A 57,671-nucleotide genomic window follows, 5' to 3' on the forward strand; every position below is an offset into this window, starting at 1 on the left:
GATGACCGGGGCCGGGTTGTCGACGTCGTACAGGCCGACCCCCTCGACGGCGCCGATCGCGGCGGAGGACTCGGTGGACATTGGCCTCAGCTCCCGAATACTTCGCGTACGGCGTGGCCGAGGACCGGGTACAGCGCCCCGACCATCAGCACGACCCAGATGCCCACGACCGACCAGAGCATCTGCTTCTGGTAGCGCGGGCCCTTGGCCCAGAAGTCCACGGCGACGATCCGGAGACCGTTCAGCGCGTGGAAGAGAATCGCGGCCACCAGGCCGTATTCGAGGAGCGCGACGATCGGCGTCTTGTAGGTGGCCACGACGTCGTCGTAGGCCTCCGGGGAGACGCGGACGAGAGCGGTGTCCAGGACGTGTACGAACAGGAAGAAGAAAATGAGGACACCGGTGACTCGATGAGCCACCCAGGACCACATGCCTTCCCGGCCGCGGTACAGCGTTCCAGCCGGCACGGAAGAACCCTCCGGGAGCGGGGATTGGGGTCGGCCGGCTTGACTGTCGGTCTGACCCGGCCGGGTACGGTCCACCGGCCCCGGCCATCGTAGCGACGGTTTGTCGGTTCGTTCGCGCGGGGGCCCGCGGTGTGATCAAAGTGGCAATCAAACAGGCACGGACGGGCTAGAAAGGTCCGTCGGGACCTGTCCATGACCTTCCGGACAGGCCCTGGCCCTCGCCACCGAGCCCGTTCCGTTATGAACCCGATACCAGCTCGATGATGCGGCCCCGGGCGAGTCGGCGCATCTCGTCCGCGGAGACCACCCGCTCCTGGTCGGGTTCGTGGCCCAGTCTGGCCCGGATCCCGGCGAGCACCTGGTCGGGCTGTTCGGCCGGCTCCAGCCCGTCCACGCACATCACGAAGACATGGCCGAAGCGGGACTCGTACGCGGCGTGCGCGGCCCGCAGCGCGAGATGGGCGGAGTGCGGCGCGGCGTGGTGCAGACCGGGCGGGACCTCGACGGCGAGCGCCTCGGCGAGATCCGCCGGGGCCAGGTCGTAGCCCGCCTCGTCGGCCGCGGCCAGCAGTGCGTCCAGGTCGGGATAGGGGCGGTGGGCGGTCAGCCGCTGCGCCCAGCGGCGGCTGCCGCAGCACTCCAGCAGGGCGGCCTCCACCTCGGCGGAGGGCACGGTGTTGAAGAGGCAGAGGCCCTGGGCGTGCGCGGATCCGGAACTCTGGACGGGTACGGCCGTCCGGGTGGCCGGTTGCCGCAGCTGCTCCGGGAGGCCTGTGGGGGACTCGCTGGACCTGGACAGCGTGGGCTCCTCGGATCAACGGCATCTGTCGCCCTGGAGCGGGCAGGGACGGATGGGACCAGGCAGATGCAGGGTGCAGGGAGAGACGAATGTGCCTCAAAGCTAGCGAGGCGGGGCAACGGACGTCCGACAAATGCGCGAACTTCACCCGGACGGGAGAGTTTCGGAACGCCCGCTGAACCGTAATCCAAGGAGAACATCCAGCTGTCCGCTCGATTTTGATCGGGTCTGCCTGGTTTAGCCTTGTTTTTCGTAAACGACGGAGGTTTCTGAACCATGTCGCCCTCACGTGGCGCTCTCGCGGCCGGTGCGGTCCTCACCGCGGCGGCCGCCGCGACGATCGCCGTCGTCGTCTGGCCGGAAGGCTCCGACAGCGGACTCGCCGGGGACGGGGCGACCGCCCGCACCCCCGCGCCCGCCCCTTCACCCACCCGCAGCTACCCGCTCTCCACCGCCCCGCGCACCATCCCCGCCGTACGGGAGCACATCGCGGCCCGCGGCCCCGGCTGGCGCCCCGGCCCGGGCGGCGGGGTGGTCGTCGCCGGCGGCAGCGGCACGCTCGCGGACGAGGGACAGCTGCTGGCCAAGGAGCTGAAGATCCAGTACCGGGGCGAGGTCCCCGCCCGCGCGGGCGACGTGGAGCTGGCCCTCGCCCCGGGCGGGGGTGCCCCCGAGTCGTACACCCTCGCCGTCCACGACGGACGGGTCAGGATCAGCGGACCCGACCAGGCCGGGGTCTTCTACGGGACCCGCACCCTCAAGCAGTCGGTCCGCGCCGACGGCGCGATGCCGGAGGGCGAGGTGCGCGACCGCCCCGACCGGCCTCAGCGCGGCCTCAACCTCGACATCGCGCGCAAGTACTACACCGCCGCCTGGATCGAGGACCGGCTGCGCGAGATGGCCGACCTCAAGCTCAATCAGCTCGGCCTGCACTTCTCCGACGACCAGGCCTTCCGCATCGAGTCCGACACCCACCCCGAGGTGGTGTCGCCGGAGCACCTGAGCAAGGCGGAGGTCCGGCGGATCCTCGGCCTCGCGTCCCGGCTGCACATCGAGGTGGTCCCGGAGATCGACTCGCCGGGCCATCTCGGCGCGGTGCTGAGGGCCCACCCCGACCTCCAGCTGCGCAATGTGTCCGGAACCCGCTCGCCCGGGTCGCTCGACATCTCCAACCCGGGCTCGGCGAAGCTCGTCGACGAACTCCTCGGCGAGTACACCGAGCTGTTCGGCGGCGCGTACTGGCATCTGGGCGGCGACGAGTACCTCGCGCTGATGGCACGGGACCCGGCCGCCTCCTACCCGCAGCTCCAGCGCGCCGCCCAGCGGAAGTACGGGGCCCAGGCCGGCATCAAGGACCTGGCGACCGGCTGGCTCAACGACCGCGCGGCGGTGGTGCGCCCGCACGGCAAACGGCCCAAGGCCTGGAACGACGGCTTCTTCCGTGACGGGATCGTCCACGCCGACAAGGACATCGAGGTCGAGTACTGGACGGGGAAGGAGTACGGCGCCCGGCAGCCGGAGGAGTATCTGCGCGAGGGGCGGCGCGTGGTGAACCTCAACGACGAGTTCCTCTATTACGTGCTCGGCCAGCCCAACAACTTCGTCTACCCGACGGGCGAGCGGATCTACGAGCAGTGGACCCCGCTCGTCCTGCGCGGCACCCAGCCCGTCCCGGCGCGCTACTCCGGCCAGATCCTCGGCGGCCGGTTCGCGGTCTGGGGTGATCTCCCGCAGGCGCAGACGCCGGCGCAGGTGGCGCAGGGCATCCGGATGCCGCTGCGGGCGACCGCCCAGAAGCTGTGGGTCCCGGGGAAGCCGGCGCTGAGCTGGGACCGGTTCCGGGCACTGGCCGCGCGGATCGACGGGACGGGCTGAGCGGAATCGGCGTGGACAGCGGGGTGGGCGGGAGCTAGGTTCCGCATGCCGCGCACAACCGGGGAGAGGTGCGCGTTCTCGCGTCCGCGCTCAGGACCTCGGGGGGTTCCGCTTCATGCTCTGCTCCACCTGCCGTCTCGGACCGCCGGTCACCGACGACGGACGCTGCCTGCTCTGCGCCGGTCCGGCCGGTCCGGCGCCCGCCCCGATGCCGCCCGCCCCGGCCTTCTTCGCGCCGCAGCAGTACCCGCGTTCGCCCGAAGGGCTCGCGAAGGCGGTCGTCGTGCTGCTGGCGGTCATGATCGTGGCGGACCTGCTCGCCGTGGCGGCGGGGCTGAACACCCACCGTGTGCTCGCGGCCGGGGCGGCGAACGACTTCGTGACGTACGACGAGGAGGCGGCGACCCTCGCGGACGATCTGTACGGGGCCGCGAGCTCGTTGCAGACCCTCGTGGGCCTGGCCATCGTGGTCGTCTTCATCATCTGGTTCCGGCGGGTACGGCTCAACGCCGAGGTGTTCGACCCGGGCGTGCAGCCGATGCGGCCCGGCTGGGCCGTCGGCGCCTGGTTCATCCCGATCGCCAACTGGGTGCTGCCGCGCCGGATCGCGAGCGGCATCTGGACCGCGAGCGCCCGGACCGGCACCGACGGCAGCCGGCGCACGGTCCCGGCCACCGTGATGAACCTGTGGTGGGGCGCCTGGGTCTGCTCGCAGATCATCGCCCAGTACACGGCCCGGCGGTACTGGGCGGCCGAGCAGCCGCAGGAGATCCTGGACACCACGTTCCTGCTGGTGGCGACCGACGCCGTCGACATCGCGGCCGCGGTGCTCGCCATCCTCTTCGTGCGCGGGCTGACCCGGATGCAGGGGGAGCGGGCGGCCCTCGGCGTGTATCCGCCGAGCACACCGGGTCTGGCGGAGCGCGCCTCCTGGGGCCGCGCCCACTGAACGACGCAATTCGGCCCTCGGCAGTGACGGTTTTGAGCCATCCGGCGCTGAACGCGGTAACAGGAAGCGCCTCGTCCCCATGTGCGCACACGGGGACGTGCCGACGGGAGACGCCGATGAGCCTGCTGGAACTGATCGCCTCCGCCGACGAGCGCGGGCTCGCCGCGAGTGCGGTCGCCTGCCTCGACCGCTGTCTGCCGCAGCCCCCGGACGGAGCGGACCCGGATCCGCTCCGTCCGCTCTGGGCGGCGTGCGCGGACCCGGCGCTCTGGCCCGACCGCCTCGCGGAGGTCCGCGCCGGGCTGGACGCCGCGGCCGATGCGGAGGGTGCGGCCCCGCGGATCCGGAAGCTGCTGGGCGAGGCACCGGCCGGCCGGGCGGCGCCGGGGCTGCGGGAGTGGGCCGACGCCTGCTCGCTGCTGGCCCTGGAGGTCCACCTCGGGACGGAAGCGGCGTCGGACGCCGGAGCGGAGACGGCGCGCCGCTGCCGCGAGGCCGGTCCGGACGGGGCCGCTCCGCTGCCGGCCGGGGAGCTGCGCCGCCAGATCCGGATCCTGGAGCTGCTGGCGGAGACGGCGGACGCCGCCGCGGCGGGGGCCGGGCTGCGGCAGGTGCTGGACGCGTCGGCGGAGGGGCAGAGGGTGCTGCGCGCGGCGGTCTCGCGACGGGCGCGGGGGCGGGGGTAGGGCGTGCGGGGCCGGGGGTTCCCCCGGGTCCGCACGCCCTGTCCCCCTCGGGTCAGCCCGTCCCGTCGGCGAGGGCCTCCCCGACCTCCTCCCGCAGCAGCCGTACGTACTCCCGTGTCCATGTCTCGACCGTCGCCCGGTCCCACAGGTCGGCCGAGTACTCCACGGCACCCTGCAGAACGCCCTCGGCCGGGGTCAGCACCATGATGAACTCCGACCGGGACGCGGCCGGGGCGATCTCCGCCACCGTGGTGGTGAGCCCCGGCAGTTCGATCCCGGTGTCCAGCGAACTCTCGTAGGCCAGAGCGATGGCCAGTCCGTCCGGTACCTCGACGCCCCTGCGCTCCCGCAGCGCCGGTGCCACCTGGCGCGGCGACAGGGCGTGCTCCATGCCCAGGACCGTCGTACGGGTGACCCGGTCCGTCAGCTCCGCGAAGGAACCGGAGCGCGCGTCACGGACCCGCAGGGCGAACCCGGTGGCCGTGCAGCCCACCAGGGACTCGAACTCGCGGCTCTCCCGGCCCGCGTAGGAGATGCTCATGACCACGTCCTCCTGCTCCGCCTTCGCCGCCAGCAGCCGGCCGAGCGCCGCCGCGGTCACCACGAAGGGCGTGGTCGCCCGCCGGACGGCCAGCCGTTCCACAGCGGCCCGGACCTCGGCGGGCACGGTGAATTCGATGACCCCGCCCCGCCCGCTGAGGGTGTCGGGCCTCGGCCGGTCCAGTGGCAGATCCGCCGCGAAGGGGGCGTCGGCGAGTTCCTCCACCCAGTAGTCCGTGCGGCGGGCACCGGTCGCCGCCGCGTGGGCGACCTGCCAGTGCGCGTACTCCACCTGCTGCGGCGCCGAGGCCGACAGACCGTGTCCGGTTCCGGTGGCAGCCGCGCGGTAGAGCGCGGCGAGTTCCTTCAGCAGCGTGGTCAGGGCCCATCCGTCGCAGGTGCAGTGGTGCAGCACGAACAGCAGCACCCACTCCTCGGCGCCGGTGCGCAGCAGACGGGTGGAGAGCACGTCCCCCTCGAAGAGGTCGAGCGGTGTCTCCGCCGCCTGCTCGGCGAGCCGTCCCACCTCGGCCTGCCGTTCCGGCTCCGGCCATGAGGTGAGGTCGTCGACGGGCAGGTCCAGGGGGCGGGATTCGAGCACCTCCTGTTGCCAGGAGTCGAGACCCTCCCGTACCAGTCGGGTGCGCAGCGCCTCATGGCGGTCCGTCAGTTGCTGGAGTGCGGTATGGAGCGATCCGGGGTCCAGCGGGCCGGCGAAGGTGATCCGCAGGGCGACGTTGAAGACCTGCGGCTTGGCGTGACGGGCGTGCACGGTGGCGAAGCGCGACTGCTGCTGGCTGGCCGGGCCCCGGCGGAGGACCCTTCTCGATCCGGCACCGCGCACGAACTCCGTCATCGCGCGCAGTGTGGGTTCCTGGTAGAGCCGCGAAAGGGGGTACTCGATGCCCCACGCCTCCCTGATCCGGTTGACCAGTCTCATCGCGGTGAGGGAATGGCCGCCCAGGTCGAAGAGGGAGACATCGGGATCGATGCCGGACGCGGCGAGGCCGAACTCGGCCGCCCAGAGATCACGGAGTCCGCTCTCCGCCCCGGTGCGGGGTGCGGCCTCTGGCGACGGGCCGTCGGCCGGGCGGGCGCCCTCCCTGTCCGCGGGGAGGGAGGGGCCGTCCGCCGGGAGAAAGGGATCGGCCGGTGGGAGGAAGGGACCGACTGGCGGGAGCTGGGTCCGGTCCAGCTTGTCGTTGCTGGTCAGCGGCAGTTCGCCGAGGACCCGCCAGGCACGCGGCACCATGTACTCCGGCAGGTGGTGGTGGAGCTCCTCGGCCCACCGGTCCGTGCGGGACCGTTGCTCCGCCGCGCTGTCGCAGCCCGGCTCGGCGGGCACCACATAGGCGGCCAGGAACGCCTCGCCGTTCGCACGGCGCAGGCCGACCACGGCCGCCCGGCGGACACCGTCGAGACGGCCCAGCGCCCGCGCCACCTCCTCCGGCTCGACCCGGAACCCGCGGATCTTCACCTGGTCGTCGGTGCGGCCCACGAACACGAGCCGCCCGTCCGCCGTCCAGCGGACCAGATCCCCCGTGCGGTAGCAGCGGTTCTCCGCCCCGCCCTCCGGGGTGACCGCGAACCTCTCCTCGGTGAGGTCCGGCCGGTGCAGATAGCCCGCGGCCACCCCCGGACCGCCGACGAGGAGCTCCCCCACCGCACCGATGGGCACCGGCTTGTCCGACGCGTCCACCACGCGCACCGTCACGTTGTCGACCGGACGCCCGATCGCGATCACGTCCGCTCCCTCGTCCGGGACGGGCCCCTCGGCCCCGGGCGCGACCGTGTCGGCGACGCACAGCACGGTCGTCTCGGTCGGGCCGTAGATGTTCACCGTCTCGTAGGGCGCCTCGGGCCTGGGGCGGGTCCGGAGCGCCTCGCCGCCCAGCAGCAGATGGCGCAGCGGGGGCTGATCGGCCACCGGCAGGCGCAGCACCTGTTCGCCCATCGCCGTCGGCAGGAAGCCGAAGGCGATGTCCTGGTCCGCGTACCACCGGGCCAGGGCGAGCGGGTCGCGGCGGACCGGCTCACCGGCCACGACGACCGTGCCGCCCGCTGTCAGCGCCGGCCAGATCTCCATGAGGGAGGCGTCGAAGCTCTGGCTGCACACGACGGCACTCCGGTCGTCGTCGGTGAACGCGAAGCGTTCGTGGTGCCACCGGCAGAGATCCACGACACCGCGGTGGGTGAGCACGACGCCCTTGGGTGTGCCGGTGCTGCCCGAGGTGTAGATGACGGAGAAGGGGGATGAGCCCCCGGTGCCGGTCGTCGGCCGGGTACCCGGCCCGGGACCTCCCTCCGGAGCGGCGTCCGGTGCGATGACGGTCACCGGTCCGGGCAGCCGCAGGTCCTCCGCTCCGCCGGCCCCACTGATCACCGTGCGGGCGCCGCTCTCGGCGATCACCTGCGTGGCGCGGACGGCACCGAGCGACGGGTCGAGCGGCACATACGCGCAACCGGCCCGCAGTACGGCGAGCAGCGCCACGACGAACTCCGCGGAGCGCGGCAGCCACACCGCCACCAGGGACTCCCGGTCACCGTCCGCCCGGTGTTCCGCGAGCACGGCGGCGAGCCGGCCGGCGCGTTCGTCCAGCTCCCGGTAGGTCAGCACGGCGTCCTCGCCCACCACCGCGGTCCGCGCGGGGTGCTCCGCCGCATGCCGGGCGATCCAGTCGTGCACGGTGGTGTCCGCGACCGGCCGGACCGGGCCGTGTTCCCAGCTCTCCGGCACCTCGTCGCCCTCGACCGCCGCACGCGCGAGCAGGGACAGCGGTGTGCCCGGCTTGTCGACGGCGGCGGCCAGGAGGTCGCGGAAGACCGTGAAGAACCGGTCGACGGTGCTCGGCTCGAACAGGTCCGCGTTGTACTCCAGATGACAGCGAACGCCCTCCGGCCGGTCGGTGAAGTAGACCGTCAGATCGGTCAGCGCCTTGTCGGGGCCCGCGTCCAGGGCGACCGCCTCTATGCCGGGGAGGTCGAGGCGGAACGGCTCCGCCGACTGGAACTCGGCGCACACCTGGAACACCGGCGTGCGGTCCGTCCGGCGTGGCGGAGCGAGCGCGCGCACCACCTCCTCGAACGGCGTCCCCGCGTGGTCGTAGGCGTCGAGCGCGACGGCACGCACCCGGTCCAGCAGCGTCGCGAATCCGGGATCGCCGGTGAGGTCGACCCGCAGCGCGAGGGTGTTGACGAAGAAACCGACCAGCTCCTCGGCCCGCTGCGGCCGGTCCGAGACCGGGATGCCGATGACGACGTCCTCCTGCCCCGTGACCCGTCGCAGCATCGCCGCCCAGCCGGCCACCAGGGTCATGAACAGGGTGGCGTGGCGGTCGCGGCCCAGCTGCCTGACCTGTTCGGACAGGCCGGGGTCGAGGGCGCGGAAGACGGCGCGGCCCTCGGAGGTCATCTCCGCCGGGCGGGGACGGTCGGTGGGCAGTTCGAGGACCGGCAGCTCACCGCCGAGCACGCGCAGCCAGTGGTCCAGGTCCTGCGCGGTGCCGGGGCCGTCCGCCGCCGCGCGCTGCTCCCGTGCGTGCTGGGCGTAGTTCCAGGTGAGTGCGGGCAGACCGGCCTCCGTACCGTCGAGTTCCGCCCGGTAGAAGGCGGCGAGGTCCCGGCACAGGACGGTCGCCGAGGCCGCGTCGACCACGATGTGGTGGAAGGACAGGACCAGTACGTGCTCGTCGGCCCCGGTCCGCACGAGCCTGCTGACGAACAGCGGGCCGTTCTCCAGATCGAAGCGGCGGGCGCTCTCCGTCGCCAGTGCCTCCCGCACGGCGGCCTCGGCCCGGAGGGTGCCGTCCACCACTCCGAAGTCGGGCTCGGCGGATTCCCGCACCAGCTGGACCGCCGAATCGCCGGCCTGCCGGAAGACGGTGCGCAGCCCTTCGTGGCGGGCGACGAGCTGACGCAGCGCGGTGTGCAGCGCCTCGGTGTCGAGCGCACCGCGCAGACGGATCGCCTTCACCTCGTTGTAGGCGGTGCGCCCCGGGAGCAGGCGCTCCAGGAACCAGATCCGCTCCTGGCCCGGGGAGAGGGGCGCACCCCGGTCGGGTGCCCGCCGCTCCCGGTGGCGGCGGCGGAGGGCGTCCAGCCGGGGGAGACCGGCGCGCAGCCGGTCCGCGGAGACGCCGAAGTCGACCAGCGCGACGATCTCGTCCGCGCCCGCGTCGGTCACCGCCTCGACCACCGGCAGGACGGTGTCGATGTCGCCGATCAGGGCCCGTTGGTCGCAGTAGCGGCCGTAGGCGCGCCGGAAGACCACGTCCAGGTCGTCCTCGCTGAGCGATCTCAGGTCGGTGGTGACCCCGAGGCTGTTGGTGACGCCGCTGAACAGGGACAGCGAGGCCTGCATGTAGCGGGCCATCGGCGCGAAGGCCTCGGACCGGGCGGTGTCGTGGTCCTCGGCGAGGTAGGTGTGCAGCAGGACGGCGACCCGTCCGGCGTCCGGGTCGAGGCCGTGGAGCGCACGGGCCCGGCGGTAGCGGGCGATGTTCTCCCGGAGCTGGTCGACGTCCTGGGTCATCAGGTTGGTCACGATGCCCAGGTCGTGCGCGGCGGCGCGTTCGTACGACTCCGGGTTGCCGACCACCGCCGTGTAGAGCGGCGGCATCGTCTGTACGGGGCGCGGGAAGAGCCGGATCTCCCGTTCGCCGTCCCCCGTGGTGCGGCGCAGGGGCTCGCCCCGCCAGAGGCTCCGTACCTGTTCCAGCCGGTCGTACATCTCCTGCTTGTGCGGCCCGAAGCGCTCGGGGAAGAAGACGAAGTCGTTGGCGTTCCACCCGCTCGCGACACCGAGGCCGATGCGTCCGCCGGAGAGGTTGTCCGCCATGGACCACTCCTCGGCCACCCGGATCGGGTCGTGCAGCGGGAGCACGACCGAGCCGGCGTTGAGGCGGATGCGCCGGGTCTCCCGGGACAGCGCCGCGGCCAGGACGGCGGGGTTCGGGAAGAGGCCGCCGAACGAGTTGAAGTGCCGTTCGGGCATCCACAGCGCCTCGAACCCGTGGCGGTCGGCGAACCGGGCCGCCTCCATGAGCAGTTCGTAGCGGCCCTCCTTCGGGCCGGGTCCGTCGTCCGGGTAGTCGCCGAAGAAGTAGAGGCTGAAGTCCGCGCGGCGCGGTGTCGTGGGCGCCGCGGGGTCCGGGGCGGCCACGGGAACGGGGGCCGGGGCTGCCACGGGAACGGGAGGTGCGTCGGCCACGGGTTCGGCCACGGGAACGGGACGCCCGGCGGGCCGCCGGGACGGGGTTGTGCCGGTGCGGAAGAAACCGGCCTCCCGCAGGTCCCTCAGCGACCCCCGCACGGCGTCGGCCACGTGCTCGATGTCGCCGTCGGTGTGAGCCGTGGAGAGGAAGAAGTTGCGCCACTCCCACACATGCACGCCCCGCAGCATCAGGTGGTAGTAGAGGAGCTCCATGTCGGCGCGGTGCTCGAAGCGGAACTGGGAGCCGAACCAGCCCATCCGCAGAGGGAATTCCTCGGCCTCGAAGAAGTCGTTGAGCCCGGTGGCCAGTTCGGTCGTCCGGGCGTTGAGCCGTTCCTGGAGGCGCGGACTGTGCTCCTTCAGATGGGTGAGTACGGCGTGCGCCGCGGTCATCGACACGGGGTGCTGGAGGTAGGTCCCGCCGAAGAAGGTGGTGTCGGCGGTCGGGCCGCTGTCGTCCCCGTAACTCCAGTAGCCGCCGTCGATCCCGTCCATGATGTCGGAGCGGCCGGCGACCGCGCCGATGGGGAATCCGCCGCCGAGGAGCTTGCCGTAGGTGGCGAGATCCGGGGTGACTCCGTAGAGCTCCTGGGCGCCACGGGGAGCGGGACGGAATCCGGTCAGCATCTCATCGAACATCAGCACGATGCCGTGGCGGGCGGTCAGTTCGCGCAGCCTGCGGACGAACGCGACGGGCTGGAGCGAGGGATGTCTGCTCTGCACCGGTTCGACGATGACGGCCGCGATCCGTGACGCGTCCCGTTCGATCGCGTGCAGGGCCTCCTCGCTGCCGTATTCGAGGACGGTCAGCTCGGAGACGGCACTGTGCGGGATGCCCCGGGAGACGGGCACGGTCCCCTCCTGGGCACCGTGTCCGGCCAGCCTGCCCAGCACCTGGTCGGCATGGCCGTGGTAGGAGCCCTGGAAGGTGACGATCCGGTCGCGGCCGGTGGCGGCACGGGCGAGCCGGATCGCCGCCGCGTTGGCCTCCGTACCGGAGTTGGCGAAGGCCACCCGTTCCATCCCGGTCAGTTCGCACAGCAGCTCGGCGGCCCCGCCCGTCTCGACACTGCGGGGACCGAGCCGGATGCCCCGGGAGAGGTGCTCGCGCACGGCGTCCCGGACGAAGCCGGGCTCGTGGCCGAAGAGGAGCACCCCGAAGCCCATGGTGATGTCGGTGTAGCTGTTGCCGTCGATGTCCTCGATCCGTGCGCCGTCCGCGCGACGGGCCGCCACGGGATAGAGCATCTCCTTGGTCGACCTGCGGAACCCGACGACCGCCCGGCTGTCGGCGAGTCTTCGACGGTGGCGCTGGGCGAGCTGTCTGGAGGCCGCCGTCCGTGCCGTGTACCGGCGTACGAGGTCGTCGAGATGCTCTTGCTGCGTGCGGGGCGAGGTGGCGCGGACCATACCGGCGTCGGGTGCGATCACCACGCGCGGCCCGTGCGCCTGAGGCTGTGGTGCACTCCCGGTCATGGCCCGTCCGGCGTCGATCTGTTCGGTGATGCGCCGGGAGAGTCCGGCCATGGCGGCCAGGTCGCGGTCCAGGGCGGCCGTGAGGCTCTGCTGCTCGGTCACCGGAGCACCTCGCCGTTCGGCAGGGTCGCCGTCGCGTTGCTCCGGAGCGCGAGCAGCTCGGAGATCTGGGAGAGCTGGGTCAGCATCTGGAGCTGGATCCGTGACAACTGCTGGACCCGTTCGGCCAGTTCCAGCAGCTCCTGCCGGGTGACGGGACCGGCGTCCACGACGGCGGGCGGGACCGGCGGTACGCCGGGGGAGGGCGGTGTGGTGCGCTGCCCGGGTATCGGCGGGTGGGCGAACGGCTGCGGAGCGGGGGCGGGCGGCTGCTGGGCGGGCGGGGGCAGCGGACCGGCGGTGAGGGGCTCCGCCGCGTACGGCTGCGATATGGGTGGGAGGGGCGACTGCGCGGTGGCCGGCAGGGGGCCGGTCCCGGGCCGTCCGGCCAGCCGCGCGGCGACGAGTCCGGCGAGGAGCCGGGGCGTTCCCGTCTCGTCGAACAGCTCGCGCATCGTGACCTTGACGTGGTGCTCCTGCTCGATCTCCCGGAGTGCGTTGATCATGAGGAGCGAGTCCGCACCGAGATCGAAGAACGAGGTGTCGGCCGGGATGGAGGTGAGGTCCTCTCCGAAGGCTCTGGAGAGCACCCCGAGGATGCTGTCCAGGAGGCGCGTGGTCTCCATCGCTTCTGACGTCATGATGCGTTCCTCTCTCGCCGGGGAAATGGGTGCGCGGGGTCCGGGCGGGGCCCCGACCCAGTGGTGTCGGTGCTGGAAGCGGTAGCCGGGCAGCGGGACACGCCGCCCTCCGGTGCCGGCCAGGAAGGTCTCCCAGCGGACATCCGCGCCCGCGCAGTGCAGAGCCGCCGCGGCGCCGAAGAGCGCCGTGAGTCCGGTCTTCCGGTGCAGGGAGGGGATCGCCCGCACCGCGGACGGGGAGCGGCGGGCCAGGCTGCTGAGTGTGGTGTGCGGCCCGATCTCCAGGAGTACGTCGGGCCGTTCACCCGCGACGGCACGCAGCGCCGCGTCGTAGCGCACCGGCTCGCGGGCGTGGCGGATCAGATGCTCCGGGTCCGGCAGCCAGCCGGGCTCGCGGGTCCGGCCGTCGAGAGAGCTGATGAAGCGGGTCCGTACCGGTGTGAAGGGGGTCTTCGCCAGCACCGCCGCGAACGCGTCGAGCATCGGCTCCGTGGCGGCGGTGTGGAACGCCCGGTCCACCGCGAGGCGTTCGTACGGGATGCCCCGGCCGTCGAGCGCGGCGCACAGCCGGTCCACGTCCGCGACGGGACCTGCCAGCACCTGGGAACGTTCCCCGTTGGTCACGGCGAGCTCCACGCCGGGCCGCGAGGCGGCCAGCTCCGCGGCGGCCTCCCGCTCCAGCGCCACCGCCACCATGGCACCCGGCGCGCACTGATCCTGCATCAACCGGCCACGATGCGTGCTGAGTTCCAGGCCGTCCGCGAGCGACAGCGCCCCGGCCGCGAAGAGCGCCGCGTACTCACCGACGCTGTGGCCCGTCACGGCCCACGGCCTGATGCCCGCCTCCTCCCACAGCCGGACCAGGGCGCACTGCAGGGCGAACAGGGCCGGCTGCGCGGTCGCGGTCGGCCAGACGGCCCCCGGTGTGCCCGCCGCCTCGGTGAGGAGCCCGGTCAGCATCGGTTCACCGGTGAGATCGCGGTGCCACACCTCGCAGGCGTCGAGGACCTCGCGCACCACGGGAAACCGTTCGTACAGGGCCGCCGCCGCTCCGGGGAGCAGCGAACCCTGGCCGGTGAACTGGAAGACCACCCGGGCGGGCGCGTCCCCCGACGACGGCGCGGGGCCCGCTTCGGCCGCGACCGGTGCGGGGCCGGACAGCCAGGCGTCGAGCGCGTCGGCCAGCGCGGACGGTGTGCTGCCCCGGACCGCGATCCGGTGCCGGCCGTGCGAGCGCCCGAGGGCGGCGGTCGTGACGAGATCCGCCAAGGTCGGGGCGGTCCGCCCGCGGAGCCGGTCGCGCAGGGACCGTACGTTGTCGGCGAGGGCGTCCCGGCTCGTCGCGGAGACCAGGAGCACGTCCGGCGGGGCCGCGGTGGCGGAACGCGGCCCGGGTACGGGGGCCTCCTCGAGGACCAGATGGACATTGGTGCCGCCGATCCCGAGCGAGGTGACACCCGCCCGCCGGGGGGTGCCGTTCTCGGGCCACGGCTGGAGGGCGCGGGGTGCGTAGAACGGGCTGTCCTCCAGCCCGAGCAGCGGATTGGGATCGCTGAAGCCCGCGATCGGCGGGATCTCACCGTGTCCGAGCACCAGCAGCGCCTTGACGAGACCGGCGAGTCCGGACGCCACGTCGAGGTGCCCGATGTTGGCCTTGACGGCTCCGAGAGCGCAGTAGCCGGTCCGGTCCGTGTCCTGCCGGTACGCCGCGCCCGCACCCTCCAGCTCGATGGGATCGCCCTTGAGGGTGCCGGTGCCGTGGGTCTCCAGATACCCGATGGTGTCCGCGCCGACGCCCGCGTGGTCCAGCGCCCGGCGTACGGCTTCCTGCTGGCCCCGCGCACTGGGTGCCGCGAACGCCTTCTTGCCTGCGCCGTCGTTGCAGATGCCCCAGCCGCGGATGACGCCGTGCACGGTGTCACCGTCCGCGAGCGCACGGGTCAGCCGCTTCAGTACGACGGCCACGACACCGGTGCCTCCGACGGTCCCGTTCGCGGCCGCGTCGAACGCCCGGAGCCGGCCGGTCCTGGAGAGGATCGAGCCCTTGACGTAGTGGTAGCCGAGGACCTGCGGGACATGGATGGCGCCGGCGCCGACCAGCGCGATGTCGCATTCGTCCAGCAGCAGCGACTGGGCGGCCAGGTGCACCCCCACCAGCGAACTGGAGCAGGCCGTCTGTACGTTGACGGCGGGGCCGGTGAGACCGAGCCGGTAGGCGACCCGGGTCGCGTTGAAGTCGGTGAAGTTGCCCACCAGGACCTGCATCCCGGCCAGCCAGTCGGCGATGTCCTCGTTCGGCAGGACGTTGTTGAGCAGATAGGACTGCATGTTGTACAGGTGGTAGCCGGTGCTGGCATAGACCCCGATCCGCTTTCCGTCCCGCTCGTCCGGGTAGCCGGCGTTCTCCAGGGCGTGCTGCGCGCACTCCAGGAACAGGCGGTGCTGGGGGTCGGTCAGCCGGGCCTCGCGGGCGCTCATCCCGAAGTGCCGGGCATCGAACCCGGCGATGTCGTCCAGGACGGCCGAGGCCCCGATGAAGTCGTCGCGCCCGTACAGCTCCTCGGGGACGCCCGCGGCCTTCAGTTCGTCCTGCGTGAAACGGGTGAAGCGGTCCTCGCCGCTCCGGATGATGCGCCAGAGGTCCTCCGGTGTGTCGGCCCCCGGCAGCCGGAAGGCCATTCCGACCACGGCGATGCGTGGGTCCTGCCCGCCACCGCTCATCGGCCGCTCCCTTCGTGCAGGGTGCCGCTGCCGGGCTGCCGCACCCGGTCGGGCCCGGCCGGGGAACGGCGCATTACGAGCAGCGTCAGCAGGGCGAGGCACAGCACGATGGCGAGGCCGTGCAGGGAGGCGACCACCTGGAACGGGGAGAAGGACTCCAGCAGCGATCCGCTGACCAGCATCCCCAGCCCGAACCCGGCGTTCTCGGCCGAGGCGGAGAGCCCGAAGAGGCGTCCGCGCTGCTCGTCGGGGACCGTCTGGAGCCGTGACACGTACACGATTTCGGTGACTCCGTCCGCCGCTCCGGCGACGAGTGCCGTGGCGAGCGTCCATACGGTGGGCAGCCCGCTGAACACGACGATGAACGCCCCCGACATGACGCAGGCGCCGACCGCGAAGGCCCGCTCGCCCAGGGTGTGCCCGGTCCGGCGGGTGTACCGGGCCAGCACCTGCTGGGCGATGATGGTGCCGACCGCCCAGGTGGCCCAGAACTGGCTGATGAAGGTGGCCGGATGATCCGGGTCCAGAAGGCTGGAGTAGACGGGCAGCGCGACGTTGTGCGAGGAGGACCCCAGCCCGTCGACCGCCCGCACGGCGATCATCGCCATCAGCACCGGCGCGCCGGCCCACAGCAGCCGGAGCGAATGGCGCCCGGCGTCCGGCGTGCCGTCCCCGGCACCCCCGGAGCCCTCGGACCGGGCCCTCGTGCGGATCGGCAGCATCAGCAGGACCGACGCGGAGAACAGGAACGTGACCGCGTCCAGGACGAACGCCGCCGTGTACCCGAGCTGCGCCACCACCACACCCGCCGAGGCGAAGCCCGCGATCATGGCGAGGGAACGGCCGGTGACCAACTGCCCGTTGGCGCGGCTCCGGTGCTCGGCCCCCACGATCTCCGGGATGCTGCTGCGCAGAGCCACCTGCGAGAGCGTCGAGCAGCCCCCGGTGACCACGGCCAGGCAGTACAGCAAGGAGACCCGGCCGGCCTCCGGGGCCAGGAGCAGCGCCAGGAGTGCCAGCGCCTGACAGAGATCGGCGCCGACGATCAGACGTTTGCGGTCGTACGCCGAGACGAGGCGCCCGCTCACGAACCCCGCTCCCACACTCGTCCCCAGCCGTACCGCCATGAAGAGCCCTGCGGCCAGGGCGCTCCCGGTGACGTCGTAGACGAAGACGTTCAGCGCGACCATGTTCAGATAACTGCCGTACGCGGAAACGCCGTTACCGAGAACGAGCAGCCGAAAACGCTTCATGCGCACCCTTTCGGAACCACGAGGGAAGTCGGCGCCGATCGCCCGCTGCCCCAGCCCCATGCGCCGGACCGGTCTCCCAACACCCCATCCCCCCGAGGTATTCACTGATTCGCCACATGTACCTGCCAATTCCGTCAAGCCTTGCCCGTCTGTCACACGCTTCACACCGCGCCGCCGGGATTTCTGGGTGAGGAACGGTGGGGAGCGGGCGCCGAAATCCGGCCGCGGGCCGGGGCGGGCGATGGCTGCATGCGGAAGGCGTCGGGTCGAGGGGGCTCGCAAGGCGGCTTCGGGGACGGCGCGTCGCGTCGCTCTGACGGAACTCGGATGGGCCGGCCGGCGGGTTGGCCGCGCGGTGGCCACGGCGTCCGACCAGCGAGTCGGCCTCTGGGGGCTGTCGCGGGTCAGGCCGGTCCGCAGGGGAGCCGGGTGGTACGGCATGCGGGACGGCCGGACATGCGGCTCTGGAGGGCCGGACTCCGGTGGGTCCCGTCTCTTACGTGTTCAGTTGCTTCGGGGAGGCGTGAGTTTGTTGAGGTCGAGACTGATCTCGAAGGGCACCGGGCGCTGGAGGGAGCCCCGGAAGATACCGGCGGGGGCATAGGCGCTCGTCGGTTCGTCGAGCTCGTACACGTGGACGGCGGGTGCGCCGTCCTCGTCCTCGATGCACCAGTAGTGCGGGATGCCGGCTTCCGCGTATTTGTGGAGCTTGACCGTGCGGTCGCGGTGGGCGGACTCGGGGGGAGACGACTTCCACGACGAGCTTCACGTGCTCCGGGGCGTACCAGGTGCGGTCGGGGTCGTAGGTCAGGTCCGTGCCCCGGCCTCGCCGTGTATGCGCAGCTCGACTGCGCAATTGCGCTCGTGAGTTTCTGCTGATCGAGAGATCGGGAGACGACCCGCGTGCGGAGGAGGCGGTCGCGTGCGCGCCTTGAAGAGTGGCCCGCATCACATGGTCGACCGAGGTGACAGCCGTGCGAGGTGGCCCAGGCCGTGGTCGGTGACCAGGGCGAATTCGCGACGCGGCGTGGCCGTTCTCGGGGAGGCGTGCCCGGCAAGCGAGGGCGATGTGGGGATTGCTCCGTAGCGCCGGCCACGGGACAGCTCAGGGGTAAGGGCGCGACGCCCGCTGTCCGTACCTGCTGCCACTGCTTCGAGAAGGCGAGCGCAGAGTCTGGCCGGATCGACGCGGACAGTGGATCTGCCCATCGTTCGAGCAGGGGGCGCTGCGGTGCATTCGGCCGGGACGGGCCGGCTGAACACTCGGCCGCGTTGGTCACGCGTTGGTCATGTGAATCCCCGTGGCCCGCATATCGCCTGGTCGGAGCGGGAAAAACGAGGACGACCGGGGCCGCCACCCCCCACAGGAGAGGCCCCGGTCGTCTTCCGCGGGGCCGTAGGACGACCCCGTACTCCACTCAGCGCCGCCGCTGCGTTTTCTGTCACACCGCCAGGTGGCCGAGGAATGTTGCGGGTTGTACAAGACATGGACGCGACCCCCGCCGAGGACGTAGCGTGCGGAGTCGCGCAGGGTGGCGCGGCAGTGATGACCAGCTGCGATTCGGGACAGCAGGGCAGGTTGAGGGAGTGCTGGGGGACGACGCGGAGCTGACCGCCGCGGTGCTCGCGGCACAGGACGGGGACGAGGACGCCTTCCGTACTGTGTACCGCGCTGTGCAGCCGCGACTGCTGGGCTACATAAGGACACTGGTGGGGGAGCCGGACGCCGAGGACGTGGCGTCCGAGTCCTGGCTGCAGATAGCGCGTGACCTCGACCGGTTCAGCGGCGACGCCGACCGCTTCCGCGGCTGGGCGGCGCGCATAGCCCGCAACCGTGCGCTGGACCATCTGCGGATGCGCGGCAGGCGCCCCGCGATCGGCGGCGACGAGTCCGAACTGTCCGAGCGGCCGGCCGAGTCCGACACCGCGGGCGAGGCGATGGAGGCCCTGGCCACCGGCCGCACGATGTCGCTCATCGCCCAGCTGCCGCAGGACCAGGCCGAGGCCGTGGTGCTGCGGGTGGTCGTGGGTCTGGACGCGAAGAGTGCCGCGCAGACCCTGGGCAAGCGCCCGGGGGCGGTGCGCACGGCGGCGCACCGCGGCCTGAAGCGGCTGGCCGAGCTGTTGCGTACGGACACCGGCAGCGCCGACGCCGGCCCCGGCGGAACGGACGCCGACGGCCCCGACGGCGCCGCCCCCGCGGGCGATCCGGAGGGGCCGTCCGGCGCGCACCGGAGCACGGCGGACCGGACGGCGGAACTCGACGCGGTGCCCGCCCAGCGCCCCGCCCGCAACGGCCTGGCGGCGCCGGCCGGTGTGACGCATTCGCGTCCGTGGACGCAGAAGGACATGTGATGGCCGACGAGCGGTACGAATGGCTTGACAAGGACGCGGCGGAGAGATTGCTCCGCGGCGAGCCGGTCGATCCCGTCGGAGGCCAGTCGTGTACGGACGCCGAGAGGCTCGTGGCCGCCCTGGACGCCGCCGCGCGGGCCGTCCGCCCGGCCGCCGGTGAACTGCCCGGCGAGGCCGCGGCGCTGGCCGCCTTCCGCACCGCCACCCACTCGGCGGGTACGAGGACCCGGGCGGACGCGCAGGTGAAGGGCGGCGCGGGGAAGGCGGCCCGGCCGGCCGGTGCCGAGCTGCCCGAACCGGTGCGCATCGGGGTCGCCTCCGTCGGCTCCGCGCCGTCCGCGGGCTCCGGCCGTATCCGCTCCTCGCGCTGGAGCCGGCCCGTCCGCTTCGGCCTGGTCGCCTCCCTCGCGGGCTGTGCGCTCGGCGGGGTGGCCGTGGCGGCGGGGACCGGAATGCTTCCCGGGCCGTTCGGCGGGGACGCCCCCCTGCCGGCGAGCTCGGTCTCGGCCGCGCCGACGTCCGAGGAGCTCGGTTCGGGGATCACCGAGGAGGAGACCCCCGAGTCGGCGCCGCCCGCCTCCCCGAGGACAGGCACCTCCGCGCCGGCCGAGGACCCCTCCGTCCCGACCGGTGACCCGGCCCCCGGTAGCTCGGGCCGGGCGAAGAAGGGCGACGGCGGCGGCGAGCGCAGGCCCGGCGGCGCCGCGACCGGCTCCGCGGGCAGGGCCGAGAACGGCAGGACGCCCGAGAACTCCGGGAACGCCGGCTCCGGCGAGTGGTACGCCAAGGCGCTCAAGGCCTGCCGCGACTACCGCGACGGGAAGCTGAACGACAACCAGCGACGCAAGCTCGAAGCGCTGGCGAAGGGGGCCCACAACCTGGACCTGTTCTGCGACCGCGTGATCGCGAGATCCGCCAAGGGCCAGAACGGTCGGAACAGCGAGGGCGAGGACAGCGGCGAGGACGAGCAGGGCGACGGCGCCTCGAACGCGAACAGTGACTCCGGGGCCGCCATGTCCTCATCGGTCCGGTTCGCCAACGGTGTGCGGCTGCCCTCGACCCCGGTCTCCCTGACGCCTTCGGTCCGGACCTCGGGCTGAGCGGAGCCCCGCGCGAGGGGCTATTTTCGGCCGTCCATCGCCGGGTGTGACGTTTTTCGAGGCCGTGACGCAGTACTGAGTGAGCCGACTGGTCATCGGCAGCGCACAGAGCCGGGGTTCCCCCCGTACCTACGGCTCAGCGCACATGGCGCGGGCGGGACACGTTCCCCCGGTCCCGTCCGCGCCCCTTCTCCTTCCCCCGGGCGGGTTCCATCGGTCGGGCCCTAGCCATGGACCACGACCTTGTCCCCGGTCTTCACCTGGGCGAAGAGCGAGGCGATCTTCGCCTCGTCCCGGACATTGACGCAGCCGTGCGAGGCGCCGTCGTAGCCACGGGCCGCGAAGTCCGCCGAGTAGTGCACCGCCTGGCCACCGCTGAAGAACATCGCGTACGGCATGGCCGTGTGGTAGATCGTCGACACGTGGTGGCGGGACTTCCAGTAGACCGAAAAGGTGCCCTCGCGGGTCGGCGTGTACTGGGAGCCGAAGCGGACGTCCATCGACGACATGACGTGGCCGTCGATCATCCAGGACAGCGTCCGGCTGTTCTTGCTGATGCAGAGGACCCGGCCGGTCATGCAGCGCTTGTCCGGCTTGGCGACCGTCCGCGTGGTCGGCGGATTCAGCTCGGCGGCCGTCGGCTCGTGCGTCATGCCGAGCAGCTTCTGCCAGGTGAGGGTGTCCGTCCTCCCCGTACGGGAGAGGCCGCGCTTGCCCTGGAAGGACTGGACCGCGGCGACCGTGACGGTGCCGTAGTAGCCGGTGGGGCTGCGGTCGAAGTGGCCGATCTGCCGCAGCCGGGCCTGGAGTTCCCGCACCTGCCCGCCCTCGGATCCGCTCGCCATCAGCGTCCTGCCCTGCGGGTCCGGCTCGGGTGTGGGCGACGCGGTGGCCGTCGGCGACGGGGCGGCGGGCGACGACGGTGCGGGCTCGGGCTTGCCGTCGTCGGTGGCCGTGGCCCTCGGCGGTGCCGACGGTGCGGCCGGCGCGCTGCCGGTGGCCTGCGCCCGGCAGCCGGCCGTCGCGGCGGCGAGGGTGAGGACGGTGAGCACCGCCGCGGCCCCCGCCCTGCCCCGTCCGCCGGTCCGCGCCGGGCCCCGTGTCCCGGCGCGCGATGTGCTCCTGGTGGTGCTGTCCATCATCTCGGCCCCCTGGGTGTCCGGTGTCCCCTTGGACGGATTCCCGCTCTGCCCGGTTGCCAAAGCCCGCGCATGATGGGGAAGAGCAAAGACGGGGCCGCGGGCAGGGGCTGTGAGCAAGGTCCCAGCCCCTGCCCCTCCAACGGTCCCGCGCCCGCCGCTACAGTCCGTCGCGGGAACCGTGGTTACCAGCAAGTAGCTTTACTGAGCAGCTTCAGCGGGAGGCACAGCAGATGACGCGCGAGTCGGAGTCGGGACTGCCCATCGAACCGGTCTACGGGCCGGACGCACTCGACGGCTGGAGCCCCGGCGAAAAGCTGGGAGAGCCGGGCGCCTACCCCTTCACACGCGGCGTCTACCCCACGATGTACACCGGCCGGCCGTGGACGATGCGCCAGTACGCGGGTTTCGGTACGGCGACGGAATCCAACGCCCGCTACCAGCAGCTGATCGCCAACGGGACGACCGGGCTGTCCGTCGCCTTCGACCTGCCCACCCAGATGGGCCACGACTCCGACGCCCCGATCGCGTCCGGCGAGGTCGGCAAGGTCGGCGTCGCGATCGACTCGATCGACGACATGCGGGTCCTGTTCGACGGCATCCCGCTGGACAGGGTCTCCACGTCCATGACGATCAACGCCCCGGCGGCGCTGCTCCTGCTGCTGTACCAACTGGTCGGCGAGGAGCAGGGGGTCCCGGCGGAGAAGCTCACCGGCACCATCCAGAACGACGTGCTCAAGGAGTACATCGCACGCGGCACGTACATCTTCCCGCCGGGGCCCTCGCTGCGGCTGATCGCCGACATCTTCAAGTACTGCCGGGCCGAGATCCCGAAGTGGAACACCATCTCGATCTCCGGGTACCACATGGCCGAGGCCGGGGCCTCGCCCGCGCAGGAGATCGCGTTCACCCTCGCCGACGGCATCGAGTACGTCCGTACCGCCGTCGCGGCCGGCATGGACGTCGACGACTTCGCGCCCCGGCTCTCCTTCTTCTTCGTCGCCCGTACGACGATCCTCGAAGAGGTCGCCAAGTTCCGTGCCGCCCGCCGGATCTGGGCCCGGGTGATGAGGGAGGAGTTCGGCGCCGAGAACCCCAAGTCGCTGATGCTGCGTTTCCACACCCAGACCGCGGGTGTCCAGCTCACCGCCCAGCAGCCCGAGGTCAACCTGGTCCGCGTCGCCGTCCAGGGCCTGGCCGCGGTCCTCGGCGGAACCCAGTCGCTGCACACCAACTCCTTCGACGAGGCGATCGCCCTCCCCACCGACAAGTCCGCCCGGCTGGCCCTGCGCACCCAGCAGGTCCTGGCGTACGAGACGGACGTCACGGCCACGGTCGACCCGTTCGCCGGGTCGTACGTCGTCGAGTCGATGACCGACGACGTCGAGGCGGCCGCCCTGGAGCTGATGGCCAAGGTCGAGGAGATGGGCGGCGCGGTCAGCGCGATCGAGCGCGGCTTCCAGAAGAGCGAGATCGAGCGCTCCGCGTACCGCATCGCCCTGGAGACCGACAGCGCGGAGCGAGTCGTGGTGGGCGTGAACCGCTTCCAGCTCGACGAGGAGGAGCCGTACGAGCCGCTCCGCGTCGACCCCGCGATCGAGGCCGAGCAGGCGGCCCGCCTGGCGGAGCTCCGCGCCGGGCGCGACCAGGCCGCTGTGGACACCGCGCTGGCCCGGCTGCGGAAGGCGGCCGAGGGCACGGACAACGTCCTGTACCCGATGAAGGACGCGCTCAGGGCGCGGGCGACGGTGGGCGAGGTGTGCGACGCGCTGCGCGAGGTGTGGGGGAGGTATGTGCCGTCGGACGCGTTCTGAGGGGGCGGGTACCCGTGCGGGTGATCTCTCGCTGAATGTCCGCAACCGTGGACAAGCTCATGAACAGTGGTCCCCGAAAGGAGGATGCCGTGGCCGTAATACAGCACGAGGAGCAGGTGCACGTGCAGGAACAGCCGGAGCTGACGCTCGGCGAGGCCGCCGACCGGCTCGCACGCTCACTGCCTGGGCATCGCGTGGAGATTCTCCGGGGGAGGCTCACTGCGACGTGCTGCTCTGTACCGACCCCCGGGGCGGCGAGTACAAGAACAAGGCGCACCACAAGCGCGGTACCTCGTTCACCGTGCCGGACGTGGTCGGCGTCGAGATGAAACTCTCCGTCGACCGCCTCCTCGACGGCGACGAGGACTGACCCGGCGCCTTCCCGAACCCCCTGGACAGAGTGTCGTACCCGCGTGCGACACTCCGTTTCATGCTGGGTGTCACCGATCTTCCGACCTATCTCGCCGGCCTGGTGCTGATCGTCCTGCTGCCGGGACCGAATTCGCTGTACGTGCTCTCCGTCGCCGCCCGGCGCGGGGTGCGGACCGGGTATGTGGCGGCGGCCGGGGTGTGGACCGGGGACACCGTACTGATGACGCTGTCCGCGCTCGGGGCCTCGTCGCTGCTTCAGACGACGCCGGTACTCTTCGCCGTCGTCAAGTACGCCGGCGCGGGCTATCTGACCTGGCTGGCGATCGGCATGCTGCGGGCCGCGGTGACCATGTGGCGCGAGCGCCACCGGCGGATGGCCGAGCTGACCGAGGAGGACGCCGGGCCCGCGGCCGCGGCGGCGATGGAGCGGCCGTACCGGCGGGCGCTGGTGGTCAGCCTCTTCAACCCGAAGGCGATCCTCTTCCTGATCTCGTTCTTCGTGCAGTTCGTCGACCCGGGCTACGCCTATCCGGCGCTGTCGTTCCTGGTGCTGGGCACGCTGCTGCAGATCGCCAGCTTCCTCTACCTCTCGATGCTGATATTCGGCGGCACCCGGCTGTCCGCCGCGTTCCGCCGCCGCAAGCGGCTGTCGGCGGGGGCCACTTCGGCGGCCGGGCTGCTCTTCCTCGGCTTCGCGGCGAAGCTCTCGCTCAGCAGCGTGTGACGTTCCGGCTCAGGAGGCCGTGACCGGGGAGAGTCCGAACCGGGTCAGGTACCGTGCCAGGCCCTGGGTGTCCTCGCCCGCCCAGCCGATGTAGCCGTCCGGGCGGACCAGGAACAGGCCCTTCCCGTACGCCTCGTGGGCGTCCGTGCGGTGCACGCGCACCAGGTCGCCGTCGAACGCCGGGAGGGCGGCGTCCGTACCGGCCGCCAGCAGGGTGAAGTGCGGACCCCGGAAGACGTCGAAGAGGCGCCGGCCCCCGGCCGTCGGGCCGTCCGGGGCGCGGTCCCCGGAGCGCAGGGCGCCGGCCCGGCCCACCGACAGCGGACCCTCGCGGTAGCCGAGGCCGAGCTGCTGGGCGGCCGCGCCGCGTTCCTGTTCGCCCCGGTGGATCCGGGTGGACAGGCCGAGCATGTCGGCGGCGACCGGGCGGCGCTCCTGCTCGTAACTGTCGAGCAGGGCGGCCGGCGCCCCGTGCCGCAGGACCAGGCCGAGCTTCCAGCCCAGGTTGTACGCGTCCTGCACGCTGGTGTTCAGGCCCTGGCCGCCCGCGGGGGAGTGCACGTGCGCGGCGTCGCCCGCCAGGAAGACCCGGCCGTCGCGGAACCGGTCGGCCAGCGCGGCGCGCGGCCGGAAATCGGACGACCAGCGGACCTCGGTGATGTCCCGGGCCGCCAGATGCGTACGGGCGGCGACCAGCGCGCGCACCCCCTCCGGGGACGTGTCGGGCTCGCCCTCCTCGAACTGGGCGACCAGCTGGAAGTCCGCCGTGCCGGGCAGCGGGCAGAGCGTGAGGAAGCCCTGCTCCCCGCGAACCGCATGCCAGTTGAGCCGGTCCAGCGCGTCCTCGGCCACCCGCACATCGGCGACCAGCACCGGCGCCGGGTCCACGTCCTCACCGGTCATCGCGATCCCCAGCGCGCGCCGGACCGTGCTGCGCCCGCCGTCCGCCGCGACCAGGAAGGAGGCCCGGACCGGGCCCGTGGCCAGGTGGGCGGTGACGCCGTCCGCGTCCTGGCCGAGGCCGGTCAGCGCGGTGGAGAAGGCGACGTCACCGCCCAGTTCGCGCAGCCGGGCCAGCAGGATCTCCTGGGTGCGCCACTGCGGCATCAGCCAGGGCTCCCCGTACGGCTCGGTCTCCGTCGGGGCCGCGCGGCGGAACATGTCGTACTCCTGCTGCCGCCTCCCGTCCTGCCAGACCATCCCCACCGGGGCCGGAGCGCCGTGCTCGCGCACCGCGTCGCCGACGCCGAGATCGTCCAGCACCTCCCGGGTGCGCGGCTGGATGCCCTTGCCGCGCGAGCCGGGGAAGAGCGTGGGCGCCTGCTCGACGACCAGGGCGCGCACGTCGCGGCGGGCCAGGTCGCAGGCGAGGGCCAGGCCGCACGGCCCGGCGCCGACAATCAGGACCTCGATTTCCTTAACGCTGTTAAGTTCCATGATTCGGAGTGTGTGCTTAACGCTGTTAAATTGTCAAGGTGGGTACGACGAAGATCGACCGGGCACGGGTCGCCGACACCGGGCTGCGGCTGCTGAACGAGGTGGGCCTCGACGGCCTCACCCTGCGCGCCATCGCCCGTGAGCTGGACGTCAAGGCGCCCGCGCTCTACTGGCACTTCAAGGACAAGCAGGAACTCCTCGACGAGATGGCCACGGTGATGTACCGCCGGATGCTCGCCGAGGACCTGCCGGGGCCGGCCCCGGAGCGCTGGCAGGACCAGCTCGTCGCGTACAACAGCGCCCTGCGCGCCGCCCTGCTGCGCTACCGCGACGGGGCCAAGGTCTACAGCGGCGCCAGGTTCACCGGCACCGACCACGCCGACGGACTGGAGGTCCATCTGCGGACCATGGTCGACGCCGGGTTCGAGCTGTGGCAGGCCGTCCGGGCGGGCACCACCGCGTACGCGTACACGATGGGCTTCGTCACCGAGGAACAGGGCGTCCGGCCGATGCCGGACGAACGGCGGGACGGCTTCGACGTCGACGCGCGGGCCGCCCGCATGTCCGCGTACCCGCTCGCCGCGGCGGCCGGTGCCGAGATCTTCGACCACTACGACGAACGCTTCGAGGACGGGCTGCGGCTGATCGTCGCGGGCATCGAGGCACGGTACGGGGGGCGCTGACCAGCGCGCGTACCTGCGGGGTCGGTGCGCAGTTTCCGGTACCGAAAGGGCGAGTTCATCCGGCGGCCGCTCAGGTTTCTTAGCGTGACGCGGAACCGAACACACGCGCCGGGCATCCGCCCCCCGACGGGGCGGGGCCCCGGTGCGCTCCGGTGACCGCACGACCGGACACGCCCCCTCCCCCCACGGGCACAGACGCTTGGAGCGCCATGAGAGAAGCCCGCACCCGTTGGTCACGGCAGCGTGACGCGGCCCCGCCCGGCGGTGCCGCCTCGCCGCTCGCCTCCGTCACCCCGACCGACGTGGACGTGTGCCTGCGGGCCTGCGCCGCGCACAGCACCAAACTGGTGGCGGGGCTCGACCGGCGGCGTACGGCACTGGGCGAGGCGCTGCGTCATCTGCTGGCCGTGCACGCCACGACGCAGCCCGCCGGCCCCCCGGCCGCCGGTTCCCCGATCCCACTGATGCGGCGCCCGGGCAAGGCGGGCACGGCCTCCGCCCCGGCTCTCGCCGACGAACTGCTCGACCCGCTGCTCGCGGTCGGCAACAAGGCGCTGGACTGCGGCTACGAGGACGAGCTGAAGCTCGCGGTGCTCATCGGGGACACCGTGCTGACCCAGCGCAAGGGCTCGCGGGCCGGCTGGCGGCTGCGGGCCAGGACCCTGGAGGCGATGGGCGCGGAGACCGCGGCCATCGAGGCGTACGAGCGCTACCTCTCGTACACCGAGGACGACGGCTTCGGTGTCGCGGCCAAGGTCGTCGGGCTGCGGGCGGGCGCGCGGCTCCAGGACGAGCTGCTGCGCGGCCTGGAGCGCGACTGCCCCGCCGCCGCCGAGTACGCCGACCACCCCGTCACCGAGACCTGGGCCGAGGGCCTGGCCCTCCAGGCGCGCGGCGACTGGGACCGGGCGGAGCCCCGGCTGGTCGGCGCCCTGCTCGCCCAGGAGCGCGCCGGAGCCCCGGTGACGGAGCTCCAGGAAGCCACCTCGCAGTACCTCGGGCTGGCCATGGAGGAGGCCGGAACGGACCCCGGCGCCGTGGCCGGGCTCACCGGGCTCGTCGGCCTCTACGCCGAACAGCGCCGGAGCCGGATGCGCGGCCCGGTCGAGGACCCCACCTTCGGCGGCGTCGAGTGGACCACGGTCGGCGAGTTCCGCAACCGGATCGCGGGCAGGTCCATCTGCCTCATCGCCAACTCCCAGCGCGTCGGCAGCAGTTCGATGGGCGCCGAGATCGACGGCTACGACCTGGTCGTCCGCTTCAACTCGTACCGGATCGACCCGGCGGCGACCGGACGGCGCACCGACATCCACGCCACCATCCACAAGCACGGGTTCAACTGGGACCAGAAGGTCCACACCCGGCTGGTCTTCGGCGGGGTCTCCGGCGACTGGAAGCACTCCCTGCGCAACCGCCTCGTCCCCGGCGCCCAGCAGTACCTGGGCGACGAGTCGCTGCGCTGGCCGCTGCGCGACATCGGACGCGTCGGCGCCGACGTCTGGCCGGCCATCCCCACCACCGGATTCAACATGCTGTGGCTCCTGGACCACCTGGACGTCAGCAGCCGGATCGACCTGATCGGCTTCGACTTCTACGAGAGCGGCGCCTACCGCCTGCCCGACGCGATGCGGATGCCCATCACCTCCGTGCACGAGTACACCAGCGAGAAGGCGTGGGTCATGGAACGCGCCCAGAGCGTCACCGACATGAGGATCCGACTGCGATGACGACGACCGTTACGCCTCCTTCCGCGACGGCCCTCCCCGCCTCGCCCGCGCCCGCCAACCCGCTCACCGGCAAGCGCCGGGTCGCCTTCGCGAGCTTCGTCGACGAGAACTACCTGCCCGGCTTCCTCGCCCTGCTGCGCAGCCTGGCCCTGTCCAACCCGAACGTCTGCGAGGACTTCCTCGTCCTGCACGACGGGCTGCGCCCCTCCTCCGTCGCACGGATCCGGGCCCTGCACCCGCGCGTCGACTTCCGCCGGGTCGACGCCGGGCACTACGACTCGTACGCCAAGGGCGACCAGGACAACTACCTGGTCCGCAAGGCCTACTTCATCCTCGACGTCTTCCGGGTCCGCGACTACGACACCGTGATCACCCTGGACACCGACATGGTCGTCCTCGACGATCTCGGTGAACTGCTGACCCTGCGCGACGGACTGGCCGCCGTACCGCAGTTCTTCTACGGGCAGCACAAGCTCAACAGCGGACTGCTGGTCATCCAGCGCGAGTACCTGAGCGACGCGTTCTGCGCCCGGCTCGACGAGGTCGGCCGGGCCGGCACGTACGAGCTCGACAAGCACGACCAGGGCATCCTCAACGCCGTGCTCGACGGCGACTTCGTCCAGCTCGACGCCCGCTACAACTTCGTCAAGCGGCGGCTCTCCGGCGACCTCCCGGTCCCCGACTCCACCGCGATCCTGCACTTCACCGGGCGGCACAAGCCCTGGCAGGGCGGCGAGGCCGGCTACCGCGAGGCGGAGAGCCGCTGGCACGAATTCGAGCTGTCCGACGCCGAGTTCCACTCCGCGTACCTGGAGCTGCCCGGCGCCAAGCACCCCGACCTGCTGGTCCACTACGGCACCCCGCACGTGGCGCGCACCGGCTCCCCGGAGGCCGCCCGCAAGGTCGCCGCCGCCCACATCGCGGTGGGCGAGTACCAGGAGGCGGCCGATCTGCTGGGCCGGGTCCGGATCCCCGTCGACGAGTCCTGGCCGCACGAGGTGCTCGGCCACGCCCTGATGAGCGTCTCCCGCTACGAGGAGGCCCGCGCCCGGCTGCTGCTGGCCACGGCCTCCCCCAACCGGGCCGCGACCGCCTTCGCCCGCCTCGCCCAGATCGCCTGGATCCACGGCGACGACGGCGCGGCGGCCGAGTACGCCCTGAAGGGCCTCGCGGTCGACCCCACCCACCGCGCCAACCGGCTGATGCACACGCGCACCACGGACCTCGCCGCCCCCGTGGAGGGCCCCGCCTCCGGCCAACTGGCCCATGTCGCCTTCTACATGGAGCGCCAGGGCAACGCCGGCGACAAGCTGCTGCCGGAGAGCGTACGGCTGGCCTTCGGCCGGGACACCGGACCGCGGCGGTGGCACTCGGTCCACGCCCACCGGCTCTTCGACGAGGCCGCGCTGGAGCGGGTCAACGAACGCCGGGGCCTGGTCATCGGCGGCGGCGGCCTCTTCATCCCGGACACCGCGCCCAACGGCAACAGCGGCTGGCAGTGGAACGTCCCGGACGAACTGCTCGACCGGATCGACGTACCCGTCATGGTGTACGCGGTCGGCTTCAACGCCTTCGACGGCCAGGCGTACGGGCACGGGCGGGAGAGGTTCCTCTCCAGCCTGCGCAGGCTCGTCGAACGGGCCTCGTTCTTCGGGCTGCGCAACCACGGCTCCATCGAGAAGGTCCGCGAACTGCTGCCCGCCTCGCTCCACGACAAGGTGCGCTTCCAGCCCTGCCCGACCACGGTCACCAGGCAGTTGGTGGACGGCTGGACGGACCCGGAGCGGCGCGAGGACACCGTGCTGATCAACGCCGCCTACGACCGCTCCGGGCTCCGCTTCGGGCACGACTACGGGCACTTCCTGGGCGAGATGGCGACCGCGGTGCGCAAGCTCGGCGAGCGGGCCGAGGTCCGGTGCGTCGCCCACTCGCTGGACGACGAGCGGATCGCCTTCGACCTGCGGCGCGAGCACGGGATCGCGCTGCCGGTGATCCCGATGTACGACTTCGACAACGACGCGATCCGGGACACCTACGCCCGCACCAAGCTGGTCATCGGGATGCGCGGGCACGCGGGGATGATCCCGTTCGGCTGCGGCACGCCGATCATCAGCCTGATCTCGCACCCGAAGATGGCGTACTTCCTCGCCGACATCGACCGTCCGGAGTGGGGCATCTCGGTCCACGACCGGCACCTGGGGGCCCGGCTCACCGAGCGGGCGGCCGGGCTGCTCGACGACCACGCGGCGACCGTCGCCGATGTGCACGGCCGGCAGCGGGAGCTGTGGAAGGTCACCGAGGCCAACGCGGCGGACCTGAGGGTGATCCAGGGCGGCGTGCCCGTCTGACGGCGCGGGAACGGGGCGGGGCGGGTACCGGATCCGGCCCCGCCCCGCTCCCGTTCCGTGTCCCTAGTGCCGCACCACCCGGCGCCGCACCGACCGCGCCACCCGGCGCACCACCGCGTTGCGCGGCAGGAACGCGAGCTGCGCCGGCACCGCCCCCGGCAGCGCCAGCGAGGTCAGCCGCCTGCGCTTGAAGTAGCGCCAGGTGGCGGCGTCCAGGTGGGCGGCCAGATACCGCTCGGCGGCCGGGCGCAGCCCCGGGTAGATCTTCGGCTGCATCGCGAATCCGACCGCGGTGACCAGCCCGGTCAGCTCCGCCGGAACCACCGGCCCGGCGTCCCGCGCCGTCCCCGCCCGCTCCACGGCCGCCCGGTCCGTCACCTCCGGCACCAGCGCGTCCACGAGCGTGACCGGGACGCGGTTGCTGTTCTCGTACGGGGCAAGCCGGTCCAGCAGCATTCCGGTGCCCACCCGGGCCACCGGCAGCCCGTAGAACGCGGAGGCGGTGAGCAGCGCCGTCGAGAAGCAGCCGACGACCAGCGCGGGCCGCATCCGCTGGTAGAGGACCTCGGCGAGGACCGGGGCGGTGAGCACCCCGTCGTCCAGCACCGTCAGTTCCGCGCCGAGCTTCCCGGCCTCCTCGCCCAGGGCCCTCGACCACTGTGCCGGTGCCGTGGGGTGGGGCTTGAAGACGATACGGGTGTGGCCGAGCGCGACCGCGCCCCGCATCATCCGCAGATGCAGTTCCTCCTCCTCGGCCGCGCTGATCAGCCCGAGCGCCGAGAGGTACTGGCCGAGCAGCAGCGCGGGCGCCTCCACGTCCGGAACGCCGTCCCGGGCCCCGGGCGCGTCCGCCAGCTCACCGAGCACCTTGAGGAACACCTCGGTCGGCACGAGCTGCGGCGCCACCCCGAACTCCGTGAGCAGCAGCGGCTTCAGCCCGGGCACCAGGTCCAGGTGGAGCAGCCGGCGCACCCGCGTACCGACCAGCGGGTCGATCTTGTTGCGGGTGGGGCCGTAGCTCATCAGCCCGTCCGCGTACACATCGACCGGCGCGCCGGTGAAGATCTGTGCGACGGCCAGCGCGGGGTTGACCTGGATCGACTCGACCGCGAGCTCGATGTCGTCGTCGCCGAGCCCCCAGGCCAGGCGCAGATGCCGCTCCCACAGAGGCAGGTCGTCGGGGCGCGGCGCCCAGCCGCCCGGGTGGAACGGGGCGATCGTCGTGTTCCACGACACCACGTCGTCGAACCGGCCGCGCAGCGCGTCGAACCCGGGCATCGTGTCGAGGGAGGCCGTCGTCTCCGGCACGGCCGCGTTGTTCGAGACGAGCAGGATGCGGCGGTCCGCGTCGGGGAAGCAGCCCGCGTCGAGCGCGGCGGCGAGCGTGGCGGTGCCGTAGAGCGTGGAGGCGAGGAAGATCTGCGTGGTGCGGGACCGGGCGGTGCTCACGCGGCCGTCACCTCCTTGGCGCCCGCGGCGGCCGGGCGGCGGCGCAGCCGGCGCAGCAGGGTGGCGCGCTGCACGTCCATCGAGTCCAGGGCGTCGTCGAGCACCTGCTGCGGCATTCGCCTGAGCGCGGCGGCACTCATGGATCTCAGTGTGCGGGCCACGGCGGGTTCGAACCTTTCGATCGAGCTCATGTGGTGGAAAATGATCGCGCAATAGGTACGGACCGCTTTCGGCAGCAGTGCCTCCGCGTCGCGGTCCTCCGCCGTTTCCCGAATGACCTGGTCGAACGAGCGAATGAAATCGAGCTGGCGTACGTCGCCGATCTGCGTGAGCGAAGAGGCGACACCGCGCCGGTAGAAAATTCCCAGAAGTCCCAGCACCGCGAAGGAATCGGCCTCGCGATGCAGCCGCCAGATCCATGGCCGGTCCTCTGCGGTACGCAGCCCGTCCGTGAAATGCAGCAGCCCGCGCTCCAGCAGCCGCCGGTGGTACAGCCCGGCCCAGGCGTACGGGTAGTCGACCGAGGTGGACCGCTCGGCGGGCAGGATCGCATCCCTCGGGTCCAGTACCTCGCCGCGCCTGCCGTGCGGCACCCGGTGCACCGTGCGGTTCCTGTGCTCGACCTGGACATGGTCGGTACGGACGAAGTCGCAGCCCAACTCCTCCGTACGAGAAAGGAGTTCGGCGTAGAACCCGGGCGCGAGCCAGTCGTCCCCGTCGAGGAAGGCGAGGTACTCGCCGCGCGCGGCGTCCAGGCCGGTGTTGCGGGCGGTGGCCAGTCCGCCGTTCTGCTTGTGTCTGCGTACGACCACCCCCGGAATCTCGTCCTCGGCGCGGCGCAGTATGTCCGCGGTCCCGTCGGTCGAACAGTCGTCGACGAGGATGAATTCGAAGTCCTCGCGGGCGTTCGCCCGCAGGCTTCTCAAGGTGTCGGGGGCGTATGTCTGCACGTTGTAGAACGGCACGATGACCGAGAGCTTAACCACCCGTCTCACGCTAGGCGCGAGCCCGTCATTTGCCCTGGCGCCGGGAGGGACGGCGGGTGAACGGCGAATGTCGGAATGATGAACCGGGCTGAATCATGGGCGATTGCGTCCCCTTTGGGAAGGCGATTCGCCAAGCGTCGGCGGGCTGTTAACCAGCTGTTGCCGTCACGTTGGGCCGCGAATCGGAATGCCTTCCTAAGTTCTGGGACGTGCCCCCACGTACCGAAAAGACGACCGCCCTCCGGGTAGCCGTACTCGCCGACTCCGACACCCGGTGGAAATGGGGCGCGCTCACCGCGCGCCGCCTCACCGCCGGAGCGTCCGGGACATCGGCGCAGCGCGTCGAGATCAGCGGACTGCTGCTGCGCGGCCGGGCCACCCCGACCCCGCGCCAGCTCGCCGAGGTCGGCGACGTCGGTATCGAGACCGGCCGGGTCCGCGAGGTGACGGCCGTCGAGTTCCTGCACGGCGTGCGGGACGAGGGGTACGACGTCGTCGTCCTCGCCCTCGTCGGCGGAGCCGTCCAGGCGATGCTGCACGGACTCGCCGCACTGCGGCTGCCCACCCGGCCCGTCGTCGTCACCGGCTACGTCGGCGTCGTCTACGAGAAGCTCGCCGACGGACTGCTGCTGCGGCACGGCGCGGACGTCGTCCTCGCCAACTCCCGCCACGACGCGGAGCGTTTCCGCGCGGTGTACGAGGGAGTGGGCACCGACTCCTCCGCCGTCACCGAGGCCGCCCTGCCGTTCCTCGGCGGCGAGCCGCACCGCCCGCAGGAGGGCCGCGACACCGTCGTCTTCGCCGCCCAGCCCTCCGTACCGGCCTCCCGCGACGACCGGATGTACCTGCTGCGCAGGCTCGTCGAGCACGCCAGGCTGCACCCGGAGCGCGAGGTGCTGCTGAAGCTGCGCTCCAAGCCCGGCGAGCACACCACGCACATCGAGGAACTCCCGTACCAGCGGCTCGCCGAGAAGCTGCCCGGCGGCCTGCCGCCCAACTTCCGCCTGGTGTACGGGCACATGGGCGAGGTCCTGGACCGCACCGACCTGCTGGTCACGGTCTCCTCGACCGCCGCGCTGGAGTCCCTGCACCGGCGCGTCCCGACCGCGGTCCTCACCGACCTCGGCGTCCGCGAGGCGCTGGGCAACCACCACTTCATCGGCTCCGGCCTGCTCACCTCCTGGGACCATCTGGACGGCGGCTTCCGCCCGGAGCCCGACCCGCGGTGGCTGGCCGGCCAGGGCGTCGCCGCCGACGGCACGTACGCCACCGCCTACGACCACGCCCGCGCCCGCGTCGACGCCCTGCTCGCCGCCGCCCGGCTGCCCGACCTCGCGCCCTACTACACGCCCGCCACCGCTCCCGGCTACCTCCCCGGCATCCTCGCCCGCCACCACCTCGCCCCCGACGGCCACCCGCTGCCGGGCGCCGAACGGCCCCGCGAGACCGGCGGGGTGCGCGGCGCGGTCCGCGAGGCGGTCCGGGAGGCGGCGCGCGGCGCGTACCGGCAGGGCGTCCAGCGGGTCGCCCCGGTGATCCGACGGATGGGCGAGCTGTGAACACCACTTCAGGAGCAGAGATGACCCCGACCCCCACCGTGCTCGCCGTGATCCCCGCCCGCGGCGGATCCAAGGGCGTACCGGCCAAGAACCTCGCCCAGGTCGGCGGCGTACCGCTGATCGCCCGCGCCGTACGCGCCTGCCTGGCCTCCCGCGAGGTCACCGATGTGGTCGTGACGACCGACGACGCGGCCATCGCGGACGCGGCCCGCGCCGCCGGCGACACGCTCGGCGCCTCCGAGCGGCTGCACATCGTCCAGCGCCCCGCGGCCATCGCCGGGGACAGGTCCAGCAGCGAGGACGCGGTGCTGCACGCCCTGGACGCCTACGAGGCGATGCGCGAGCGGACCGCCGACGTGGTGCTGCTGGTCCAGTGCACCAGTCCCTTCGTGCTGCGGGAGGACATCGACGGCGTCGCCGCCGCGGTCGCCCGCGACGGCGCCGACACGGCGGTCACCGTCGCCCCCTTCCACGGCTTCCTCTGGCGCGACGGCAGCGCGATCGAGGAGGGCAACTACGGTGTCAACCACGACAAGTCCGTACGCCAGATGCGCCAGGACCGCCCCGAGGACCTCCTCGAAACGGGCACCGCGTACGCCATGGACGCGGCGGGCTTCCGCACCCACCGCCACCGCTTCTTCGGCCACACCGCCCTGGTGCGCACCGACGCCGCACGGGTCCTGGAGATCGACGACCCGCACGACCTGGACCGCGCCCGCGCCCTCGCCCCGCTGCTGGACCCCTCCCCGCTGCCCACCCTCGACGACATCGACGCGGTCGTCCTCGACTTCGACGGCACGCAGACCGACGACCGGGTCCTCATCGACGCCGACGGCCGCGAGATCGTCGCCGTCCACCGCGGCGACGGACTGGGCATCGCCGCCCTGCGCAAGGCCGGACTGCCGCTGCTGATCCTCTCCAGCGAGCAGAACCCGGTCGTCGCCGCCCGCGCCCACAAGCTCCGCATCCCGGTCCTGCACGGCATCGACCGCAAGGACCGGGCGCTCAAGCAGTGGTGCGACGAACAGTCCATCGCTCCCGACCGTGTCCTCTACGTCGGCAACGACGTCAACGACCTGCCGTGCTTCGCACTCGCCGGCTGGCCCGTGGCCGTCGCGAGCGCCCACGACTCGGTACGGGCGGCCGCACGCGCCGTCACGACCACCCCCGGCGGCTTCGGCGCCATCCGCGAGATCGCGGCCTGGCTGCTCGGCCCCACCCTCACGACTCCCACTGCCCAGTCCCCCAAGTAACCCCCGGGTCCCCCGAACCCGATCGAACTAAGGAAACACACCTCATGAGCACCTCCCGTCTGCGCACCCTCGGCACCCGCACCGCCGGCCCCGGTCAGCCCGTCTACGTCACCGGCGAGATCGGCATCAACCACAACGGCGACCTCGACAACGCCCTCGCCCTGATCGACGTCGCCGCCGAAGCCGGCTGCGACGCCGTCAAGTTCCAGAAGCGCACCCCGGAGATCTGCACCCCGCGCGACCAGTGGGACATCGAGCGCGACACCCCCTGGGGCCGGATGACCTACATCGACTACCGCCACCGCGTCGAGTTCGGCGAGGCCGAGTACCAGGCCATCTCCGAGCACTGCGCCAAGCGCGGCATCGACTGGTTCGCCTCCCCGTGGGACACCGAGGCCGTCGCCTTCCTGGAGAAGTTCGACGTCCCCGCCCACAAGGTCGCCTCCGCCTCCCTCACCGACGACGAGCTGCTGCGCTCCCTGCGCGCCACCGGCCGCACGGTCATCCTCTCCACCGGCATGTCCACCCCGAAGCAGATCCGCCACGCGGTCGAGGTCCTCGGCTCGGACAACATCCTTCTCTGCCACGCCACTTCGACGTACCCGGCCAAGGCCGAGGAGCTGAACCTGCGGGTCATCAACACCCTCCAGCAGGAGTACCCCAACGTCCCGATCGGCTACAGCGGCCACGAGACCGGCCTCCAGACGACCCTCGCCGCCGTCGCCCTCGGCGCCGCGTTCGTCGAGCGCCACATCACCCTCGACCGCGCCATGTGGGGCTCCGACCAGGCCGCCTCCGTCGAGCCGCAGGGCCTCACCCGCCTCGTCCGCGACATCCGCACCATCGAGGCCTCGCTCGGCGACGGCGTCAAGAAGGTGTACGAGTCCGAGCTCGGCCCGATGAAGAAGCTCCGCCGGGTCGCGGGCGTCGTCGCCGAGAGCACCGAGGCGGCCCCGGTCGCCGAGCCGGTCGCGGTCTGACGGGCCGACCGGTGAACCTCGCCTTCGTCGAGAGCCCGGTCCAGCTCCTGAACGTCCTGGAGTGGGCCTACACAGAGGGAGGCGGCGACCGGGTCCTCACGGACATCACGGTCGTCGTCCTCCCCCCGGTCGACCCGATGTCGCGCGGTCAGCTGCGCCGGATGGCGGAGCTGGCCCGCGACGAGGGCATCAACGTCCGCTGGCAGGAGGCGCGCGGCGGCGCGGGCGCGCCCCTCAAGAGCCTGCGCGACCTGTCCGGACTGGTCCGCAGGGCGCAGCACGTCGTCATCGGCGACCCGTTCTCCCGGTACGTACAACTCCTGCTCACCATGGTCCGGGCCCGCCGCCTCACCGTGGTCGACGACGGCACGGCCACCATGGAGTTCGTCGCCCAACTGGCGCGCGGCGAACGCCTGGTGCGCTGGCACCGCAAGGGCAGCTCGGGCCCCCGCGAACTGGTCCTGGCCCCGGTCACCGCCCGCGCCCGCAGCCGCTTCACCCCGTCCGCCACCCGTACGGTCGAGGTCTTCACGGCCATGCCGGTCGAGGCTCCGCCCGGTGTGACCGTCACCCCCAACACCTTCGCCTGGACCCGCGCCCGCTTCGGCCCGCCGCTGCTCACCAAGGGCGCGGACCTGGTCGGCACCTCCCTGGTCGAGACGGGCGTGGTCGACCGGGACCAGTACCTGGAGGCCGTCGCCTCCCTGTCCCGCACCCACGGCGCGACCCGCTACTTCGCCCACCGCCGCGAGTCCACCGACAAGCTCCACGCCCTGGAGGCCGCCACCGGCCTGGAGATCGTCCGCCCCGACCTCCCCCTGGAACTCATCGCCCGCCGCGGCCCCATCGGCCGCACGGTCCTGAGCTTCCCCTCCACGGTCGTCCACACCCTGCCGCTGGCCCTGGCCGGCACCGAGGTGAAGGTCGCCGTCTGCGACATCGCCCCGGAATGGCTCCGCGAGACGGCGTCCCCGCGCGCCCAGGGTTTCCTGAGCGGCGTCACGGAGACCGCCCGCGGCGTCCAGCGCCTGGCGCCCTGGCGGGCCACGGCGGTGACGGAGGCGTAAGGACGCATCAGGCGAACATCCCTCGGCCCCGCCCGGGGCCGAGGGCGCAGATCCGTCAGACGGGCATGACCTGCACGTCGTAGGAGGGGATCCACTTGTCGCGGGTAAGGATCGTCATTCCCTCGGTCTGGGCCTGTGCGATCAGTATCCGGTCGAACGGATCGCGGTGATGTGCGGGCAGCCTGCCCGCCCGCACGCCGTGTCCCGCGGTGATCGGAAGCGGGGTGAACTGGCTGTCCCGTACTCGTTCGGCCAGATCATCGGGACCTTCGACCTTTCCCAGGGACTGCTTGATCGCGATCTCCCACGGGGTGACCGCACTGACGAAGACCGAGGGCTCCGTGTCCAGCAGGTGCTTGATCTCGTCGGTGAGCTCGGCGGAGTCGTCGAGCCACCACAGGACGACATGTGTGTCGAGCAGCATCTTCATCAGCGCATCCCGAAGGCGTCGGCCAGGTCGTCCGGCAGCTCGTCGAAGTCTTCCCTGATACGGATCTGTCCCTGGAGCGAGCCGCGCCCGGTCCGTTTCACCCGGGTGCGGAGCGGCACGACCTTGGCCACTGGCTCTCCCGCTTTGGAGATCACTACTTCCTCGCCCGTGGCCACCTGCTCCAGGATGCGCGAGAGGTGGGTCTTGGCCTCATGGACGTTGTACTGACGAGCTGCTTCCACGGCTGCCTCGCAGGGACGGGTCGAGGGCGGACTAACCACTGGACTAAGTTTACTCCGTGATCCCGGCGCATGCGCCGGTGGCGGCCGGCTCCCGCCTGTTGGGGAATGGCGGTCGATGCCGATGCGGGCGGACAGGCCCGAGCGGTACGTCATGGATCACCCTGACCCGTAAGTGACGTACACCCAGGGTTTGTTGGGGGAAGGTCCCGATGGCGGTCAGGGCCGGCCGGGCGCGAGCATCAACGCATGACAACGATGAGGGCGGCGACGGAGCGGCACGGTGGCACGGCCGGGGTGACGGCCGCAACGGCACTCCTCGCGGGACCGGCCCTGATGGCGGGGTACGGGGTGGTGCGGCTGGTCGGGCGGGCCGTCGGCGATTACGGGCCCGGGGTGTGGTGGACGGTGGCGCATCTGCTGTTCCTGGCCGGGGTGCTCGCCTTCGTGCCGGTCTTCCTGGGGCTGCGGGGACTCGCCGGGGAGCGCGGAGGCAGGCGGGTCGCGGGCGAAGTGGCCGCCTGGACCGGGCTGCTCGGTGCGGCGGCGGTGGTGGTCCAGGCGGTGATCGACCTGGGGGTCGCGTTCGTCTCGGCGGACAAAGCGGCCATGAGCGAGATGTTCGACCGGGTGCAGGGCGTGCCCGGTGTGATGCCGTTGGTCTACACCGTGGTGCCGATGCTGTTCTGGCTCGGGCTGCTGGCCCTGGTCACCCTGCTCGCCTTCCTCCGCCGTGACGTGGTCCGGGCGTGGGCGCCGGTGCTGGTGCTGGCGGGAACCGTGCTGATGGCCGTGAGCCTGGATCTGCTGCCGGTCGGGGCCCTGTGCCTCGGGGCGGCGCTGATGCCGGTGCGCCGGGGGCTGTCCGGCTGAAGGGGGGGCCGGTGGCCCGTCGCGGCTGCCGATCACGGCGCAAAAGGAGGCGAGTGTACCCACCCGGCCATCACCTCACACGCCACGACGCAGTCATTTATTCGTCTATGTGGCTGAACTTTTCTTGTTTCATGGTCAGTTGAAGGGGGAAGGGCCTTACCCTTCACCAGGTGAACCAGTTGATGTCCCGCGATTCCGATGCCCAGCCGCCCGGCGACGAGGCGCTGCCCGGCACCCTGCCCGAGGACCTGCGTGCCGAGCTGATCGCCTTCCGGCGCGACCTGCACATGCACCCCGAACTGGGCAACCAGGAGTTCCGTACCACCGCGGCCATCAAGGCCCGGCTGGAGAAGGCGGGACTGGAGCCCCGGGTGCTCGACACGGGGACGGGGCTCATCTGCGACGTGGGCACGCGGGACGGCTCCACCGCGCCGATGCTCGCCCTGCGCGCGGACATCGACGCACTGCCCATCCCGGACACCAAGACCGGCGTCCCGTACCGCTCCACCGTCCCCGACCGGGCGCACGCGTGCGGACACGACATCCACACCACCTCGGTCCTCGGCGCCGGCCTCGTGCTCGCCGGGCTGGACCGGCGGGGGCTGCTCCCGAACCCCGTGCGGCTGATCTTCCAGCCGGCCGAGGAGGTGCTGCCCGGCGGGGCGCCCGACACGATCCTGTCCGGGGCGCTGGAGGGCGTCGGGCGGATCATCGGGGTGCACTGCGACCCGAAGGTGGACGTGGGGCGGATCGGGCTGCGGGTCGGGGCGATCACCTCGGCCTGCGACCGGCTGGAGGTCAGCCTGGACGGCCCCGGCGGGCACACCGCCCGCCCGCACCTGACCACCGACCTGGTCACCGCCGCCGCCAAGGTCGCCACCGAGGTGCCCGCGCTGCTGGCCCGCCGGGTCGACGCGCGCGCCGGGCTCGCCGTCACCTGGGGGCGGCTGGAGTCCGGTCACGCCTGCAACGTGATCCCGCAGCACGCCGAACTGTCGGGCACCGTCCGCTGCCTGGAACTGGCCGCCTGGCGGGAGGCCCCCGACCTGGTGCACGCCGCGATCGACGAGGTGGCCGGGATGTACGGCGCCAAGACGGTGATCGACTACGTGCAGGGTGTCCCGCCGGTCGTCAACGACGCCGCCGTCATCGATCTGCTCGCCGGGGCGATGACCGCGCGCCGAGGACCGCGGGCGATCGAGGACACCGAGCAGAGCCTGGGCGGCGAGGACTTCTCCTGGTACCTGGAACACGTCCCCGGCGCCATGGCCCGGCTCGGCGTCCGCACCCCCGGCGACAGTGCCCGTCTCGACCTGCATCGCGGCGATTTCGACGCCGACGAGGAGGCGATCACGGTGGCCGTGGAGCTGTTCACTGCCTCCGCGTTGCTCGACGGCAACCATCCGTAACCGGACTCGTCACCGCTGGTTCGCGACGATCCGATAACGGCTTCCGTACAGGGCTTTATCTGACATCTACGCGCGTTACGATCGCCGCGAAACCAGCGCCGGAAGAGGCGCTTCGGTCAGGTTTGAAGGAGCCTTCCCTTGCGCCGGATCACCCGGATCACCACCGTGGGCCTTGCGTCCGCGGCGCTCGCGCTCAGTGCCACGGCCTGTGGCGGCAAGACGTCGTCGGATGCTGGTTCCGACTCCAAGGGGGCCAAGACGGCTCTCGCGTACGACATCGGTGGCCGCGGCGACCAGTCGTTCAACGACGCCGCCTTCGCGGGTCTGGAAAAGGCCCAGAAGGAACTCGGATTCAAGGGCACCGAGGCCGAGCCGTCGGACGGTGAGTCGGACGCCGACAAGGTGCAGCGTCTCACCACGCTGGCCCGCGCCGGCAACAACCCGGTGATCGGCGTCGGCTTCGCGTACGCGCCCGCCATCAAGAAGGTCGCTCCGAAGTTCCCGAAGATCACCTTCGGCATCATCGACGACGCCTCGGTGACCGGCAAGAACATCGCCAACCTGGTCTTCAACGAGGAGCAGGGTTCGTACCTCGCCGGTGTCGCGGCGGCCAAGGTGAGCAAGTCCAAGACGGTCGGCTTCATCGGCGGTGTCGAGACCCCGCTGATCAAGAAGTTCCAGGCGGGCTTCGAGCAGGGCGTGAAGGACACCGACCCGTCGGTGAAGGTCCTGTCGCAGTACCTGACCCAGCCGCCGAACTTCGACGGCTTCTCCAAGCCCGACCTCGGCAAGGCCGCCGCCCAGGGGCAGCTCGACAAGAAGGCCGACGTCATCTACGCGGCGGCCGGTCTGGCCGGCTCCGGGTCCATCGAGGCCACCGCGAAGGCGGGCAAGTGGGCCATCGGCGTGGACTCCGACCAGTACAGCCAGAAGGGCCTGGCGGCGTACAAGGACCAGATCCTGACCTCGGTCACCAAGGACGTCGCGGACTCCGTCTACAACCTGATCCAGTCGGTCAAGGACGGCAAGCCGCAGTCCGGTGAGGTCCGTTACGGCCTGGACAAGGACGGCGTCGGCCTGGCCGACTCCAACCCGGCCTTCACCAAGATGACCGACGTCATCGCGGCTGTCGACAAGGCGAAGAAGGCCATCATCGACGGCAAGGTCACCGTCAAGACCACCCCGTAACGGCACCTGCCGTACGGCTGGTTTCCCCGGGCCCGGAGCCGCGCATCGCTGCTGCTCCGGGCCTCACGGGGTGTTCGTCCGAGAAGTTCCGCCCGTCACAGCGTCGCTCCAGCACGGGGCCGACCCCCGGTCTCCCTCCGTGCTGTGCACATCCGCCTTACGATTCGGCAGCACTACGCGTGTAGACAGCCCTCCGGCGCGATAACTTCACCCCGCCCCTGCCCCTCCGCCCCCGCTCCTGTCCGGCCAAGGAGAGTGCGTCATCAACGCGTCCAGCCCCCCCGCCGTAGAACTGCGCGGCATCACCAAGCGTTTCCCCGGTGTCGTCGCCAACCGGGACATCGACATCACCATCCGCAAGGGCACGGTCCACGCCCTCGTCGGTGAGAACGGTGCCGGCAAGTCCACACTGATGAAGATCCTCTACGGCATGCAGAAGCCGGACGAGGGCACCATCACGATCAACGGGACCGAGGTGGCGTTCGGCAGCCCGGCCGATGCCATCGAATGCGGCATCGGCATGGTGCACCAGCACTTCATGCTCGCCGACAACTTCACCGTCCTGGAGAACGTGGTTCTCGGCGGCGAGAAGCTGCACGGCATCGGCTCCGCCGCACGCAAGAAGATCATGGAGATCTCGGACGCGTACGGTCTGGGGGTCCGGCCCGACGCCCTCGTCGAGGACCTCGGCGTCGCCGACCGTCAGCGCGTGGAGATCCTCAAGGTCCTCTACCGGGGCGCGCGCATCCTGATCCTGGACGAACCGACCGCCGTGCTCGTGCCGCAGGAGGTCGACGCGCTCTTCGACAACCTGCGCGAGCTCAAGGCGGAGGGCCTGACCGTCATCTTCATCTCGCACAAGCTGGGCGAGGTGCTGTCGGTCGCCGACGACATCACGGTGATCCGCCGCGGTACGACGGTCGGCACCGCGGACCCGGCCAACACCACCACCAAGCAGCTCGCCGAGCTGATGGTCGGCAGCGAACTGCCCTCTCCCGAGACCCGTGAGTCCACGGTGACGGACATCCCGATGCTGCGCGTCGAGAACCTCGCGCTCACCGTGACCGATCCGGACGGTGCGGTGCGCGACGTGCTGGCCGGCATCGACCTCACCATCCACAAGGGCGAGGTGCTGGGCATCGCCGGCGTGGAGGGCAACGGCCAGACCGAGCTGATCGAAGCTCTGATCGGCATGCGGAACCCCGACGGCGGTGTGATCACCCTCGACGGCGACGACATCTCGCACGCCCCCACGCGCAAGCGACGCGAGAGCGGCATCGGTTACATCCCGGAGGACCGTCACCGGCACGGTGTGCTGCTGGAGGCGTCCCTCTGGGAGAACCGTATCCTCGGCCACGTCACGGAACGGCCCAACAGCCGCGGCGGGCTCCTGGACATCAAGGCGGCCCGCGCCGACACCGAGCGGATCGTGCGCGAGTACGACGTCCGCACCCCGGGCATCGAGGTCACCGCGGCCTCCCTCTCCGGCGGCAACCAGCAGAAGCTGATCGTCGGCCGCGAGATGAGCCACGACCCGAAGCTCCTGATCGCCGCGCACCCCACCCGCGGCGTGGACGTCGGAGCGCAGGCGCAGATCTGGGACCAGATCCGCGAGGCGCGCCGCGAGGGCCTCGCCGTCCTGCTCATCTCGGCGGACCTGGACGAGCTGATCGGGCTCTCCGACACCCTGCGCGTCATGTACCGCGGCCGGCTGGTCGCCGACGCCGACCCCGGCACCATCACCCCGGAGGAACTGGGCTCGGCCATGACCGGCGCCGCCACCGGTCATCTCGAGGCAGCACCGGAGGACGAGGACCGATGAAGAAATTCGACAAGGACCGGCTGATCCTGGGCTTCGCCGGCCCCGTTCTCGCCCTGGTCGTCGCCTTCGTGCTCACCACCGTGGTGCTGCTCGCCTCGGGCAAGAACCCGTTCGAGCCGTATCGGCTGATGTTCGACTCGGCGACCTACGTCGACGTGCAGGTGCTGATCATCAACCAGGCGGGTACCTACTACCTCGCCGCCCTCGCGGTCGCCGTCGGCTTCCGGATGAACCTCTTCAACATCGGCGTCGACGGCCAGTACCGGCTCGCCGCGATGGTCGCCGCGCTGGTCGGTGCGAGCGTCGATCTTCCGGGGGCGCTGCAGATCGCGCTGATCGTGATCGTCGCGATGCTGGTCGGCGCCTTCTGGGCGGGCATCGCCGGCTTCCTGAAGACCACGCGGGGGGTGAGCGAGGTCGTCTCGACGATCATGCTCAACTCCATCGCGACCGCGCTGATCGCCTGGCTGATCCTGCCGAAGAACTTCGGCGTGCAGCCCGCCGGCTCCAACAACCTGACCACCGGCGACATCCCGGAGTCCGCCTGGTTCCCCGGCCTGTCCATGGGAGCGGAGGCGGGGGAGATCTACGGATTCACCTTCGTCGCGGCCGCCTGCGGTGTCATCTACTGGTTCGTCCTGAACCGCACCCGCTTCGGCTTCGACCTGCGGGCCACGGGCGAGAGCGAGAGCGCCGCCCAGGCCTCCGGTGTGGACGCCAAGAAGATGGTCCTCACCTCGATGCTGATCTCCGGAGCCGTCGCCGGTCTCGCCGGCATGCCGACGCTCCTCGGTGACACACACACCTACAGCCTCGACTTCCCGACCGGGATCGGCTTCACCGGCATCACCATCGCCCTGCTCGGCCGGAACAACCCGATCGGCATCGCCTTCAGCGCCCTGCTGATCGCCTTCCTGGACAAGACATCCGCCTCGCTCGACCAGTTCGGGTACGAGAAGGAGATCGCCACGATCATGCAGGGCCTGATCGTGATCTCGGTCGTCGTCAGCTACGAACTCGTGCGCCGTTACGGAACCCGCCGCCAGCAGCAGAAGGTCGGCGAGGAACTCGCCGCCGGCCATGCCCTCAAGACCGAGAAGGAGGCCGCACTGTGAGCGCAACCCAGGTTTCCGCCGCGAGCGTCGCCCCCAAGAAGGGCGGCGGCCGCCGCAAGCTCACCCTGCCCGTCATCCTGCTGATCATCGCGGGCGGGCTCGCGCTGGTCTCGCTCGTCCGCCTGATCAGCGGTGCCAACGACGTGACCTCCGTGGGGCAGGTCGCGGGCGCCCTCGAACTGGCGGTTCCGATCGGCCTCGCCGGGCTCGGCGGTCTGTGGGCCGAGCGCGCGGGCGTCGTCAACATCGGTCTCGAAGGCATGATGATCCTGGGCACCTGGTTCGGTGCCTGGGCCGGGTTCCAGTGGGGCCCGTGGGTGGGCGTCCTGTTCGGCATCATCGGCGGCGCCCTCGGCGGCCTGCTGCACGCGGTGATCACCGTCACCTTCGGGGTGAACCACATCGTCTCCGGTGTGGCCATCAACATCCTGGCGGTGGGACTGACCCGCTACCTCTCCAACTTCGCCTTCGACGGCGTGGAGGGCGGTTCGTCCAAGCAGTCCCCGCGGATCGAGGCGATCGACCGGATCACCATTCCAGGCCTGTCGGACTGGCTTCTCGATCTGCAGGAGAAACACTGGTTCTTCGTCTCCGACGTCGCCGGGGTCGTCGGTGGCCTGGTCACCAACCTGTCCTGGCTGACCGTCGTCGCGCTGCTGCTGATCCCCGGCACCTGGTGGGTGCTGTGGCGCACCTCGTTCGGCCTGAGGCTGCGTTCCTGCGGTGAGAGCCCGGTCGCCGCCGAGTCGCTCGGCGTCAACGTCTACAAGTACAAGTACATCGCCGTCGTCGTCTCCGGCGGACTGGCCGGACTCGCCGGTGCCTTCCTGGCGATCGTCTCCACCGGCATCTACCAGGAGAGCCAGACCGGTGGCCGCGGCTACATCGGTCTCGCCGCGATGATCTTCGGCAACTGGATGCCCGGTGGGATGGCGCTCGGCGCGGGCCTGTTCGGCTTCACCGACAGCCTCAAGCTGCGCGGTGGCGCCGAGAACGTGCACGCGATGCTGCTGCTCCTCGCGATCCTGCTGGTGGTCGTGCTGTTCTGGCAGCTGTACCGGAAGAAGTACGTGGCCGCGGTCGCCTCGGCGGCGGTCTCCGCGCTGCTCTTCACCTGGTACGCGCTGACGGACCAGGTGCCGAGCCAGTTCGTCGACGCCGCTCCGTACGTCACGACACTGCTGGTTCTCTCGCTCTCGGCGCAACGCCTGCGCATGCCGAAGGCGGACGGTCTCGTCTACCGCAAGGGCCAGGGCAAGTGACGGCCGCCGCGGAGGTCGACTGGGCGGCGCTGCGGAGCGCCGCACGGTCCGTGATGACCCGCGCGTACGTCCCGTACTCGCACTACCCGGTCGGCGCCGCGGCGCTCGTCGACGACGGCCGTACGGTCTCCGGCTGCAATGTCGAGAACGCCTCGTACGGCATCGGGCTGTGCGCCGAGTGCGGCCTGGTCTCCCAGCTGCACGCCACCGGGGGAGGCCGGCTCACCCACTTCACCTGCGTGGACGGGGCCGGCGAGATCCTGGTGCCGTGCGGCCGGTGCAGGCAGCTGCTGTACGAGTTCGGCGGCCCCGAGCTGGTCCTGGAGACGCCCGACGGACTGCGCACGCTCGACGAGATGCTGCCGCAGGCGTTCGGCCCGGGCCATCTGAAGTAGCGGGCGCCCGCGGCGCGTCCACCGTGGCCCTCCCGCCCGCCGGGAGGGCCACCCCCATCTCCACCCTCTATGCGCGTAGAGTCATTCGGGACTCTTGCGTACCGTACGTACCGGCCGGAAGGACTCCCAGGACATGGACGCCATCTCCGTCATCCGCACCAAGCGGGACCGAGGCGAGCTGACCCCCGAGCAGATCGACTGGGTCATCGACGCGTACACCCGCGGTGAGGTCGCCGACGAGCAGATGTCCGCGCTGGCCATGGCGATCCTGCTGAACGGCATGAACCGCACCGAGATCGCCCGCTGGACCGCCGCGATGATCGCCTCCGGCGAGCGGATGGACTTCGCGTCGCTCTCCCGGCCCACCACCGACAAGCACTCCACCGGCGGCGTCGGCGACAAGATCACCCTGCCGCTCGCCCCGCTGGTCGCCGCCTGCGGCGCCGCCGTGCCGCAGCTCAGCGGCCGGGGCCTCGGCCACACCGGCGGCACCCTCGACAAGCTGGAGTCCATCCCCGGCTGGCGCGCCCACCTCTCCAACGAGGAGATGCTGAACGTCCTGGACACCACCGGCGCGGTGATCTGCGCCGCCGGTGACGGGCTCGCCCCCGCCGACAAGAAGCTCTACGCGCTCCGCGACGTCACCGGCACCGTCGAGGCCATCCCGCTCATCGCCAGCTCCATCATGTCCAAGAAGATCGCCGAGGGCACCGGCGCGCTCGTCCTGGACGTCAAGGTCGGCTCCGGCGCCTTCATGAAGACCATCGACGACGCCCGCGAACTGGCCTCCACCATGGTCGCGCTGGGCACCGACAGCGGAGTGCGCACCGTCGCCCTGCTCACCGACATGGCCACCCCGCTCGGCCTGACCGCGGGCAACGCCCTGGAGGTGCGCGAATCGGTCGAGGTACTGGCCGGCGGCGGCCCCAAGGACGTCGTCGACCTCACCCTCGCCCTGGCCCGCGAGATGCTCGACGCGGCCGGGCTCAAGGACGCCGACCCCGAGAAGGCCCTCGCCGACGGCTCCGCGATGGACGTCTGGCGCCGCATGATCTCCGCCCAGGGCGGTGACGTGGACGCCCCGCTTCCGGTCGCCCGGGAGCAGCACGTGGTCACGGCCCCGTCCACCGGCGTACTGACCCGCCTGGACGCCTACGACATCGGCGTCGCCGCCTGGCGCCTCGGCGCGGGCCGCGCCCGCAAGGAGGACCCGGTCCAGGCCGGTGCGGGCGTCGAACTGCACGCCAAGCCGGGCGACACGGTGACGGCTGGCCAGCCCCTGCTGACGCTGCACACCGACACCCCCGAGAAGTTCGACTACGCCCTGAAGGCCCTGCCCGACGCGTACGACATCGCCCCGGCCGGCACGGCGTTCACCGCCACCCCGGTGGTGCGGGAACGCATCGCCTGACCTGCGGTTTCCTCGTGCGGGTGAACGGGACCGGTGGACCGCCGGTCCTCCCGGTGCGGTCCAAGAACGCGAGCGGCCCGCCGGGGCGGAGGAATCCGTCCCGGCGGGCCGCCGTCGTGCGGTCGGTGCGGCTAGGCGCTCACTTGCCGAAGTACGCGTTGTAGATCGACACCGACGACTTGTTGCCCTTCTTGTCCGTGACGTTCGCCCGGTAGGAGATGGACTTCCCCTTGGCCGGGTTCTTCACGGAGATCTTGCCCGCCTTGACCGTGGACTTCTTCCAGGTCTTGCCGGCGTCGTAACTGACGTACACCGTCAGCGACTTGAGGTTCTTCCCGGCGGCCGCACCCTGCACCTTCACGGGCACGGAAGCGGTCCGGCCGGCCGTGACCCTGCTGTCCGCGGTGACGTTGGGCGTGAACCGCACCGTGGAGACGGGCAGCATGGCCGGGCCCGAGGTCCGCTTGGAGCGGAAGGTCCAGCTCGCGTCGATCCGGGTGGAGACCGGGGAGAGGGCGGCGCTGCGTCGCATCGAGGTCGTCAGCCGGTAGTCGGCGGCGGCGGACGACACGGCGAAGGGGACCATGCCCGTCAGCGGGTCGTCGTTCCCGGCGAGCTTCTTGCCATTGCGGTACAGGACCGTCTTGGCCGAACTGTAGGCGGACCCACCGAAGTTGCCGGCTCCGTCGGCCACCAGCGGCAGCATGCCGACGATGTCGTTGCCGTCGCGGAGGATGCCGTACTCGGAGCTGACCGCGGGGCCGAACACCGCGGTGTTGACCTTCTTCGTGTAGGACTTGCCCGCCTTGAAGCCCTGCGGGGCGCCGAGGGTGTAGGTCGCCTCGGTCACCGGGTAGCCGTCCTCGTCGACTCCGCCGTCCTGGTCGAAGTCGAAGCTCCACTTCACCTTGTCGGCGGTGGAGACGTAGGAGGTGACCTTGCCGGGGATCTTGTGGAAGGACCAGGCCCCCCAGCCGCCGTCCGAGCCGGGCAGCCAGCCCGTGGTGGCGATCTCACCGGTCTTGCCCTTGGCGGGCGAGCCGAGGGAGAGGCCGACCTTGGCCAGTTGGCCGGTGGTGTACTTCCGCTCGAAACCGGTGGCCGCCCGGGTCACCGGACCGCCGGCCGCGATGTCGTACCGGGTCGAGGTGCCCTTGCTCCAGCTGCCGATCCAGTGCTGGGAGAGCGAACCGTCGGTCACGGCCGGGCCGAAGTGCGCGGTGCGGAAGTTCTTGTACGTGTCGAGGATCCAGCCGTAGGTGTAGCCGGAGTCCTCGGTCGAGAACTGGAGGTCGGGCGCGGCCAGCAGGGACTTCGTCCCGGTGGCGGGCACGGTGATGTTCACCGGCTTCGCCTTGCGCGCGTCGAGCGTCACGGTGAGGTTCTTGGTGACGTCCAGCTTCGGCTGCGACAGCCAGTCGGTGCCCTTGGCGTAGTCCTCCGGGTCGACGGTGACGGACCCGTTCAGCGTGTAACCGCCCTTGGGAAGACGGACCTTGGCGGTGCCGTCGGTGAGCGTCGGGGAGAGCCACTGGCCGAGCGCCGTTCCCGAGAGGCCGAAGAGGTCGGCCTCGGCGAACTCGGCGGGCTTGCCGTCGCGCCCGATCGTCTTGACCGTGACGTCGTACGACTCGATCTCGCGCTCGACCGCGGCCGCCGTGCGGACGCTCTGGCCGCCGCCGGTCCCGACGACATACGCGGAGTAGGTGCCGTCGGCCGTACCGCCGAGCTTGGTGTTCACGGTCAGCGGCACGTCCGCGGTGCCGCCCGCGGGGACGGTCACCTTGTCGGCGCCGAGACCGAAGAAACCGGCCGGGGCGGGCTTGCCCCCGGGGCCGGTGGCCGTGACCGCGAGGTCGAGGGTGACATCGGCCGTGCCGAGGTTGCGGTACGTCACCTTCTTGGTGACCGGGGTGTCGTCGGTGTGCGGCCACTGCTGCACCCCGAAGCTCACCGACACCGGGTCGGCGACGACGGTCTGGGCGATCGCCCGGTCGACCGCGATCCGGCCCGTGCCCTGCTCGAACGGCGAGTACGCGCCCGGCTTGGCCGAGGCCGTCAGCGCGCCCTTGAGCTCGGCGTACTTCCACTCCGGGTGCTGCTGCTTGAGGAGCGCCGCGGCGCCCGCGACATGCGGGGTCGCCATCGACGTACCGGAGATCGTCAGATAGCCGGGCGGGTTCTGCCCGACCTCCTGGTCGATGGCGGATCCGGGTGCGGCCGCCGCCGTGATGTCCACGCCGGGGGCGGTGACATCGGGCTTGATCGCTCCGTCGCCGACGCGCGGGCCACGGCTGGAGAAGTCGGCCAGCTGGTCCTTGTCGTCGACCGCGCCGACGGTCAGCGCGGCGTCCGCGCTGCCCGGGGAGCCGACCGTACCGGCCGCGTCGCCCTCGTTGCCCGCCGCGATGGCGAACAGGACACCCTTGTCGGCCGACAGCTTGTTGACCGCCGCTTCCAGCGGGTCCACCTCGGGGGTGTCGCTGCCGCCGAGGCTCAGGTTGATGATGTCGGCGCCCTGCGCGACCGCCCACTCCATGCCGGCCAGGATGCCGGAGTCGTCGCCGAAGCCGTTGTCGTCGAGCACCTTGCCTTCCAGCAACCGGGCTTCCGGGGCGACGCCCTTGAACTTGCCGCCCGACTTGGCGCCCGAACCGGCCGCGATCGAGGAGACATGGGTGCCGTGGCCGACCCGGTCCTTGGTGTCGGGCGAGGCGGTGAAGTTCTTCGTGTCGAGGATCCGGCCCTGGAGATCGGGGTGGGTGGCGTCCACACCGGTGTCCAGTACGGCGATCTTGACGCCCTTTCCGGTGTAACCGGCCTTCCAGGCGGCAGGGGCACCGATCTGCGGCACGCTCTTGTCGAGACTCGCCCGGCGCACCCCGTCCAGCCAGACCCGGTCGATCCCGGCGGCCGTGGTGCGCTGCGTACCGTGCGCCGCCTTGTCGGTGAGTGCCTGCCAGATGTCCTGGGCGTCACGCTGCGGCGTGGTCACCGACTGGGCGTTCAGCGAGTTCAGGGTCCGGCCGACCCGGGTGGAACCCGCGTCCCGGACCTCGGCCTTCGCGGCCGCCGCCCGGGCGCCCCGGTAGGAGACGATCAGCTTCAGGCCCGCCTTCTGGGCCCTGCGGTTCTCCGCCCGGTTCAACTCGGTGACGTCGAACAGCCGTCGGTCCAGCTTGCCGGAGCTGATCAGCCGGTGTGCGTCGGCCGGGACGAGCAGGGTGTGCCCGTCGCGTATCTGCCGCTGCACGGGTATGTGCTCGCGGCCCTTCGCAGCCCGGAAGCCCAGGACCCGGCCCTTGGCGTCCACCGTGACGACATCGCCGGTGATCAGCGTCAGCCGGTTCTGGGCCGGGGGCCACTGGGTCCTGGCCCCGGTGCCGGACGGCTGGGCGGCGTCGGGCTGGGCCACGGCCGGGCTGGTCATCCCGGCTGCGAGCGCCACGGCGGCGGCCATGGCGACGGTCGAAACACACGCGTTTCTCACGTGTCTGCGCAACTCTCCCCCTGGAGAATCAGGCGGCCCCGAGGGGCCACTGGTCAGTCGGCACCGATGGGACGCCGGTGCGGACCGCTTCACGTATCTAGAGGGGAAATCGACCGGAGAGGTTGACAGAAAGCGCACAGGTAACGGGAGTTGACGGAAGTTCACCGGTCGGGTGCGCGTGGGTGAGGGGAGGCGGAGGAGGGTCCGGGCGGCGCGGGAGCGGCTGCCGGGCGGGTACGTGGCGTTCGCCCGGCCCGGGCGGCCCGGAAGGCATGAGGCCCCGCCGGCGATGAGTTTCGGCCGCCGGGCCGGTCTCCCTGATGTGGAACCCATGACCCCGAACCTTCTCGTCGTCACCGGCCGCGTCACCAGGGCCGCGGTGCCGGGACTCTGCGCCGAGCTGGAGACACTGCTGTACGACCCCGACGGCTCCGTCCGAGACCCGGACACGGGGGTGGACTGCGACGTGGGAGGGGTGGTGCACGTGGATCTGGCCCTGGTCGAGGCCATAGCGCGGCTGGGACTCGTCGCACGCCGGGCGGGCGGCAGGAGGCTGCGGCTGCGCAATGTGCCGCCCGAGCTGCGGAGCCTGCTGGACCTGGTCGGACTGGCCGACGTGGTGGACGTGGTGGACGGGGGGTGCGGAACGGGGGCGGGGGCCGAGGCATCGGAGGGGGACCGCTGAGCGTACGAGCCGCCCCCGGCCCCGCCCCGCTCAGTCCGAGGGCCCGGCCACGGCGCAGACCCAGAACCGGACGGTCCCGCCGTCGACCGGTGTCGCCGATGTCGGGAGGAGCGGGGTCGGGGTGGCGGCGGGGCGCCGCGCCGAGTGGCCGACGGCGTCGTCGCAGGCCGACTCGGGCTGCGGCCCCGGCTCACCGCCCGGCCCGGTGGGCCGGGCCGAACCGGGCTCGGGGCCGCCGGTGGCGGACGGCTCGCCCATCCACTGGGCGAGCCCCCAGCCACCGGCCGCCAGCACCACCCAGCCGGCCACCAGCCCGTTCCGTATGCCGCGCCTCACGCGACCCTCACGCCGCGTCGGCGTCGAGACGGTCCGGCAGCCCGAAGAGCGGGAACCAGCGCGGGGTGTCCAGGAAGCAGTGCATCCCGGTGATCGCCCCGTCCGAGATGTCGATGACCTGCACCGCCCACGGCACGAACCCGGACCCGTCCGGATCCGGCTTGTAGTGCGCGAACGCCGGGGTGCCGTTCGCCGATGTCGCCACCAGCCGCGAGCCCGCACAGCTCGCACCGATGGAGAGCATGAAGCCGGTGATGTCGTCGTGACCCTGGAGCCAGAGGTCGAACGGCGGCATGGTCATCACGGCGTCCTCATGGAGCAACGCCGTCAGTGCCACCATGTCGTAGCCCTCGAAGGCCGCCACGTACCGCTCAAGGAGCTTGCGCTGCTCCTCGTCCAGCGGATTCGCGGTGTCGACGGGCTTGCCCTCGTGTTCGGTGAGGGTGGCCCGCGCCCGCTGGAGGGCGCTGTTGACCGAGGCGACCGAGGTGTCGAGCAGCTCGGCGACCTCGCTCGCCTTCCAGGCCAGCACCTCGCGCAGGATCAGCACGGCACGCTGCTTGGGCGGCAGATGCTGGAGCGCGGCGACGAACGCCAGGCGCACCGACTCCCGCGCCACCGCGGCCTCCGCCGGGTCGGCCACCGTCGGCAGGACGCGGCCGTCCGGCATCGGCTCCAGCCAGGTGTTCTCCGGCAGGGGGTTGAGCGCCGCCTGGGCGAGCGGTGTCGGGCCCGTCAGATCGACCGGACGGGCCCGCTTGTTCCCGGCGTTCAGCATGTCCAGGCAGACATTGGTGGCGATGCGGTACAGCCAGGACCGCAGCGAGGAACGCCCCTCGAACTTGTCGAAGTTGCGCCAGGCACGCACCAGCGTGTCCTGCACCGCGTCCTCCGCCTCGAAGGCCGAGCCGAGCATCCGGTAGCAGTAACCGGTCAGTTCGACCCGGTGTCCCTCCAGACGGCTGTCGACATCCGTCGTCGCTGTCAGATCACTCATCGCTCCACCCCTGTTGCGCTGTGACACCGCTCACCCGGCACTCCGGAAGCTACCGCAGGCCACTGACAACGGGGACGTGAAGTACCGAAACCGCCCGAGGTCCGGTCACGTTCCGGGCTTGCGCCCGTACACGTAGACGTCGTCGCCGTTCCTCAGCAGATTCCAGTACGACTTGGCATCGGCGGTACGCATGTTGACGCACCCGTGCGAACCCGGCGGGTTCCACATCTTCACGCCCACCGCGTGGAAGGCCTGGCCCCCGTCGAAGAACTGGGAGTACGGCATCGACACGTGGTAGATCGACGAGACGTGGTTGATGTGGCGCCAGTAGATCTTCTTCGACCCGGTGCGGGTCTCGTACTTGTCCCGCCCGGTCCGTACCGGCACGGGGCCGAACCTCAGCTTGCTGCCGTCCTGGATCCAGCTCAGCTGCCGGGTCAGGTCCACGCACGCGATGCGCCCCTTGTTGGTGGGGCACTTCTTGTCCTTGTTCGGGTTCGTGCCGGCGGCCTTCTGGGCCGTGAGCGTCTTCATCGTCCGCCAGGTGACCGGACCCGCGTACCCGATGGTGGGGGTCACCCCGTACGTGCTCTGGAACGACCTGATCGCCTTGCAGTCGGCGGCCGACTGCCTGCCGTCGACCGGCCGCTTCAGATACTTCTCGACCTGCTTCTGGTACGGCCCGGTGGACGCCGTGCAGGACGCCGCCTGCGCCGACCCGCCGGTGGCCAGCACCAGGGCCGGCACCGCGGTCAGGCCCGCCACCGACAGCGCGAGCCCGCGCCGCAGCCGTACTCCCCGTATGCTCCCCGCGACTCCCATGTACGCCAACTCCCCTTCGCGCGCCGTGAGGTGATTCCGCCTGCTAGACGCGCGTCGGGGAGTGGATGGTTGTGCGCCGTACGTCTCAGTTCTGTACGGACACCGTGTCCCGGTGCTGGACGGACACCACCGGAACCGGCCGGCGCCGCTCGGCGCGGGCGGCCCGCGTCCCGTACAGCGTGATCGAGACGACGCCGAGGACCGCGAGCAGTCCCAGCGAGACCGTCCCGGCCCAGCCGCCGGCGTGGAAGGCGACCGCGCCGAGCGTGCCGCCCGCGCTGGAGCCCAGGTAGTACGCGGACTGGTAGAGCGCCGACGCCTGGGCGCGGCCCTTCGTCGCGGTGCGGCTCACGGACGAGGAGGCGACCGCGTGCCCGGCGAAGAAGCCCGCCGTGATCAGGACCAGGCCGAGGAGCACGGCGGCCAGCTGGTCGGCGAGGGAGAGCAGCAGACCGGCGGCCGTGGTGGAGACGGCCAGGTACAGCGCGCCCCGGCGGCCGAGCCGGGCGACCAGCCTGCCGGCCGCGGCGGAGGAGACCGTACCGACGAGGTAGACCAGGAAGATCGAGCCGACGACGCCCTGCGGGAGGTTGAACGGCGCCTCCACCAGCCGGTAGCCGATCACCGTGTAGACCGCGCCGAACACCGTCATGAACAGCGCGCCGATCGCGTACAGCCGGCGCAGCAGCGGATCGGCGAGGTGTCCGCCGACGGTCTTCGCGAGGGCCTTCGGGTTCAGCGTCCCGGGGGTGAAGTTCCGCGCCCGGGGGATCATGAAGTGGAAGACGACCGCGCAGGCCACGGCCAGCACCCCGACCGCGCCGAGCGCCGCCCGCCAGCCCCACAGCTGCGCGATCCAGCCGGTGAGGATACGGCCGCTCATGCCGCCGATGCTGTTGCCGGCCACGAACAGCCCGATCGCGGCGACCAGTGCCTTCGGCCGTACCTCCTCGGCCAGATAGGCCATCGCGGAGGCGGGCAGCCCGGCCAGTGCCGCGCCCTGGACGGCGCGCAGCGCGATCAGCCAGCCCAGCGAGGGGGCGAAGGGGACGAGCAGCCCGACCAGCACGGCGACCGTCAGCGAGGCGGTCATCATCTGCCGCCGTCCGAACCGCTCGGAGAGCGCGCTCATCGGCAGCACGCACAGCGCCAGTGCGCCCGTCGCCGCGGAGACCGTCCAGCTGGCCTGCCCGGCCGTGGCGCCGAGGGAGGCGGAGACGGCGGGCAGCAGGGCCTGCGTGGAGTAGAGAAGTGCGAACGTCGCGACACCTGCGGCGAAGAGCGCGAAGCTCATCCGGCGGTAGCCGGGGCGGCCCGGTTCGAGACGGTCCGGCGCGGCGGTGGCGGCGGGAGCGGCGACGGGGGACGGCTGGGGCGAGGCGGCCACGGTGAGCGTGGACGCCCCGGTACTGGCAGGAGGCATGCTTCGAAAGTAGGCTCTCCGGTTTCATGCGTCCAATGCACGAAGTGACGATAATCAATCCCATGGTGCATGAACGCAGCTCACAGCCCCGGCTGTCACCCAGTAGTTACGAAGAAGACATTCGCGCCGTGCTCGCACCGCGACTGGCCCACTTCGAGGCGGTCGCCCGCCACGAGCACGTCACACGCGCCGCGCAGGAGCTCGGCGTCCCGCAGTCGACACTGTCGCGGGCGATGGTCAGGCTCGAACAGGACCTGGGAGTCGCCCTGTTCGCCCGCAAGGGCCGTACCGTCTCGCTCACCCCGGCGGGCCGCACCTTCCTCGGCTCCGCGGAGCGGGCCCTCGCCGAGGTCGAGAAGGCCGCCGACTCGGTACGGGCCGACGCCGACCCGGCCACCGGCAAGGTCGCCTTCGGCTTCCTCCACACCATGGGCTCGGAGACCGTCCCCGCTCTCCTGCGCGCCTTCCGCGCCGACCACCCCCGGGTCCGCTTCCAGCTCGTGCAGAACTACGGCGAGGCGATGATCGAACGTCTGAGGGCCGGCGGCCTCGACCTCTGCCTCACCTCACCCGTCCCGGACGCCCCCGACCTCGTCGCCCGCCGCCTGGACGAACAGCGCCTGCGCCTGGTCGTCCCCGAGGACCACCGCCTCGCCGGCCGCCGCCGCATCCGCCTCGCGGAGGCCGCCGACGAAAAGTTCGTCACCCTGGAACCGGGCTACGGCCTGCGGCGCATCACCGACGACCTGTGCGCCGAGGCGGGCTTCACCCCCCGGGTGGCCTTCGAGGGCGAGGAGGCCGAGACCCTGCGCGGCCTGGTGGCCGCCGGCCTGGGCGTGGCCCTGCTGCCGCCGCCCGCCGTGCCCCGCCCCGGCGTCGTCGAACTCACCGTCACGGCCCCGAGGGCGGCCCGCGAGATCGGCGTCGCCTGGCTGGACGGCCACCCGGACACACCGCCCGTGGCCGCCTTCAAACGCTTCCTGCTGTCGCGGCGGGGGCACCTGCTGCCGGACTGACAAGGGCGCCCCCGCCGCGACGGCAGGAAGCCTGTGAAGCGCGCCATGCGCGGCCTGACGGCCGCCGCTGCCACCGCGGTCCTCGCCGACGGCCTGGTCGTCGCCCTGCCGGGCACGGCGAGCACCAACGGCTACGGCTTACACGTGCAGGAACTGGAAGACCGGCAGCTCCGCCTCCTGTGCCTGCCGGCCCACCGGCTCCCTCAGCCCCGCAGCGACTTCCCGAACCCCGCCGCCAACGGCATCCGCAGCCCCAGCGGGGGCGGCGCCGCCAGTGCGTCGGCCACCGGGCGCGCGTAGGCCCGGCCGAACAGCGATCCGCGTACGAAGTCCGCGGCCAGGGCCATCACTTCGGCCCGGTGCTGGCGCAGCCCGTGGCCGTCCGAGTGGACCTCGAAGCGGCAGGTGTCGCGGTTGGTCTTCTTGGCCCGCTCGGCCAGGCGGAAGGAGAGTTCGGGGTCGGTGCGGGCATCGTTGGTGCCGTGGACGAGCAGTACGTGACGGCCCAGCAGATGCTTCACCGGCTCGGGTTCCTCGGCCCCGCCCTCGGGCAGCCAGGGGGCCATCGCCAGAACGGAGCCGACCGCCGGGTGGCCGCCCGCCCGCAGCGCGGCCCGGCCGCCCATGCCGTGGCCGGCCAGGCAGACGGGAACGTCGCCGTAGCGTCGTACGACCTCGTCCACCGCCCACTCGGCGTCCGCCGCGAGGTGTGCGTCGGTCGCGTTCCAGCCCCGGCAGCGGTAGCGCACCACATGCACGGCGAGCCCGTCCTCCTGGCCGGCGCGGGCCAGGGTGCGGGCCAGGGGGAGCTGGAGCGCGTAGGAGAGAGGGGAGGGACGGCGGTGCGAGTCGGCCTCGCCGTCCGGGAGCAGCAGGACCACGCCGCTGACCGCGGTCGGAGCTCCGGCCGTCCTGACGGCCCGTCCCAGCCTTGCGGCAGGCAGGGGGAGTGCGCTCTGTGCCATGACAGAACAGTGTCAGAAGGGCGGGTGTACGCCACCCGTATTCGCGGTCACTGTTACGTATCGACAAGCGACAATCTACGCG

Annotated in this window: 43 protein-coding genes and 1 pseudogene (1 of these 44 cut by a window edge); 25 read left to right on the top strand and 19 right to left on the bottom strand. The window is 71.7% G+C overall.

Features of this window, described 5'->3' with window-relative positions; translation table 11 throughout:
- The 3 genes from ACWCPY_RS02130 to ACWCPY_RS02140 all read right to left on the bottom strand — a co-directional run.
- On the bottom strand, positions 1–81 hold the 5' portion of the coding sequence (locus ACWCPY_RS02130; RefSeq protein WP_451262349.1) for a succinate dehydrogenase hydrophobic membrane anchor subunit. Its footprint begins 396 nt before the window's first position; only the first 81 of its 477 coding nucleotides appear in the window; the start codon lies at positions 79–81; its stop codon lies beyond the left edge, outside the window.
- 5 nt (positions 82–86) lie between these two features.
- On the bottom strand, positions 87–467 hold the full coding sequence (gene sdhC / locus ACWCPY_RS02135) for a succinate dehydrogenase, cytochrome b556 subunit (protein WP_072486591.1): 381 nt from the start codon (positions 465–467) through the stop codon (positions 87–89).
- Between the two features lie 238 nt (positions 468–705).
- Positions 706–1,224 (bottom strand): 2-oxo-4-hydroxy-4-carboxy-5-ureidoimidazoline decarboxylase, encoded by a 519-nt coding sequence (locus ACWCPY_RS02140; protein ID WP_451262414.1) that lies wholly within the window; start codon positions 1,222–1,224, stop codon positions 706–708.
- A gap of 318 nt (positions 1,225–1,542) precedes the next feature.
- Here ACWCPY_RS02140 and ACWCPY_RS02145 point away from each other — a divergent pair, with 318 nt between their 5' ends.
- From ACWCPY_RS02145 to ACWCPY_RS02155, 3 genes are all read left to right on the top strand, one after another.
- Positions 1,543–3,141, top strand: coding sequence for a beta-N-acetylhexosaminidase (locus ACWCPY_RS02145; protein WP_451262350.1), 1,599 nt, complete (start codon positions 1,543–1,545; stop codon positions 3,139–3,141).
- 115 nt (positions 3,142–3,256) lie between these two features.
- On the top strand, positions 3,257–4,090 hold the full coding sequence (locus ACWCPY_RS02150) for a DUF4328 domain-containing protein (protein WP_451262351.1): 834 nt from the start codon (positions 3,257–3,259) through the stop codon (positions 4,088–4,090).
- Between the two features lie 116 nt (positions 4,091–4,206).
- Positions 4,207–4,776, top strand: coding sequence for a hypothetical protein (locus tag ACWCPY_RS02155; protein WP_451262353.1), 570 nt, complete (start codon positions 4,207–4,209; stop codon positions 4,774–4,776).
- A 52-nt stretch (positions 4,777–4,828) separates the two neighbouring features.
- Here ACWCPY_RS02155 and ACWCPY_RS02160 read toward each other — a convergent pair whose 3' ends face one another.
- The 4 genes and pseudogenes from ACWCPY_RS02160 to ACWCPY_RS02175 form a co-directional block, all read right to left on the bottom strand.
- Positions 4,829–12,106, bottom strand: coding sequence for a MupA/Atu3671 family FMN-dependent luciferase-like monooxygenase (locus ACWCPY_RS02160; protein WP_451262354.1), 7,278 nt, complete (start codon positions 12,104–12,106; stop codon positions 4,829–4,831).
- The gene (locus ACWCPY_RS02165) at positions 12,103–15,465 is read right to left on the bottom strand and encodes a type I polyketide synthase (protein WP_451262355.1); all 3,363 of its coding nucleotides are present in this window, start codon (positions 15,463–15,465) and stop codon (positions 12,103–12,105) included. Before ACWCPY_RS02165 ends, ACWCPY_RS02160 begins: the two co-directional genes overlap by 4 nt.
- Positions 15,462–16,718, bottom strand: coding sequence for an MFS transporter (locus ACWCPY_RS02170; protein WP_451262356.1), 1,257 nt, complete (start codon positions 16,716–16,718; stop codon positions 15,462–15,464). The genes ACWCPY_RS02165 and ACWCPY_RS02170 overlap by 4 nt, the downstream gene beginning before the upstream one ends.
- A 504-nt stretch (positions 16,719–17,222) precedes the next feature.
- Positions 17,223–17,535 (bottom strand): annotated as a pseudogene (locus ACWCPY_RS02175) (Uma2 family endonuclease); the annotation flags it as partial.
- A 770-nt stretch (positions 17,536–18,305) separates the two neighbouring features.
- Between ACWCPY_RS02175 and ACWCPY_RS02180 the strand changes: the two are divergent.
- Both ACWCPY_RS02180 and ACWCPY_RS02185 read left to right on the top strand, forming a co-directional pair.
- Positions 18,306–19,073 carry an RNA polymerase sigma factor gene (locus ACWCPY_RS02180; RefSeq protein ID WP_451262357.1) on the top strand — a complete coding sequence of 256 codons (768 nt, stop codon included), beginning with the start codon at positions 18,306–18,308 and terminating at the stop codon, positions 19,071–19,073.
- The gene (locus ACWCPY_RS02185) at positions 19,073–20,173 is read left to right on the top strand and encodes a hypothetical protein (protein WP_451262358.1); all 1,101 of its coding nucleotides are present in this window, start codon (positions 19,073–19,075) and stop codon (positions 20,171–20,173) included. Before ACWCPY_RS02180 ends, ACWCPY_RS02185 begins: the two co-directional genes overlap by 1 nt.
- Before the next feature lie 224 nt (positions 20,174–20,397).
- On the opposite strand, the gene ACWCPY_RS02190 is transcribed toward ACWCPY_RS02185, so the two are convergent.
- Positions 20,398–21,312, bottom strand: a complete 915-nt coding sequence (locus tag ACWCPY_RS02190) for a L,D-transpeptidase family protein (protein WP_451262415.1) — start codon at positions 21,310–21,312, stop codon at positions 20,398–20,400.
- Positions 21,313–21,545: 233 nt separating this feature from the next.
- Here ACWCPY_RS02190 and ACWCPY_RS02195 point away from each other — a divergent pair, with 233 nt between their 5' ends.
- The 3 genes from ACWCPY_RS02195 (at position 21,546) to leuE (ending at position 24,222) form a co-directional block, all read left to right on the top strand.
- A complete protein-coding gene (locus ACWCPY_RS02195; protein WP_451262359.1) occupies positions 21,546–23,126 on the top strand; it encodes an acyl-CoA mutase large subunit family protein in 1,581 nt (526 codons plus the stop codon).
- Positions 23,127–23,352: 226 nt separating this feature from the next.
- Positions 23,353–23,496: a hypothetical protein gene (locus ACWCPY_RS02200; protein WP_451262360.1), complete on the top strand. Its 144-nt coding sequence runs from the start codon at positions 23,353–23,355 to the stop codon at positions 23,494–23,496.
- 60 nt (positions 23,497–23,556) lie between these two features.
- The gene (gene leuE / locus ACWCPY_RS02205) at positions 23,557–24,222 is read left to right on the top strand and encodes a leucine efflux protein LeuE (RefSeq protein ID WP_451262361.1); all 666 of its coding nucleotides are present in this window, start codon (positions 23,557–23,559) and stop codon (positions 24,220–24,222) included.
- 9 nt (positions 24,223–24,231) lie between these two features.
- Here leuE and ACWCPY_RS02210 read toward each other — a convergent pair whose 3' ends face one another.
- On the bottom strand, positions 24,232–25,659 hold the full coding sequence (locus ACWCPY_RS02210; protein WP_451262362.1) for an FAD-dependent monooxygenase: 1,428 nt from the start codon (positions 25,657–25,659) through the stop codon (positions 24,232–24,234).
- 38 nt (positions 25,660–25,697) lie between these two features.
- Between ACWCPY_RS02210 and ACWCPY_RS02215 the strand changes: the two genes are divergently transcribed.
- The 3 genes from ACWCPY_RS02215 (at position 25,698) to ACWCPY_RS02225 (ending at position 30,417) form a co-directional block, all read left to right on the top strand.
- Positions 25,698–26,342, top strand: a complete 645-nt coding sequence (locus ACWCPY_RS02215; RefSeq protein ID WP_451262363.1) for a TetR/AcrR family transcriptional regulator C-terminal domain-containing protein — start codon at positions 25,698–25,700, stop codon at positions 26,340–26,342.
- A gap of 209 nt (positions 26,343–26,551) precedes the next feature.
- The gene (locus ACWCPY_RS02220; RefSeq protein ID WP_451262364.1) at positions 26,552–28,069 is read left to right on the top strand and encodes a hypothetical protein; all 1,518 of its coding nucleotides are present in this window, start codon (positions 26,552–26,554) and stop codon (positions 28,067–28,069) included.
- A complete protein-coding gene (locus tag ACWCPY_RS02225) occupies positions 28,066–30,417 on the top strand; it encodes a glycosyltransferase (RefSeq protein WP_451262365.1) in 2,352 nt (783 codons plus the stop codon). The genes ACWCPY_RS02220 and ACWCPY_RS02225 overlap by 4 nt, the downstream gene beginning before the upstream one ends.
- Before the next feature lie 63 nt (positions 30,418–30,480).
- Here ACWCPY_RS02225 and ACWCPY_RS02230 read toward each other — a convergent pair whose 3' ends face one another.
- Positions 30,481–31,866 (bottom strand): polysialyltransferase family glycosyltransferase, encoded by a 1,386-nt coding sequence (locus ACWCPY_RS02230; protein ID WP_451262366.1) that lies wholly within the window; start codon positions 31,864–31,866, stop codon positions 30,481–30,483.
- Positions 31,863–32,852 carry a glycosyltransferase family 2 protein gene (locus ACWCPY_RS02235; protein WP_451262367.1) on the bottom strand — a complete coding sequence of 330 codons (990 nt, stop codon included), beginning with the start codon at positions 32,850–32,852 and terminating at the stop codon, positions 31,863–31,865. Before ACWCPY_RS02235 ends, ACWCPY_RS02230 begins: the two co-directional genes overlap by 4 nt.
- Positions 32,853–33,061: 209 nt before the next feature.
- On the opposite strand from ACWCPY_RS02235, the gene ACWCPY_RS02240 reads away from it, so the two are divergent.
- From ACWCPY_RS02240 to ACWCPY_RS02255, 4 genes are read left to right on the top strand one after another with little or no spacing between them, the layout of a single operon-like run.
- Positions 33,062–34,411, top strand: coding sequence for a DUF6716 putative glycosyltransferase (locus ACWCPY_RS02240; protein WP_451262368.1), 1,350 nt, complete (start codon positions 33,062–33,064; stop codon positions 34,409–34,411).
- Positions 34,412–34,431: 20 nt separating this feature from the next.
- Positions 34,432–35,664 carry a cytidylyltransferase domain-containing protein gene (locus ACWCPY_RS02245; protein ID WP_451262369.1) on the top strand — a complete coding sequence of 411 codons (1,233 nt, stop codon included), beginning with the start codon at positions 34,432–34,434 and terminating at the stop codon, positions 35,662–35,664.
- 44 nt (positions 35,665–35,708) lie between these two features.
- Entirely contained in the window at positions 35,709–36,644 is a 936-nt protein-coding gene (locus tag ACWCPY_RS02250; protein ID WP_329818784.1) for an N-acetylneuraminate synthase family protein, read from the top strand.
- An 11-nt stretch (positions 36,645–36,655) separates the two neighbouring features.
- A complete protein-coding gene (locus ACWCPY_RS02255; RefSeq protein ID WP_362448220.1) occupies positions 36,656–37,711 on the top strand; it encodes a hypothetical protein in 1,056 nt (351 codons plus the stop codon).
- A gap of 55 nt (positions 37,712–37,766) precedes the next feature.
- Here ACWCPY_RS02255 and ACWCPY_RS02260 read toward each other — a convergent pair whose 3' ends face one another.
- Complete coding sequence (locus ACWCPY_RS02260) at positions 37,767–38,141, bottom strand: type II toxin-antitoxin system VapC family toxin (protein ID WP_451262370.1); 375 nt, start codon at positions 38,139–38,141, stop codon at positions 37,767–37,769.
- Positions 38,141–38,383: a type II toxin-antitoxin system Phd/YefM family antitoxin gene (locus ACWCPY_RS02265; RefSeq protein ID WP_358950377.1), complete on the bottom strand. Its 243-nt coding sequence runs from the start codon at positions 38,381–38,383 to the stop codon at positions 38,141–38,143. Before ACWCPY_RS02265 ends, ACWCPY_RS02260 begins: the two co-directional genes overlap by 1 nt.
- 246 nt (positions 38,384–38,629) lie before the next feature.
- Between ACWCPY_RS02265 and ACWCPY_RS02270 the strand changes: the two genes are divergently transcribed.
- The 8 genes from ACWCPY_RS02270 to ACWCPY_RS02305 all read left to right on the top strand — a co-directional run bounded on the left by ACWCPY_RS02270 (position 38,630) and on the right by ACWCPY_RS02305 (position 47,855).
- Entirely contained in the window at positions 38,630–39,253 is a 624-nt protein-coding gene (locus ACWCPY_RS02270; protein ID WP_451262371.1) for a hypothetical protein, read from the top strand.
- A 182-nt stretch (positions 39,254–39,435) separates the two neighbouring features.
- A complete protein-coding gene (locus ACWCPY_RS02275; RefSeq protein ID WP_451262416.1) occupies positions 39,436–40,662 on the top strand; it encodes an amidohydrolase in 1,227 nt (408 codons plus the stop codon).
- 138 nt (positions 40,663–40,800) lie between these two features.
- Positions 40,801–41,850: a BMP family lipoprotein gene (locus ACWCPY_RS02280; protein ID WP_451262372.1), complete on the top strand. Its 1,050-nt coding sequence runs from the start codon at positions 40,801–40,803 to the stop codon at positions 41,848–41,850.
- Positions 41,851–42,088: 238 nt separating this feature from the next.
- Positions 42,089–43,672 carry an ABC transporter ATP-binding protein gene (locus ACWCPY_RS02285; RefSeq protein ID WP_451262417.1) on the top strand — a complete coding sequence of 528 codons (1,584 nt, stop codon included), beginning with the start codon at positions 42,089–42,091 and terminating at the stop codon, positions 43,670–43,672.
- Positions 43,669–44,787, top strand: a complete 1,119-nt coding sequence (locus tag ACWCPY_RS02290) for an ABC transporter permease (protein ID WP_362448202.1) — start codon at positions 43,669–43,671, stop codon at positions 44,785–44,787. Before ACWCPY_RS02285 ends, ACWCPY_RS02290 begins: the two co-directional genes overlap by 4 nt.
- Positions 44,784–46,049: an ABC transporter permease gene (locus ACWCPY_RS02295; RefSeq protein WP_451262373.1), complete on the top strand. Its 1,266-nt coding sequence runs from the start codon at positions 44,784–44,786 to the stop codon at positions 46,047–46,049. The genes ACWCPY_RS02290 and ACWCPY_RS02295 overlap by 4 nt, the downstream gene beginning before the upstream one ends.
- Positions 46,046–46,444, top strand: a complete 399-nt coding sequence (locus ACWCPY_RS02300; RefSeq protein ID WP_072486548.1) for a cytidine deaminase — start codon at positions 46,046–46,048, stop codon at positions 46,442–46,444. The genes ACWCPY_RS02295 and ACWCPY_RS02300 overlap by 4 nt, the downstream gene beginning before the upstream one ends.
- A 133-nt stretch (positions 46,445–46,577) precedes the next feature.
- Positions 46,578–47,855 carry a thymidine phosphorylase gene (locus ACWCPY_RS02305; RefSeq protein ID WP_451262374.1) on the top strand — a complete coding sequence of 426 codons (1,278 nt, stop codon included), beginning with the start codon at positions 46,578–46,580 and terminating at the stop codon, positions 47,853–47,855.
- 139 nt (positions 47,856–47,994) lie between these two features.
- Here ACWCPY_RS02305 and ACWCPY_RS02310 read toward each other — a convergent pair whose 3' ends face one another.
- Complete coding sequence (locus ACWCPY_RS02310; RefSeq protein WP_451262375.1) at positions 47,995–51,315, bottom strand: S8 family peptidase; 3,321 nt, start codon at positions 51,313–51,315, stop codon at positions 47,995–47,997.
- A gap of 319 nt (positions 51,316–51,634) precedes the next feature.
- On the opposite strand from ACWCPY_RS02310, the gene ACWCPY_RS02315 reads away from it, so the two are divergent.
- Entirely contained in the window at positions 51,635–52,030 is a 396-nt protein-coding gene (locus ACWCPY_RS02315; protein ID WP_451262376.1) for an STAS domain-containing protein, read from the top strand.
- Positions 52,031–52,060: 30 nt separating this feature from the next.
- Here ACWCPY_RS02315 and ACWCPY_RS02320 read toward each other — a convergent pair whose 3' ends face one another.
- The 4 genes from ACWCPY_RS02320 to ACWCPY_RS02335 form a co-directional block, all read right to left on the bottom strand.
- A complete protein-coding gene (locus ACWCPY_RS02320; RefSeq protein WP_451262378.1) occupies positions 52,061–52,366 on the bottom strand; it encodes a hypothetical protein in 306 nt (101 codons plus the stop codon).
- Positions 52,367–52,373: 7 nt separating this feature from the next.
- On the bottom strand, positions 52,374–53,363 hold the full coding sequence (locus ACWCPY_RS02325) for a sigma-70 family RNA polymerase sigma factor (RefSeq protein ID WP_451262379.1): 990 nt from the start codon (positions 53,361–53,363) through the stop codon (positions 52,374–52,376).
- 105 nt (positions 53,364–53,468) lie between these two features.
- Positions 53,469–54,185, bottom strand: a complete 717-nt coding sequence (locus ACWCPY_RS02330; protein ID WP_451262380.1) for a L,D-transpeptidase family protein — start codon at positions 54,183–54,185, stop codon at positions 53,469–53,471.
- An 85-nt stretch (positions 54,186–54,270) separates the two neighbouring features.
- On the bottom strand, positions 54,271–55,608 hold the full coding sequence (locus ACWCPY_RS02335) for an MFS transporter (protein ID WP_451262381.1): 1,338 nt from the start codon (positions 55,606–55,608) through the stop codon (positions 54,271–54,273).
- Positions 55,609–55,670: 62 nt separating this feature from the next.
- Between ACWCPY_RS02335 and ACWCPY_RS02340 the strand changes: the two genes are divergently transcribed.
- Complete coding sequence (locus ACWCPY_RS02340) at positions 55,671–56,624, top strand: LysR family transcriptional regulator (RefSeq protein WP_329818802.1); 954 nt, start codon at positions 55,671–55,673, stop codon at positions 56,622–56,624.
- Positions 56,625–56,827: 203 nt separating this feature from the next.
- On the opposite strand, the gene ACWCPY_RS02345 is transcribed toward ACWCPY_RS02340, so the two are convergent.
- Complete coding sequence (locus ACWCPY_RS02345) at positions 56,828–57,589, bottom strand: alpha/beta hydrolase family protein (protein ID WP_451262382.1); 762 nt, start codon at positions 57,587–57,589, stop codon at positions 56,828–56,830.
- Between the last annotated feature and the right edge of the window lie 82 nt (positions 57,590–57,671).

It is taken from the genome of Streptomyces sp. NPDC002403, assembly GCF_053593015.1.

Excerpts from the sequence above, each read along its gene's own strand:
- ACWCPY_RS02210 (WP_451262362.1), bottom strand. The coding sequence starts at position 25,659 with ATGGAACTTAACAGCGTTAAGGAAATCGAGGTCCTGATTGTCGGCGCC.
- ACWCPY_RS02155 (WP_451262353.1), top strand. The coding sequence starts at position 4,207 with ATGAGCCTGCTGGAACTGATCGCCTCCGCCGACGAGCGCGGGCTCGCC.
- ACWCPY_RS02305 (WP_451262374.1), top strand. The coding sequence starts at position 46,578 with ATGGACGCCATCTCCGTCATCCGCACCAAGCGGGACCGAGGCGAGCTG.
- ACWCPY_RS02250 (WP_329818784.1), top strand. The coding sequence starts at position 35,709 with ATGAGCACCTCCCGTCTGCGCACCCTCGGCACCCGCACCGCCGGCCCC.
- ACWCPY_RS02165 (WP_451262355.1), bottom strand. The coding sequence starts at position 15,465 with ATGAGCGGTGGCGGGCAGGACCCACGCATCGCCGTGGTCGGAATGGCC.
- ACWCPY_RS02330 (WP_451262380.1), bottom strand. The coding sequence starts at position 54,185 with ATGGGAGTCGCGGGGAGCATACGGGGAGTACGGCTGCGGCGCGGGCTC.
- ACWCPY_RS02260 (WP_451262370.1), bottom strand. The coding sequence starts at position 38,141 with ATGAAGATGCTGCTCGACACACATGTCGTCCTGTGGTGGCTCGACGAC.
- ACWCPY_RS02145 (WP_451262350.1), top strand. The coding sequence starts at position 1,543 with ATGTCGCCCTCACGTGGCGCTCTCGCGGCCGGTGCGGTCCTCACCGCG.
- ACWCPY_RS02245 (WP_451262369.1), top strand. The coding sequence starts at position 34,432 with ATGACCCCGACCCCCACCGTGCTCGCCGTGATCCCCGCCCGCGGCGGA.
- ACWCPY_RS02185 (WP_451262358.1), top strand. The coding sequence starts at position 19,073 with ATGGCCGACGAGCGGTACGAATGGCTTGACAAGGACGCGGCGGAGAGA.
- ACWCPY_RS02275 (WP_451262416.1), top strand. The coding sequence starts at position 39,436 with ATGTCCCGCGATTCCGATGCCCAGCCGCCCGGCGACGAGGCGCTGCCC.
- ACWCPY_RS02310 (WP_451262375.1), bottom strand. The coding sequence starts at position 51,315 with ATGGCCGCCGCCGTGGCGCTCGCAGCCGGGATGACCAGCCCGGCCGTG.
- ACWCPY_RS02225 (WP_451262365.1), top strand. The coding sequence starts at position 28,066 with ATGACGACGACCGTTACGCCTCCTTCCGCGACGGCCCTCCCCGCCTCG.
- ACWCPY_RS02150 (WP_451262351.1), top strand. The coding sequence starts at position 3,257 with ATGCTCTGCTCCACCTGCCGTCTCGGACCGCCGGTCACCGACGACGGA.
- ACWCPY_RS02220 (WP_451262364.1), top strand. The coding sequence starts at position 26,552 with ATGAGAGAAGCCCGCACCCGTTGGTCACGGCAGCGTGACGCGGCCCCG.
- ACWCPY_RS02345 (WP_451262382.1), bottom strand. The coding sequence starts at position 57,589 with ATGGCACAGAGCGCACTCCCCCTGCCTGCCGCAAGGCTGGGACGGGCC.
- leuE (WP_451262361.1), top strand. The coding sequence starts at position 23,557 with ATGCTGGGTGTCACCGATCTTCCGACCTATCTCGCCGGCCTGGTGCTG.
- ACWCPY_RS02325 (WP_451262379.1), bottom strand. The coding sequence starts at position 53,363 with ATGAGTGATCTGACAGCGACGACGGATGTCGACAGCCGTCTGGAGGGA.
- ACWCPY_RS02270 (WP_451262371.1), top strand. The coding sequence starts at position 38,630 with ATGACAACGATGAGGGCGGCGACGGAGCGGCACGGTGGCACGGCCGGG.
- ACWCPY_RS02290 (WP_362448202.1), top strand. The coding sequence starts at position 43,669 with ATGAAGAAATTCGACAAGGACCGGCTGATCCTGGGCTTCGCCGGCCCC.
- ACWCPY_RS02315 (WP_451262376.1), top strand. The coding sequence starts at position 51,635 with ATGAGTTTCGGCCGCCGGGCCGGTCTCCCTGATGTGGAACCCATGACC.
- ACWCPY_RS02335 (WP_451262381.1), bottom strand. The coding sequence starts at position 55,608 with ATGCCTCCTGCCAGTACCGGGGCGTCCACGCTCACCGTGGCCGCCTCG.
- ACWCPY_RS02190 (WP_451262415.1), bottom strand. The coding sequence starts at position 21,312 with ATGGACAGCACCACCAGGAGCACATCGCGCGCCGGGACACGGGGCCCG.
- ACWCPY_RS02340 (WP_329818802.1), top strand. The coding sequence starts at position 55,671 with ATGGTGCATGAACGCAGCTCACAGCCCCGGCTGTCACCCAGTAGTTAC.
- ACWCPY_RS02170 (WP_451262356.1), bottom strand. The coding sequence starts at position 16,718 with ATGAAGCGTTTTCGGCTGCTCGTTCTCGGTAACGGCGTTTCCGCGTAC.
- ACWCPY_RS02195 (WP_451262359.1), top strand. The coding sequence starts at position 21,546 with ATGACGCGCGAGTCGGAGTCGGGACTGCCCATCGAACCGGTCTACGGG.